The organism is Pseudoalteromonas sp. KS88 (assembly GCF_004766475.1).
Lineage (GTDB): Bacteria > Pseudomonadota > Gammaproteobacteria > Enterobacterales > Alteromonadaceae > Pseudoalteromonas.
Genome location: NZ_PYHV01000023.1, coordinates 1 through 57,671 on the forward strand (window position 1 = coordinate 1; position 57,671 = coordinate 57,671).

Annotated in this window: 46 protein-coding genes (1 of these 46 running past the window's edge); 17 read left to right on the forward strand and 29 right to left on the reverse strand. The window is 38.8% G+C overall.

What is annotated here, in order from left to right:
- Positions 1-172 precede the first annotated feature (172 nt).
- Positions 173-862, reverse strand: a complete 690-nt coding sequence (locus C7Y70_RS15230; protein ID WP_099297462.1) for a VC0807 family protein — start codon at positions 860-862, stop codon at positions 173-175.
- Between the two features lie 439 nt (positions 863-1,301).
- Between C7Y70_RS15230 and C7Y70_RS15240 the strand changes: the two genes are divergently transcribed.
- A complete protein-coding gene (locus tag C7Y70_RS15240; RefSeq protein ID WP_135475623.1) occupies positions 1,302-3,326 on the forward strand; it encodes an ATP-binding protein in 2,025 nt (674 codons plus the stop codon).
- 507 nt (positions 3,327-3,833) lie between these two features.
- Here C7Y70_RS15240 and C7Y70_RS15245 read toward each other — a convergent pair.
- From C7Y70_RS15245 to C7Y70_RS15275, 7 genes are all read right to left on the reverse strand, one after another.
- Positions 3,834-4,694: an EamA family transporter gene (locus C7Y70_RS15245; RefSeq protein ID WP_135475625.1), complete on the reverse strand. Its 861-nt coding sequence runs from the start codon at positions 4,692-4,694 to the stop codon at positions 3,834-3,836.
- Positions 4,695-5,177: 483 nt separating this feature from the next.
- On the reverse strand, positions 5,178-6,839 hold the full coding sequence (locus tag C7Y70_RS15250; protein WP_135475627.1) for a methyl-accepting chemotaxis protein: 1,662 nt from the start codon (positions 6,837-6,839) through the stop codon (positions 5,178-5,180).
- Positions 6,840-7,006: 167 nt separating this feature from the next.
- A complete protein-coding gene (locus C7Y70_RS15255; RefSeq protein WP_135475629.1) occupies positions 7,007-7,996 on the reverse strand; it encodes a Gfo/Idh/MocA family oxidoreductase in 990 nt (329 codons plus the stop codon).
- Positions 7,993-8,802 carry a class I SAM-dependent methyltransferase gene (locus tag C7Y70_RS15260; protein WP_135475631.1) on the reverse strand — a complete coding sequence of 270 codons (810 nt, stop codon included), beginning with the start codon at positions 8,800-8,802 and terminating at the stop codon, positions 7,993-7,995. The genes C7Y70_RS15255 and C7Y70_RS15260 overlap by 4 nt, the downstream gene beginning before the upstream one ends.
- Before the next feature lie 37 nt (positions 8,803-8,839).
- On the reverse strand, positions 8,840-9,679 hold the full coding sequence (locus C7Y70_RS15265) for a GGDEF domain-containing protein (protein WP_135475633.1): 840 nt from the start codon (positions 9,677-9,679) through the stop codon (positions 8,840-8,842).
- 55 nt (positions 9,680-9,734) lie between these two features.
- Complete coding sequence (locus tag C7Y70_RS15270) at positions 9,735-10,097, reverse strand: hypothetical protein (RefSeq protein ID WP_099297446.1); 363 nt, start codon at positions 10,095-10,097, stop codon at positions 9,735-9,737.
- Positions 10,098-10,161: 64 nt separating this feature from the next.
- Entirely contained in the window at positions 10,162-10,581 is a 420-nt protein-coding gene (locus C7Y70_RS15275) for a DUF3429 domain-containing protein (protein ID WP_099297444.1), read from the reverse strand.
- Between the two features lie 240 nt (positions 10,582-10,821).
- On the opposite strand from C7Y70_RS15275, the gene ahpC reads away from it, so the two are divergent.
- The 3 genes from ahpC (at position 10,822) to C7Y70_RS15290 (ending at position 13,662) form a co-directional block, all read left to right on the forward strand.
- Positions 10,822-11,391 carry an alkyl hydroperoxide reductase subunit C gene (ahpC, locus tag C7Y70_RS15280; RefSeq protein WP_099297442.1) on the forward strand — a complete coding sequence of 190 codons (570 nt, stop codon included), beginning with the start codon at positions 10,822-10,824 and terminating at the stop codon, positions 11,389-11,391.
- A gap of 153 nt (positions 11,392-11,544) precedes the next feature.
- Complete coding sequence (ahpF, locus tag C7Y70_RS15285) at positions 11,545-13,119, forward strand: alkyl hydroperoxide reductase subunit F (RefSeq protein WP_135475635.1); 1,575 nt, start codon at positions 11,545-11,547, stop codon at positions 13,117-13,119.
- 138 nt (positions 13,120-13,257) lie between these two features.
- The gene (locus C7Y70_RS15290; protein ID WP_099297438.1) at positions 13,258-13,662 is read left to right on the forward strand and encodes a GFA family protein; all 405 of its coding nucleotides are present in this window, start codon (positions 13,258-13,260) and stop codon (positions 13,660-13,662) included.
- Positions 13,663-13,664: 2 nt separating this feature from the next.
- Here the strand turns inward: C7Y70_RS15290 and C7Y70_RS15295 are convergent, their stop codons facing one another.
- Positions 13,665-14,132 (reverse strand): DM13 domain-containing protein, encoded by a 468-nt coding sequence (locus tag C7Y70_RS15295; RefSeq protein ID WP_135475637.1) that lies wholly within the window; start codon positions 14,130-14,132, stop codon positions 13,665-13,667.
- Positions 14,133-14,142: 10 nt separating this feature from the next.
- Entirely contained in the window at positions 14,143-14,949 is an 807-nt protein-coding gene (locus tag C7Y70_RS15300) for a transporter substrate-binding domain-containing protein (protein ID WP_135475639.1), read from the reverse strand.
- Positions 14,950-15,086: 137 nt separating this feature from the next.
- Between C7Y70_RS15300 and C7Y70_RS15305 the strand changes: the two genes are divergently transcribed.
- The gene (locus tag C7Y70_RS15305) at positions 15,087-16,712 is read left to right on the forward strand and encodes a methyl-accepting chemotaxis protein (protein WP_135475641.1); all 1,626 of its coding nucleotides are present in this window, start codon (positions 15,087-15,089) and stop codon (positions 16,710-16,712) included.
- Between the two features lie 8 nt (positions 16,713-16,720).
- On the opposite strand, the gene C7Y70_RS15310 is transcribed toward C7Y70_RS15305, so the two are convergent.
- From C7Y70_RS15310 to C7Y70_RS15350, 9 genes are all read right to left on the reverse strand, one after another.
- Entirely contained in the window at positions 16,721-17,146 is a 426-nt protein-coding gene (locus C7Y70_RS15310; protein ID WP_135475643.1) for a GNAT family N-acetyltransferase, read from the reverse strand.
- Positions 17,147-17,298: 152 nt separating this feature from the next.
- The gene (locus C7Y70_RS15315; RefSeq protein ID WP_099297428.1) at positions 17,299-18,534 is read right to left on the reverse strand and encodes an ABC transporter permease; all 1,236 of its coding nucleotides are present in this window, start codon (positions 18,532-18,534) and stop codon (positions 17,299-17,301) included.
- On the reverse strand, positions 18,531-19,730 hold the full coding sequence (locus tag C7Y70_RS15320; RefSeq protein ID WP_135475645.1) for an efflux RND transporter periplasmic adaptor subunit: 1,200 nt from the start codon (positions 19,728-19,730) through the stop codon (positions 18,531-18,533). The genes C7Y70_RS15315 and C7Y70_RS15320 overlap by 4 nt, the downstream gene beginning before the upstream one ends.
- Positions 19,727-20,899 carry an HlyD family efflux transporter periplasmic adaptor subunit gene (locus tag C7Y70_RS15325; RefSeq protein ID WP_135475647.1) on the reverse strand — a complete coding sequence of 391 codons (1,173 nt, stop codon included), beginning with the start codon at positions 20,897-20,899 and terminating at the stop codon, positions 19,727-19,729. The genes C7Y70_RS15320 and C7Y70_RS15325 overlap by 4 nt, the downstream gene beginning before the upstream one ends.
- The gene (locus tag C7Y70_RS15330) at positions 20,892-21,860 is read right to left on the reverse strand and encodes an HlyD family secretion protein (protein WP_135475649.1); all 969 of its coding nucleotides are present in this window, start codon (positions 21,858-21,860) and stop codon (positions 20,892-20,894) included. Before C7Y70_RS15330 ends, C7Y70_RS15325 begins: the two co-directional genes overlap by 8 nt.
- On the reverse strand, positions 21,854-22,528 hold the full coding sequence (locus tag C7Y70_RS15335) for an ABC transporter ATP-binding protein (RefSeq protein WP_135475651.1): 675 nt from the start codon (positions 22,526-22,528) through the stop codon (positions 21,854-21,856). The genes C7Y70_RS15330 and C7Y70_RS15335 overlap by 7 nt, the downstream gene beginning before the upstream one ends.
- 256 nt (positions 22,529-22,784) lie before the next feature.
- Positions 22,785-23,237 (reverse strand): NfeD family protein, encoded by a 453-nt coding sequence (locus tag C7Y70_RS15340; protein WP_135475652.1) that lies wholly within the window; start codon positions 23,235-23,237, stop codon positions 22,785-22,787.
- 16 nt (positions 23,238-23,253) lie between these two features.
- Entirely contained in the window at positions 23,254-24,207 is a 954-nt protein-coding gene (locus C7Y70_RS15345; RefSeq protein WP_099297416.1) for a slipin family protein, read from the reverse strand.
- A 140-nt stretch (positions 24,208-24,347) separates the two neighbouring features.
- Positions 24,348-25,667, reverse strand: a complete 1,320-nt coding sequence (locus tag C7Y70_RS15350) for a diguanylate cyclase (RefSeq protein WP_245321555.1) — start codon at positions 25,665-25,667, stop codon at positions 24,348-24,350.
- Between the two features lie 358 nt (positions 25,668-26,025).
- Here C7Y70_RS15350 and C7Y70_RS15355 point away from each other — a divergent pair, with 358 nt between their 5' ends.
- Together C7Y70_RS15355 and C7Y70_RS15360 are read left to right on the forward strand one after the other, a co-directional pair.
- A complete protein-coding gene (locus C7Y70_RS15355; protein WP_135475654.1) occupies positions 26,026-26,913 on the forward strand; it encodes a cation diffusion facilitator family transporter in 888 nt (295 codons plus the stop codon).
- A gap of 334 nt (positions 26,914-27,247) precedes the next feature.
- Positions 27,248-29,779, forward strand: coding sequence for a response regulator (locus C7Y70_RS15360; protein ID WP_245321556.1), 2,532 nt, complete (start codon positions 27,248-27,250; stop codon positions 29,777-29,779).
- On the opposite strand, the gene C7Y70_RS15365 is transcribed toward C7Y70_RS15360, so the two are convergent.
- Complete coding sequence (locus C7Y70_RS15365) at positions 29,776-34,284, reverse strand: EAL domain-containing protein (RefSeq protein ID WP_245321557.1); 4,509 nt, start codon at positions 34,282-34,284, stop codon at positions 29,776-29,778. The two genes, C7Y70_RS15360 and C7Y70_RS15365, sit on opposite strands and share 4 nt — an antisense overlap.
- A gap of 161 nt (positions 34,285-34,445) precedes the next feature.
- Here C7Y70_RS15365 and C7Y70_RS15370 point away from each other — a divergent pair, with 161 nt between their 5' ends.
- From C7Y70_RS15370 to C7Y70_RS15385, 4 genes are all read left to right on the forward strand, one after another.
- Entirely contained in the window at positions 34,446-35,000 is a 555-nt protein-coding gene (locus tag C7Y70_RS15370) for an isochorismatase family protein (protein ID WP_135475658.1), read from the forward strand.
- Positions 35,001-35,114: 114 nt separating this feature from the next.
- Positions 35,115-36,581, forward strand: coding sequence for a methyl-accepting chemotaxis protein (locus C7Y70_RS15375; protein WP_135475659.1), 1,467 nt, complete (start codon positions 35,115-35,117; stop codon positions 36,579-36,581).
- Positions 36,565-37,086 carry a DUF6436 domain-containing protein gene (locus C7Y70_RS15380; RefSeq protein ID WP_135475661.1) on the forward strand — a complete coding sequence of 174 codons (522 nt, stop codon included), beginning with the start codon at positions 36,565-36,567 and terminating at the stop codon, positions 37,084-37,086. The genes C7Y70_RS15375 and C7Y70_RS15380 overlap by 17 nt, the downstream gene beginning before the upstream one ends.
- 540 nt (positions 37,087-37,626) lie before the next feature.
- Positions 37,627-37,965 (forward strand): hypothetical protein, encoded by a 339-nt coding sequence (locus C7Y70_RS15385; RefSeq protein ID WP_135475662.1) that lies wholly within the window; start codon positions 37,627-37,629, stop codon positions 37,963-37,965.
- A gap of 46 nt (positions 37,966-38,011) precedes the next feature.
- On the opposite strand, the gene C7Y70_RS15390 is transcribed toward C7Y70_RS15385, so the two are convergent.
- The 3 genes from C7Y70_RS15390 to C7Y70_RS15400 all read right to left on the reverse strand — a co-directional run bounded on the left by C7Y70_RS15390 (position 38,012) and on the right by C7Y70_RS15400 (position 40,445).
- Positions 38,012-38,866: a GGDEF domain-containing protein gene (locus C7Y70_RS15390; protein ID WP_167850836.1), complete on the reverse strand. Its 855-nt coding sequence runs from the start codon at positions 38,864-38,866 to the stop codon at positions 38,012-38,014.
- A 43-nt stretch (positions 38,867-38,909) separates the two neighbouring features.
- Positions 38,910-39,713, reverse strand: a complete 804-nt coding sequence (locus tag C7Y70_RS15395) for an alpha/beta hydrolase (RefSeq protein WP_099297400.1) — start codon at positions 39,711-39,713, stop codon at positions 38,910-38,912.
- A gap of 234 nt (positions 39,714-39,947) precedes the next feature.
- Positions 39,948-40,445 carry a helix-turn-helix transcriptional regulator gene (locus C7Y70_RS15400; RefSeq protein ID WP_135475666.1) on the reverse strand — a complete coding sequence of 166 codons (498 nt, stop codon included), beginning with the start codon at positions 40,443-40,445 and terminating at the stop codon, positions 39,948-39,950.
- A 158-nt stretch (positions 40,446-40,603) separates the two neighbouring features.
- Between C7Y70_RS15400 and C7Y70_RS15405 the strand changes: the two genes are divergently transcribed.
- From C7Y70_RS15405 to C7Y70_RS15420, 4 genes are all read left to right on the forward strand, one after another.
- Complete coding sequence (locus C7Y70_RS15405; protein ID WP_135475668.1) at positions 40,604-41,683, forward strand: hypothetical protein; 1,080 nt, start codon at positions 40,604-40,606, stop codon at positions 41,681-41,683.
- A complete protein-coding gene (locus C7Y70_RS15410; RefSeq protein ID WP_135475670.1) occupies positions 41,684-44,758 on the forward strand; it encodes an efflux RND transporter permease subunit in 3,075 nt (1,024 codons plus the stop codon).
- Positions 44,751-45,053: a DUF3240 family protein gene (locus C7Y70_RS15415; protein WP_135475672.1), complete on the forward strand. Its 303-nt coding sequence runs from the start codon at positions 44,751-44,753 to the stop codon at positions 45,051-45,053. Before C7Y70_RS15410 ends, C7Y70_RS15415 begins: the two co-directional genes overlap by 8 nt.
- 225 nt (positions 45,054-45,278) lie before the next feature.
- Complete coding sequence (locus C7Y70_RS15420; protein WP_135475674.1) at positions 45,279-46,004, forward strand: transporter substrate-binding domain-containing protein; 726 nt, start codon at positions 45,279-45,281, stop codon at positions 46,002-46,004.
- A 138-nt stretch (positions 46,005-46,142) separates the two neighbouring features.
- On the opposite strand, the gene C7Y70_RS15425 is transcribed toward C7Y70_RS15420, so the two are convergent.
- The 5 genes from C7Y70_RS15425 to C7Y70_RS15445 form a co-directional block, all read right to left on the reverse strand.
- Positions 46,143-46,937: a LytTR family DNA-binding domain-containing protein gene (locus tag C7Y70_RS15425; protein ID WP_135475676.1), complete on the reverse strand. Its 795-nt coding sequence runs from the start codon at positions 46,935-46,937 to the stop codon at positions 46,143-46,145.
- Positions 46,937-47,989: a histidine kinase gene (locus C7Y70_RS15430; RefSeq protein WP_245321558.1), complete on the reverse strand. Its 1,053-nt coding sequence runs from the start codon at positions 47,987-47,989 to the stop codon at positions 46,937-46,939. Before C7Y70_RS15430 ends, C7Y70_RS15425 begins: the two co-directional genes overlap by 1 nt.
- Positions 47,990-48,053: 64 nt before the next feature.
- Entirely contained in the window at positions 48,054-50,582 is a 2,529-nt protein-coding gene (locus tag C7Y70_RS15435) for a glycoside hydrolase family 3 N-terminal domain-containing protein (RefSeq protein ID WP_135475678.1), read from the reverse strand.
- Positions 50,583-50,631: 49 nt separating this feature from the next.
- Positions 50,632-51,408, reverse strand: coding sequence for a family 16 glycosylhydrolase (locus C7Y70_RS15440; protein WP_135475680.1), 777 nt, complete (start codon positions 51,406-51,408; stop codon positions 50,632-50,634).
- Positions 51,409-51,483: 75 nt separating this feature from the next.
- The gene (locus C7Y70_RS15445; protein WP_135475682.1) at positions 51,484-54,168 is read right to left on the reverse strand and encodes a TonB-dependent receptor; all 2,685 of its coding nucleotides are present in this window, start codon (positions 54,166-54,168) and stop codon (positions 51,484-51,486) included.
- A gap of 657 nt (positions 54,169-54,825) precedes the next feature.
- Here C7Y70_RS15445 and C7Y70_RS15450 point away from each other — a divergent pair.
- The gene (locus C7Y70_RS15450; RefSeq protein ID WP_135475684.1) at positions 54,826-56,031 is read left to right on the forward strand and encodes a LanC-like protein; all 1,206 of its coding nucleotides are present in this window, start codon (positions 54,826-54,828) and stop codon (positions 56,029-56,031) included.
- A gap of 123 nt (positions 56,032-56,154) precedes the next feature.
- Positions 56,155-56,751, forward strand: a complete 597-nt coding sequence (locus C7Y70_RS15455) for a DUF998 domain-containing protein (RefSeq protein ID WP_135475686.1) — start codon at positions 56,155-56,157, stop codon at positions 56,749-56,751.
- Between the two features lie 255 nt (positions 56,752-57,006).
- Here the strand turns inward: C7Y70_RS15455 and C7Y70_RS15460 are convergent, their stop codons facing one another.
- Positions 57,007-57,671, reverse strand: the 3' portion of a protein-coding gene (locus tag C7Y70_RS15460) for an ATP-binding protein (RefSeq protein WP_135475688.1). 742 nt of this gene lie beyond the right edge of the window; 665 of the gene's 1,407 nt are visible here — the last part of the coding sequence; its start codon lies off the right edge, out of view; the stop codon is at positions 57,007-57,009.

The following is a 57,671-nucleotide window of genomic DNA, read 5'->3' on the forward strand; positions in this document are numbered from 1 at the left end:
CAATGGCTTGATAAATACTTGTTAGCGGATAAAACACCTGTTGAAGTTTCTCAAGCGCATTAGTGTATTAATGAAAATAAGCGCGGTAAATGAAGTAAATTTGAAGCGCCGCGCTTGTTTTATGTTGTTTTAAACAATGCAAATGGTTCATTAACATTGAACAATGTACATATTATTGCAATATAAAGTCATCAATAGGTTGCTTTGTCAGCTTACCTATTTGCATAAAGGTAAAGATAATCGCACCAACCAACAACACCATTGTAGGGGCAACAATGACCGGGTAACTGAGCCATGTCATGCGACCTAGCTCTTCTGCGTACTCAGTTGTACCAGGCATACTAACCACAATGGCTTTAGCCAAAAAATAATTTAATGTTGCTGATAAAAAGAACGCACTAGCAACAATAAATCCAGCTAAACGCATTTTTTTATCAAAAACAGCAGTATTATTTTGATCATCAAGGGCTTGAGTAAGCTTTTCAATATCTAACAGTTCAGGGTTAATCAATAACTTTCTGATCAGTGGGTAGGGGGTGTATTGGCTAATAAGTACGATGATGCCAATAATGGCTGGCACCATCGCTTCCTTAATGGCGATGTACTTAGGGTCAAGTTCAAATAAACTTATTCCCCCAGTGAGTAAGACACTTATAATCCCTAATATAGAGAAAAAATTAACTTTTCCAGATTGCTTGAGCTCCCATAAGCCAAAAAATAACGGAAATGCGAGTGCAACAACAACCGCCCAGACAGGACCAAGTGTGTCCGGTGTACTAAAACGGCTTAGGATAACCGCAGGTAAAATAATATTAAAAATAAGGTTACTGAAAAAATTACTTTTCTTTTTTTGAGTTGTCATAGGTTTATTTTTCTTACTTCAATTGGATTTAGTATATACATATCTGCTAGTAAGATACATATTTCTGATTCGACATTCTTATTATACGTACTAGGGTCTGTTTATCTTTCAATGCTATACAGGCGCTGCCCTTAGGGTTCTGCCTCGGGACGATGTACTTTTTGTTGCCTACATGGATGGTGGTAAGGGGCGTGAGCAGGACGTGCAAGCTTTGCTTGGTTTTTACTTAGTCCACTAGGTTGCAAACCTCGCGCCGCGACTAAAACGCCCCTGGCTTGAATAGATTTTAATCCGCAAAGATAAACAGACCCCAAAGTTTGTAAAGAGTGTTTAAAGCTCAGTTAAGTACAATAAAAGCATAAGATTAATTGACCTTTAACAGAGGGTATCTTATTGTTAAAAACGGTTCATTTTGTTTTGTAAACAAGGAAGGAAACGGTTGAAATTCCTACGAAGATTTCACGATATTGTATCGGATCAAACTCAAAGTTTTGATGAAAAAATTTATAGTTTATTGAGTTTTGGGCTCGAAGTATTCGATCTCGATATTGCGATTGTGAGTAAAATAGCCGAAGAATCTTACCTCGTTAAGTATGTAATCACACCCGATGACTCATTGCCTGTTAACACAAGTTTTGAATTATCAGGAACTTATTGCCTTCACACATTAGCGGCTGACGGTGCACTGGCGTTTCATCAAGCATCCACCAGCCGAATTGCAAACCATCCCTGTTATATAAATTTTCAGTTGGAGTCGTATATTGGTGCACCTATAAAGGTGGGCGCAGACACCTATGGCACAGTTAACTTTTCTGCATCTAAAGCATCCAAACCTTTTACAGAACAGGCTTACGACTACGTCGAGCTATTTGCACAGTGGCTAGGGGCTGAGTTTGCAAGGCGAATGGCATCCAAGCAGTTAATAAAAAATAACAACACACTGCTCAAACTAGAGAGTGTAGCTAATATTGGAACGTGGGAGGTGGATTTATTAAATAGAAAAGTAACGTGCAGTGATCAAGTAAGACGAATATATCAAGTTCCTATGTCATTTCAACCAGACCTTAAGTCAACGACAGAGTTCTTTAAAGCAGGAAAAAGCCAAGAGGACATAAACAAAGCCGTTGAAAAAGCAATAAAATCGGGTGAAAAATGGCACTTAGAGCTTGAGTTGTTGACCGCGAAGGGCAAGCATATTTGGGTATCATCCTTTGGCGAGGCTGAAATGGTTGATGGCAAATGTGTTAGGTTATTTGGGACACTTCAAGAGGTTACAGAGTCAGTTGAATTGAGGCTTGCGTTAAAAAATAAACAAGCTTTAGCGCAAAGGATGCTAGAAGACCGAAGTATGCTATTAGCTAAAATAAGCCATGAACTTCGCACACCGTTAAATGGTATAACTGGGATGCTAACAACTTTGTTAGGCGAGAACGAGGAAACCCGTCGCGTAGAAAAATTAAAAGTAGCGCTAAGAAGTGCGGATATTCTATTGAATATCATTAATGAAGTAATGGATTTTTCAAAAATAAATCACGGTGAATTAAAGCTCGAGCCTAATCATTTTCTATTAAAAACTATTTTTGTTGATTTGATCTCCCTATACATCCCATTATTTAAAGCAGCAAAAGTTGAATTTAAAACCAATATTAATGTTGCTGATGATTGTTGGGCATACTGCGATAACACGAGATTGAGTCAAATTGTTTCTAATTTATTAAGTAATGCGCTTAAATTTACCGAAGCTGGCTGTGTTGAATTTTCAGTGATTGCAGTGAAATCGAATAACGATTTATTACTTGATATCAAAGTTAGTGACACTGGAAGAGGAATGACTGAAGCATTTCTAGAGTCACTTTTTTCTCCGTTCACGCAAGAAGTGGATAGACAAAAAAGCGTAGGGGGCAGTGGCCTAGGTTTAGCGATAGTCAAAGAGCTTGTTGAATACATGAGTGGCTCCATTAATGTGGACAGTACTTACCTCCAAGGCACTACTTTTTCTTTGCATATCCCCTTAAAGGTAGGCAAAAGGCAGGACGAGACGTTACAAGCAAGTGATGGCACAATAGATACCAGTTGTTTATCTGTGCTGGTGGTTGATGATAATCAAATCAATCGGCTCGTTTTAGATGCATCATTAGAAAAACTTAATATAAAAGCTGATATGGCCGTTGATGGTCAAGATGCGGTGTTTAAATGTAAACAGCATAAGTACGACCTCATATTTATGGATTGCGTGATGCCTGTGTTAGATGGCCTAGAAGCTACTCAAATATTGAGAGAACAAAACATCAGCACTGTTGAAGACACGCTCATTGTAGCTTTAACAGCCAATACGTCTGCAACCGATAAACTGGCATGTACGGAAGCTGGCATGGATATGTTTATATCAAAGCCATTTAAGTTGCATGCAATAGAAGAAGCGGTAAAAAGAGTGATAGAAAAGCGAGCATCAAACAAATCGTAAACGACACATGTCTATTTAATGTGATAAATGCGATGAACTTACCCAAACCACCGCAAGGTACTAGCTTCAGTTGGAACTAAAAGCGATTTAGGCAAGGCACTGATTGCAAGTCGTATTGGTTTTATTGTTAAAATCAATAACACAGTATAAATCGTTTTTAGATCAGCCATTTGAGCGTTTCACAGGTACTGGCTCGTATCGTTGTAACTTCCTAACAGGGACTGCCATTATTGCAACGTAACGTCTTAAGATTAAGCACCCGTGTAACGCTGAATTCTGTATATAGAGGTGGCTTGGGTATTCACCTTTACTTCGCTGTTTCAAGCGTCTTAATAGAGAAAGTTGCGTTTATAGCTGTTGCCTATTAAAGAGCCGAATCGTAACGTTTCGGCCTGTATTGGAGTGACTATTTTTAAAGGTAACACCAATTCTGAGCAGCTCATTCAATAAGCAGAGTAAGCAATGCATAAAGCATTTGACTGAAATCATATTGCATTAAACTAAAAATTAGCTACTTTTTGAATTGGACATAGAGCTACCAATAGAAGCAACAATTACCAGCAAAATTGCGAGCCACTGCCACATACTCAACAGTTCTGCAAGAATTATAAAACCAGCTAAAGCAGCAACAGCTGGCTCCAAACTCATCATAATGCTAAAACCTTGTGCCGGCATATTGCGAAGTGCAACCATTTCTAGCGTGTAGGGGAGTGCACTTGACATGATTGCTACTAAAAACCCAAGCGGAATAACTTCCCAACTTAGTAAAGCTAAACCTTGGTGAAATGCGCCATAAGGCACTAGTACAATGGCAGCAACGCTCATTCCCAATGCAACCGTCATTCCGCCTGAACCCTGATTTCCGGTTTTTTTGCCAAACAAAATATAAAAGGCCCAGCAGGCACCCGCACCTAAGGCTAAAATTACACCTAAAGGGTCTAAGCGTTCTTCACCATTCATATCTGGAAGCAGTAAAACTATGCCAGTTATTGCACATGCAACCCAAAATAAATCGCGTTTTTTTCGTGAAGATAATAAGGCCACAGCCAAAGGGCCTGTGAACTCAAGGGCAACAGCAATACCAAGAGGGATAAGCTCAATGGCATAGTAAAACAAAATATTCATGCCTCCTAGGCTTAAACCATAGACAATGACAGGTACGCGCTGACCTAAAGGAGGAAACGTTTTCCAAGGTTTAAAGACAAGGCATAAAATAGCAGCAGAAAAACCTAAACGTAAGGCGGTGGTGCCTTCAGGGCCAATCAAAGGAAACAGTTGTTTTGCAACTGACGCGCCAGATTGAATAGTGACCATAGCCAGCAATACACAAATAACCGCAATAAAAAATGGATGGATAGAGCGCAGCATCACTGTCCTTTTGAAAATGGTGAAGCTAAATTTGCGGCGATTCTACTTACCTTTTGGCTTTTAAGAAATGTTTTTCGATAAATACCATAGTTGTTATAGACGCCTGTAACCAACTTGATCTTGATTTGCCGCATAAGCACTTGCTTTAAAATGATTTTTAATCAGCTATTCAAAATTGCCATGGCTAAATGCACGGCAGACCAAGTAGTCTATGCCAAAGCCACATCAGGATACACAATTCAGCGTTTCAAAGTGGCTAAATATCGAGGCATTACTTTGCAACAATGGCAGACCCTCTTAGAAAGTAACAACCATAAGAAGAAGTACTAGTGAAATGCCCAAACGGCTGGTTTATAAGCGATTTATACTGCGTTATCGATTTTTACAATAGAACAACTAACTTGCAATCAATGCCTTGCTAAATCACTGTTAACTGCAACTAACACTCACATCTTGAGGTGGTTTGGGTATACAAGTAAATGGTCAATTGAGTTTAAATCGGTTAATTTGCGTATTCAAGTTATTCGCTAAGTCGGCAAGCTCACTGGATGATTGCGAAATTTTCTCCGTCTGCATTTGAGTTTGTCGACTTGTGTCTTGCACATCATTGAGCCGTTGCGCAATGTCTTCCGTTACCTGTGATTGCTCCTCAGATGCCGACGCAATAGTCAAGTTTGCATCAGAGATTGAATTTGCTTGAATGCTGATCTCTTTGAGCATATCCCCCACTTTTTCTGAATTGATTACTGCCTCCTTAATCTGGTTATCACTAGCGCGTATTCGCTCAGTAACAGCACTACTAGCAGACTGGAGTGAGGTAATTTTTTCTTGTATCTCGATGGTTGAACTTTGCGTTCTGCTTGCTAAAGTTCTTACTTCGTCTGCGACTACAGCAAACCCTCGGCCTTGTTCGCCCGCCCGAGCAGCTTCGATAGCTGCATTGAGTGCCAGTAAATTAGTTTGCTCGGCAATATTACTGATTACACTAAGTATAACAGTCACTTCGTTGACTGAGTTTTCAAGGTTGTTAAGATCTCCTAAAGATTCAGTTAATGTTGTTGCAACTGATTCGACCGATTTTATTCCTTGAACGACAACACTTGAACCTTGTTGGGTTTTTTCATTTGCAGATGTTGCACTTTGCGCCGCTTCAGCACAGTTTTGCGACACTTCTTTTACGGCTGTTGAGTTCTCGTATACCGAACTTGAAATGATTTCAATGGCATGGCTTTGTTTATCATTTAATACTTTAGCTTGTTGAGAAACCTCATCAAGGTTGTTTGCAGAAATTTGCGCTTGTTCTGATTGACTATTTATTTCTTTAAGCAAGTTTGAAAGCTTATCAATCATTACATTAAAACTATCGGCGAGTTTTGCAATTTCATCATTCCCAGAATGCTCAATATAGCGTGATAAATCGCCTTGAGAGATTCTATTCGCCTCTTTAATGAGTCGTTGTGTTGTTTTAATAACTTTTTTCTCAAGCTGCAAGTAGCATAAAATTAATGTGACGATAATGGCAAGTACAACTAGTGTGCTGGTAAAACTTAACGTAGTCACCCGGCTGTTGTTTTCACTCACAAGTGCTGCGCTTTTTACTTTAATTGAGGATAAAAAGGCCTGCACAGGTTGTTGAATTTTTTCTACCTCGGTCATATATGCTGCATCAGTTAAAAGAGAAATAGCCGCAATCCAGTTGTTTGTTTCTTGGTCATTTAATTGGTTGGGTGATTTACCAATAAGGTTTGCGATCATCGCAAATGCTTTTTCTTCAGTGTTTATTAAGTCCAGAGACAGGCTGTTAGATTTTTCGAGTAATGCAAGGTCGGAAGCTGCCACATTGTATTGTTTTAGACGTGTCACATAGCTTCTTTTTGTACCATCCAACCAAGCAATATCACCTTGAATTTGCCCTACGAGTTCAAAATAATCATCTTTATAACTTTGCTCTAGTGTCACAACATGCTGGCGTGCAAGCTCTGTTAATTTGATTGAATTAGACGACGATAACTTAGCTAGATGACTTAAAGAGTAGCGTTGTTGAGCAGAATATTGACTCTCCTCTAAGCCTTCTTTGAGTAAAAGTATAATAACCAATAAGCCGACTGCGAGGCTGATGGTTGCTGCGAAAACTGCGCGTAACATATACCTAATAGACAAGATAGCCACCGATGAGCTTGTTGTTGTTATTAATAAATATAGTGCAATAAAAAATAAAATGTAAAAAAGATAAAGAGGTTTTTATACTGTGTGCAATGCCTATATTAGGGTACAGGATTTGGGGCTGCAGCTTGGCAGCCCTATTGTTTGCATTAAGTTAAGTCGTTGGGGTAAACAACCCCGAGTTGTTGTCTTGCTTGATCAAGAACAGCCATTACATGCTGAGATAATTTATGGGTATTGACTGAAGATTCGCGGGATTTTGCATTTATTGTTGAAATAAAATGCACGATTTCATGACGCATATAGTTTTCATCAAACTCAGACGATAAGTTTTCTACAGAACCGTTGTTTGCGATAAAGGTGATATTTTTAAGTAATGACACTGACTCTATTCGAATACGACCTTTCTCACCTTGGATTTCAGTAAAGTTATCGCCTTGCGATATTTTTGAGTAACTAATGACCGCTTGCTTGGTATCATAATTAAGTAATATATCGCCGGCACCGTCAACACCGGTATCAAGCAAAATGCCACTTGCTTGTACGCTATTTGGTGGTCCCCACAATGCGATTAGAATGTATAATGGGTATATGCCTAAATCGACTAATGCGCCATTGGCAAATTCAGGTAAAAAGGTATTGGGTTGTTCACCATTTTTATATTTGTCATAGCGCGAAGAATATTGACTAAATTGACCGATATATTTTCTTGGCGTACCAATTTTATTAATCGCTAATTTTAATCGTTCAAAGTTTGGAAGAAGCGTGGTCATCATCGCTTCCATATAGAGGCAGTGGTTTTGCTTTGCTGCTTTAATTATTTTTGTTAGTTCAGCACTGTTAGCAGCAGAGGGCTTTTCACCAAGCACATGCTTTTTTGCTTCTAAACAAGAAATCGCATAGTTCATGTGTAAGCTATTTGGTGCGGCAATGTAAACGGCATCTACCTGTTTGTCAGCACACACTTGCTCAATGTTAGTAAATACTTTGGCGTCGAGTTGATTATGCTTTGCTAAAAAAGCTTCACCGGTTGATACCTCACGTGAACATACGCCATAAAGGGTAAATTCGCTGACTGTGAGTGCCGCTTTTAATAAAGTATCACTAATAAAGTTTGTCCCAACGATTACAAAGTTCATGCATTGTCCCTTTTATAAAATTGTGTAAGCCATTGCTGCCAGTCGGCTTCTAATTTTAACATTTGTTGATGCTTTTTTGATTTAAAGTGCTTTTGTTTATCTTCGTCAAAGCAAAACGGACCTGCTCGGCACAGGCCACAATGATTTTCGGTTAAATAGCTTGGGTAGCTAAACACATTACATAGCGCATTGTTTTGCTCTGGGCTAAATACATAGGTAATTCCACTAGTATCTTTGACGTGCTTGTCTCTATCGACGTTGCGGATTTTATAGCCAGGGAATTGTGTTATGTCAAAGTTCATTTGGCCGAGGTAATGTGCATCAAGGTTTTGGACTAAGCTACCTTCAATGTTCCAATGTAAGTACGGTTTCACATCTTTAGAAGTAATATAGCAAAGTTGAGCTCCAGCTTTATCAAGAGCGAACTGGCAGGCGTTCTTTATAAATTGATGTAATAGCGCCCTATTGAGTGTGTTGGCACTTGTTGATTGAGTTTGTGATTTAAAAACATGCTCACTTTTAAAAGCAGGAATGAGAGGAAATTGAAATATCACCAGATCAAACTTTTGCTCGCCTAAGCGTTGCCAATCAGATTGGCAGGTTACGTCAAACTGAGTCAGTACACTAACCGCGGCTTTTTCTAATAATTCGAATGCATTATCACTGTATTTATCGCAAAGAGTTTTTTTACTGTCGTAGGTTGATGCAACAAGGGTGCTGGGTTTAATTGCATTAAACAGAGCATATGAAAAAGACAGATCGCCATCACCCACAGTGAGGATGCGCCATTTAGGGTTTAAATACATTTAATTATTCATTAGATTCATTCATACAATAATTATATCAAAAAGATGCTTTGCTGCGATCCGCTTTATGTGATTTATCAACATACATATTTTGATCTGCATTATGTAAAATGGTGTCAGGGTCTTGCTCTGCGCAAATTGGAGCAATGCCAATGCTTACACTCACCTGAAATTCCCTCATATCTGCCGTTAAGTATTCACGAAGCTCATTCAAATTAGGGCTGTCGTCATTACAAAATGCAATGAATTCATCGCCGCCAAGCCGAAAGCAATTGTGTTGTTTAAACTTAGTAGACAATCGTTTGGCAAAGCTGGTTAAAATGAGGTCGCCACATTGGTGGCCATATTTATCATTTGCGAATTTAAAGTTATCTAGGTCAAAATAATAAACACGCTGGTAATGGTTTTTCAGTTGTTCAAAGCGAGTGAAGCACGCGCGACGATTACCTAAGCTAGTCAATTGGTCTTGGTTTGCTTCTAATTCTAATTGTTGCTGAAGGGCTTGGCTAAGTTGTATTTCGTGGTTTAATTTTCTAATCGTCTTGCGCTTTTCTATAATTAATAGATATAAACCCATACAAGTTAATAAAAAGCCAATATTTTTAAGGGCAGTATCGAAAAGCAAAACAGGAAAAATTTCTGTATCGATTAGATCATCAAGCAGATCTAATACAAGCCCTGTGCAATAGATTAGCCATGCAGAAACTAAGAGTTTGTTACTAATGTATGCATATACTTGTAATGTCAACGATACTGATAGCGCAGCCCAAAAAAGCTCCTCTATAATATCAATATCAAATAGTTCACTGTAGAAAAGCTGCAAGCTACACACTAGAACAAACAGCCAAATTATTACTATCCAATAGGGGTGCTTCATCACATACCTTATGCTAAGTCGTTATTTAAGGTATAGCAGAAAAAACCACAGCAAGTTAGTTTTCAGTTGCTCGTTTGTGAGCCACAGCCAACAAAGCGATTCGGGTTTTCAGCCCTTCGATGGCGATTTGCTTTAGAATCAGGTTAAATGTAATCAAAACAGCAAACACAATATGCACTGGTCCATGCGTAAAACCTGCTGTGGGATCAAAAATCATGACACCAAATAACAGGAAAAGTACTACTAAGAATATTTCGATTAACTGGTTTGAATAAAACGATAAACGTCCTTCTCCTTTGCGATCCTTTTTTATATGTATAGCACAAAAAAATGGCAGTACTTTAATCTTGAACAAGCCATTTTTTTCAACATAATTTTCACCGAGTTGATCGAGTTGTTGGCGCAATTGGTCTATCATGCAAGCTCCTTAATATAAGGAGGCAGATACTACAACATTCAACCCTTGAGCACCACAGCGGCGTTTACTCTGGGTAGACACTCATGCCAATCATTAATATATGGCATACAAAAACAACGGATGTCAGAATAAATCGCATTTTTTGGTAGTCAGGGTGATATGTTTTCCACGCTAATGTCGACTTTTCAAAAAATAATACAAGCCAAAAACTCGTGCCCAGCCATGCAAGCATCCATTCAATAGGTAAAAATGTAAGAAAAGGAATTGGTATAACAGGGGCGACAGCTTTGATTGCGCCGCTGTAACTTTGATTGCCAGCATGCCATTGGTTACCGGCCATAAACGCTAAGATAGCGATACTGTAAAAGGTAAAAAACTCCAGGTTAACACTATTGCTGCCAGTAATTAATGGCCACCCCACACAACCAAGAAAGGGCAATAAGCCTAAATAACCAAGTTGGATGTGATTGATAAATTTTTCCATTACAGCAAACCCTTAAAATACAGTTTCATAGCGCCGCTATTGTAGCAGCAATACACTCAACAAAGTAAATACGTAATGTGGATTATAAAAGTTCAATCTGAAAAACTGATTGTTTTAATCTAAACAATCAATTTTATTTAATTTATGAATGGGCTTATTGTATTAACCAAGCCAACGCGATAGGCCAAACATATTGCTTGCGTTGGGCAACTTTAATCTTAAATATCAATGAGGAATACTATGAGCACTTCATTAATTAACACAAAAATTCAACCTTTCAACGCAACGGCATACCACAATGGTGATTTTGTAGAAGTATCTGAAAAAGATGTACTTGGTAAGTGGTCAATCTTCTTCTTTTATCCTGCAGATTTCACATTTGTATGTCCAACTGAGCTAGGTGACCTTGCAGATCATTATGCACAGCTTCAAGAGATGGGCGTAGAAGTTTACTCTGTATCAACTGATACACATTTTACCCATAAAGCATGGCATGACACGTCAGACACAATCGGTAAAATTACTTACCCTATGATTGGTGACCCAACTGGCCGTATTACACGTAGCTTTGGTGTAATGATTGAAGATGATGGCTTAGCGCTTCGTGGTACATTTGTAATGAACCCAGAAGGTGAAATTAAGGTTATCGAAACTCACGATTTAGGTATTGGTCGAAGTGCCAAAGAGTTAGTACGTAAAGTACAAGCTGCTCAATACATTGCCACTCACGACGGTGAAGTTTGTCCTGCATCTTGGCAGCCAGGTGAAGACACACTTGCCCCTTCACTAGACCTAGTTGGTAAAATCTAAATATAGTTTTTACCAGTAATAAAAGGGCAGGCAACTGCCCTTAAGCCAGCAGTGATCGCTGTTGGCTCCTCCCATATTAATATCGTTTATTAAGCACATCCGAAACTTGGTGTGGGAGGTTTGCTGCTCAAATTTCCACGTAAGGATTAAGCCATGTTAGATAACAACATAAAGAACCAGTTAAAAAGTCATTTTGAATCGCTTACACAACCTGTTGAGCTGCTTATTGCCTTGGATGACAGCAAAAAATCAGCAGAAGTCGAAAGCTTAGCAAATGATTTAGCATCACTAAGCGATAAAATTACGGTGATTAACAACCCAGACACTCGCGCCCGCCGCCCATCTATGGTTGTTCACTCATCGGCTAAAAATACCCACATTACGTTTGCTGGCGTACCGATGGGACACGAATTTACAAGTTTAGTGTTGGCACTTTTGCATACCGGCGGACACGAAAATAAAGCAAAAAGTGAAGACATTGAACAAATACAATCACTTGAGCAAGAGCTTAATTTTGAGATTTACATCAGCTTGAGTTGCCAAACGTGCCCACAAGTAGTTCAGGCGCTAAACACGATGGCGGCTACAAATAGCAATATTAAAGCAACAATGATTGATGGCGCGCTATTTCAAGAGGAAGTAGAAGAGCGCAACATTTTAGCAGTACCGGCTGTTTATTTAAATGGCGAACCATTTAGCCAAGGTGCATTGAGCCTAACTGATATATTAAACAAAGTAGATAGTAAAGGGGCGGCTCGCCAAGCTGCGGCACTTAGCGAAAAAGATAAATTTGACGTACTGGTTGTAGGCGGCGGCCCAGCAGGTGCGTCCGCAGCTATTTACTCAGCGCGTAAAGGTTTAAATACCGGTATTGTTGCAGAGCGGTTTGGTGGGCAAGTTGCAGATACGCTTGGTATTGAAAACTTTATCTCTGTTAAAGCCACTGAAGGACCAAAGCTTGTAGCACAGCTTGAAGAGCATGTTAAAGAATACGATGTAGATGTAATGCATAACCAACGTGCTGCAGGGCTTGAACGCGTCAATAATCAGTACGAAATAACCCTAGCAAACGGTGCTACCTTAAAAGCCAAATCATTAGTGCTTGCAACTGGGGCTCGCTGGCGTGAGATGAATGTGCCAGGAGAGCAAGAATATCGTGGCCATGGTGTAGCGTATTGCCCACATTGTGATGGTCCTCTATTCAAAGGTAAACCAGTAGCTGTAATTGGGGGGGGTAACTCCGGTATTGAAGCCGCAATTGATTTAGCAAATATTGTAGAGCATGTAACGGTACTTGAATTTGCAGATACATTACGCGCTGATGAGGTTCTGATCCGCAAAGCGAACAGCTTAAATAATATTACTATTATTAAAAATGCTCAAACCACAGAGGTGGTAGGTGATGGTAACAAAGTCACTGGGCTAGCTTACAAAGACCGTGTAACAGGTGAAAGTAAAAACCTGGGCTTAGCCGGTATTTTTGTCCAAATTGGCTTAATTCCTAATACTGAATGGCTGAAAGACTCAGAGTTGGAACTTAGTCAATTTGGCGAGATTTTAGTAGACGCTAAAGGTGCTACCTCATTACCGGGTGTGTATGGTGCAGGTGATGCAACTAATACACCATTTAAGCAAATTATCATTGCGATGGGCAGTGGTGCAACAGCAAGCCTTGGTGCATTTGATTACTTAATTCGTCACACTGAGCAAAACAGTGACGCTGCTTAAAAACTCTTGATTTAACAGCCATACACCCATGACTGTTATTCTCCAAAGTCGCCCTCTCCAAAGGCGACTTTTTTCGTGTCTTAAAATAGGCGCTTGTGGTATGTTTTAAAATAATTAAAGAGATTTATTGGAAAAGGCATGTACCAAGGAAGTTGTTTGTGTAAAAAAGTAGCGATTGAGGTCAATGGCCCAATAAGCAGTATTATCCATTGCCATTGCTCATTATGCAGAAAGTCTAGCGGCACAGCCTTTGCTACGAATGGTTTTGTTCAACGTGCTGATTTTAAAGTTGTTAAAGGCCAAGAAAGTTTAACGGCTTTTGAATTTAAACCGGGTCGTATTCGTCACTTTTGTACAGCTTGCGGCAGTCCAGTTTACAGTGAGAATCTCGATGACCCAACGCGCTTGAGGTTACGTTTAGGTATTTTAGACAGTGATATTAATGAGCGCCCACTCAGTCATAACTTTTGCAGCTCTAAAGCAAATTGGGAAGACTTTGATGCAAAGCTCGCTCACTATGACGGGTTTGAACCAACACGGTAAGTTTATTGGTATTTGGCTGCACTAATAAATTCGTCAAAGCTTTCGCACCAAATGATTACTGTATTAAAATCTGCAATATTAATGTCTTGCGGTATCTTGACTATAAAGCTGTTGAATGTTTTGATGCTTGCCACTCTTGTGAATGTTCCTTTAAATGCAAGGAACTCAGTTTCATTGTCTACAAAGCGATCAGCCAAATAAATTTGATAGTCTGGGCCAGGGCTAATTTCCCCTTCAAACGAAATGTGGCTATTGCTTAATTTTACCTGACCTTGAGCGAAATGCAGAAAATCAGAGCCCGGTAATTCGGCCTTAAACTCTCCTGTATACATCGCTTTTTGCGCATGATTGGCAAGCTCTAGTTTACTGGGTGATGCGGGTGCTGTGAGAATTGGCAAGGCATACATGCCTGCTGCAAAACCAATTCCAAACACAATGATGTAGCTGAGTAGACGAATTAAAAGAACCATCGTAATTGCCTTATTTTAAGTTAAATACCTTTCTAGAAGGTAAGTTCAAAGCACTGTATGAGCGGCTAATATAACGTTGATAGAGTTCGTCGAACTCACCGCTTTGTTGCAGTTTTAATAAACCACGTTGTAGTCTTGTTACGAGCAACTGGTCTTTTTTATGGGCATAGAAGTGATAGAAATTTTCATATTGCAACATTATTGTAGGTTCTATCATAAGCTGCTTGTAAGGTTGTTTTGCTATTTCAGTTGCAATTGCTGAGACAGAACGAGGAAAGTAATCAGCCAATCCTGTGGCTAATAACTTAAGCATTACATCATAGTCATGTTCGCCATTCACTGTTAGGCCATTCCTTATTAGGACATCGTAATCAGACCAAGTATGCTTTTGCAAAGCGACGAGTGGTTTTAGCTCATCGAGTGAATTGATATTTGCAAAGCGGTGTTGTTGCGACTGATTGATCATTAGCAATCGCTTTCCATGAAGACCTTTGTACAGCGGGAGTGTGGTGTGAACAAGGTTTGAATGTGCGCTTTTAGACATAGAAAACCAGGCTAAATTAATGCTGCCTTGGTGGCTTAGCTCTTCAATGGCTCGTTTACGATTCATCGGGATGGTTGAGTAAGTAAATTTAACATCAAAGTTTTCTTTTTTCAGGCTTGCACGCAGCAATGCATGCATGTAATCATTTTTTGGCGAATTGATATCACTCGGCGTTGCTAAGTGAAGGTTAATCACGTTTTCTTGCGCACACAAACTAAACACATGACATAGCAATACAAAACCAACAAACTTTGTGAATGAACGCAAGCGCATAATGCTATACCTACCTTGTTTAAATACTTTAATTATAACCACTTCAGCCTAACAGGTGTAATTTATTGCATAAAAAATAACGCAAACTAAGAATTGCTATTATACTAATTTTATCAATTAAGTATTGCGAGATAGAGATGTTAAATAACTATTCAGTTCGTACTCGCCTGGCTGTATTAGCATTACTGCCTTTAATAATATTTTCCATTGTGTCTATTTATTCAATAAGCACCATGGGGCGATTAGTATCAGGGATTGATAGTTTATATGATGACCGTATTGTTCCACTTAAACAGATAAAAACGGTATCAGATAATTATGCTGTAAATATTGTTGATTTGTTGCATAAATACCGTGCAGGGACTATTGAGCGTACTTCGCTTATATCTGCAGTAAACGACGCTAAAAGTACAGCAGAGCAACAATGGCAAGCCTACTTACAAACAACGCTGACAAGTGAAGAATTACGGCTTGTGTCTAATGTCGAAAATAAACTTTTACCAGTGCAAGAGCATTTAAGTGCTTTGTTAAAGGCGATTAACAACGGCGAATTTTCATCATTATCGCAAAAGCAATTCGTTGCAGATCTTTATACGCTTTTTGATCCCCTTAGCAGCAGTTACCAAGATTTAATAGATTTACAGCTTAAAGAGGCAAATAGCTTTAAACAACAAGCAGATGAAAACTATCAACTAATTAGATTCGCCATGATAGCAGCCATTGTAATACTCATTTTGCTTTTATTAGTTGTAGCTTATTTTATTTATCGGTCAATACAAAACCCTGTAATGTGTTTGCGTCACACTATTACTCAAATAGCGAGTGGCGCCGATTTGACGCTTAGAGCAGAGGTAAAAGGAAGCGATGAGATAGCAGATACTGCACAGAATTTTAATGCTATGCTATCGCGAATTCATACGCTAGTAACCGATATGGCAGGGGCGACTTTAACGCTTTCATCGGCTGCTGAACAAATGAACTCTATAAGTATACAAGTTGCCAGCACAGCTACTGAGCAAGAGCAGCAGTCAGCTATGATTGCAACAGCAATTACCCAAATGAGCAGCGCCATAGAGCAAGTTGCGCACAATGCCTGTGCTACATCAGAGAAAGCAGTCAATGCCGACACAAAAGCGCAACAAGGGCAGCAAGCCGTAGCAGATAATATTGAGTCGATTAATACCTTGTCTGCATTGGTCAATCAAAATACCGTGTTAATAACGGATTTAAACGCCCAAACAAATGAGATAAACCAAGTAGTAATGATGATTCAAGGGGTTGCTGAGCAAACTAACTTGCTTGCTCTGAATGCGGCGATAGAAGCTGCACGAGCTGGTGACTCTGGTCGCGGTTTTGCTGTTGTAGCAGATGAAGTCAGGCAGCTCGCCCACAATACCCAAAAAGCGACAGCCAGTATCAATGAAATGATCACTAAATTGCAAAACATGGCGCAACAAGCAGTTGGTGCAATGGAAAATGCTGAAAGTAGTGCAAAAGAAAGTGTTGATCATGCTCAGTACTCGTCTCAAGTGTTAAGTGAAATTAATCATGAAGTTACTGAAATATCTGATATGAACACGCAGGTATCAACTGCGACCCAAGAACAGCAATTAGTCGCAAATGAATTAAGCAGCAATATCAATGAATTTAGTTCAAGTATTACGTCGGTAAGTGAGAGCTCACAGCAAAATGCCCAAGCTTCACAAGAACTTGCTGAACTTGCATCAAGATTACAAGAGCAAGTAGGAGCGTTTAAGATCTGATTTACTGATTAGAGTCGCTGATATACATCTGCGACACGAATTTCCATCATTGTTTCAGGGGCAGTTAAAGGTGTAAAACCAAACTGCTGATACAATGTATGGGCATCCGCTGTCGCTAAACAAAAGCGACGGAGGTTTTGTAGATCAGGGTGAGCCATAATTTCCGTTAGTAATATTTTGCTTAAACCTTTGCCTCGGTGTTCTTTTAGAATGAATACGTCTGCTAAATAGCCAAAAGTTGCGCAATCTGAGATGACTCTGGCAAAACCAACTTGTCCATCTTGCTCATGATACACGCCAAAACACAAAGAATTTTGTATAGCCTTACGCATAATCTCAATGGGGATCCCTTTCGCCCAATACGTGCCACAAATGAACGCATGTATGAGATCAATATTTAAACGTGATTGATTACAGCTTATTTGGTAGTTCATTATGTTCGGCCTCTACTATTTCATATTTTCTGCGAGCGTATACAACCTAAAATCTGGTTAAGAGATGTACTGCTATGTGCTGATATTAAATAACAAATGTGTTTATTCGTCTTTAGCGTTCAAGTTATTTAGGTATTTTTTTAAAGTAACTATCAATCACTTTGCAATGCCTCAATGGGATCAAGCTGTGAAGCCTTAATTGCAGGATAAACACCGAAAGTTAAGCCTACTAGCGCGCAAATACTAAATGATAATAAAATGGCAGTTATAGACCACGATACAGCCCATTGCGAATAAATAGAAATAATCTCAGATAAAGCAATCCCAAATACAACACCGAGTAAGCCCCCGAAGATAGAAATGGTAAAGCTCTCGGCAATAAATTGTATTCGAATATCTTTTTGCGTGGCACCAACAGCACGAAGCAGACCAATTTCTTTGGTGCGCTCTAGAACGGTTGCTAACATAATGTTCATGATCCCAATACCGCCAACTAATAAAGAGATGCCAGCTACACACGACATCACAATATTAAAAATTTGTTGAGTTTGTTTTTGTTGTGCAAGTAATGCTGCGGGTATCACTAATTCATAATCATCAATATCACTGTGGCGGTTTTTGAGTAAGTGATTAAGTGCTTGAGCCGCGACTATTGGATCCACAGACTTATCAATTGCAAATTTCAAACTGCTTAATTCGCTTTCAAGTAAGCCATTTTCAAAGCGGTGTAATGCGGTGCTTAATGGGATAAATACTTGGTTTTGTTCACTGCCCAATTTAATGCCTTGGAATTCTTTCTTTTTCAAATATGGCGCCTGCAAAATCCCTACAACTTCGAACCACAAGTGATTAATCTTTATTTGTTGACCAAGTGCATCGCCCAGTGGAAAAAGCTGTTTAGCCGTGTTTGCGCCAAGTAATGCAACTTGTGCGAAGTGCTTATTGTCGGCTTGATTTAGCGAACGACCTTGAAATAGCTCAAAATGAGACAACGCAAAATAATTTGCACTGACCCCAATAGCTCGGCTATCGCTGTCAGTGTACTGACTAAATATATGGTAAGTTTTAACATTCTTTTGTGATGCAAAATCGGTTATAAATGGGAGTGACTCATGGGCAACTTGCGCGTCTCGCAAGCTCAAACCTGCCGAATGCTTACGTTGCTCCTTTAACTCTTCTTCATTAAATTCCTTGGTATTTACAATTAAGTTATATAAGCCCATGGAGTCAATCATTTTCATTGCTTCTCGTTCAGCGCCTTCACCAATATTAAGCATGGCTATAACGGCGCCCACACCAAAGATCATGCCTAACAAGGTTAACAGCGTGCGTAATTTATGCTGTGCAAGCTCCATGGTTGTGTCGATAAATAAACTGAGATACTTCATTGGATGTCCTTTATATCTATCAGTGAAATAACATCTTTGCTTGTTAAACCATCTACTATTTCAACATGACTTAAGTTATGTTTACCCAACTTAACCGTTGTTTTTACAAACTCTCCAGATTGTTCAAGGTAGACATAATGTGCATTTTGTTCAGTAAATACACTTTGCTTAGGTACAACCAAGCGTTCACTCCGTGGAGTAACGAGAATACGGGCATCAAGCTTTAAGCCTGGGCGCAAAATAGGCGTCTGCTTTGTAATGCTAGCCTTTAGTTCGTAATACTTTTGTGGGTCGCCGCGCTTTATTGACTTAGGAAAAGGGGAGACGTTAATGACCTCGCCGTTAAATTGCTTTTCAGGCAAAGCAATCAGTTGAAATTGCAGTGATTGGCCTGGCGCTAAATCGATTGCTTCTCGCTCAGGAACATACAGCTTTAATTGCATCTGGCTGATATCAGGTAGGGCTGCAATTTTTTGACCCGGCCATAAAGTCTCGCCAGCACGAGGCTTTTCACCACGCCAATTAGTATTGTGGGTTAACAGTCCATCATGGGGGGCAATGATTTCAAGTTGAGACAGGTTAGTATTAAGCATGGCTAATTTTTGCGTGTATTGATCTTCCTGCATTTTTAATAACATGATCTCCCCCGCAGCACTTTGCTCAAACCGCTTAGTTTGCCATTCGAAATAATCGTGTTTAGCATTTAAAAATTCAACGTTTTGTTGGGTTTCTAAGATATCTAGTTTTGAACGAATACGCTCATCTTCTATAGAATAATCTTCAGCAAATTGCTTTTCTTGATTTACCATTACAATATCGTGATTTAGGATGGCTCTATCTTTACCAATAGCCCCTGATTTTTGCGTTAAATCTTGTGCTGTTTGAGCCGCTTTATTGTTGTGCTTTTGGCTTTGGCGGCGCATTAACTCGCCGTCAAAACGGGCAATAACATCCCCTTTTTTAACTTGGCTGTATTCAGGCATGAGCCAAGCTATTGTTTGTGGTCCTTTTGATGACGCTGGCGTACTAATAATGGTCTCATTTGCCGCAATCAGGTGACCCTTAGCTTGTACTTCAGTTAAAAACTCTTGTCGCTCAACCGTGTATGTCAATGCGCTTGGTGCGATATTTTCTTTTGAACATCCTGCAATTAACAGTGCTGATGAAAAAACAATCAATGTAAAATGTGTTTTCATAATTTCACCTCATCACCAACTTTTAAACCGCTTGTAACGACAGCAATATTATCTGAAAAATGACTTATCGTAATAAACTGTTTATCGTTTTCAGTGGTTGTTACATAAGGGCCTGTTTGGTCGTATCGAATACTCGCTAATGGAATACTAAGTACCTGCGAAAGTTCCGCGGTTGTTATTTCGAGTCGTGCAGTCAATCCAGGACGAATAATGCTGGTATCAAGATCGTCAATGCTCACTATGGCATCAATAATACGGCGCTTATCTTGAGGCGATTTTTCAGTGAACACACGGCCTAAACGTTTAACTTTACCTGAGACAACGATTTCAGAGCTGCCATCAATCGTTATTTTTACAATTTGGCCAGGCGCTATTTTACCGCTGTCAGGTTCATCTATTTGCGCTTTGATTTGCATGTCTTGTAATACAGCAAGTTCAATAACAGGTTGACCAAACTGGACGCTTTCGCCAATTGATGACTTTTCGCCCTCATAATTAGTTTTATAAGTGACTAAACCATCAATAGGCGCCTTGACTTTAAGTCGTTCAATATCCTTTAAGAAACCGTTAACTTCGCTTTGAAGGCGCGCAACCTTACTTTCTGCAGTTTTTAAATTAAGCTTTTTGCTTTGTAGTTGATACGCTTGTTTACTCTTGGCAAGAGTGAGGTCATTGTCCGCAATGGTAAAATCAATCTGTGATTTTTTACGATCAACCTCTGAGCGTGAGTTATCAACTATCTGGGCTCTGCGCTTAGCTCTATCGTAATTCATTTTCATTTCAGCAACTTTAAGAGCCAGCTCTTGTTCTTTTATTAACTCTTTGTTTTGCGCATTTTCGAGTTGTTTTTTTGCTCTTTCCAGTTTGCCTTGCTTGTCTATTAGCCTGTCTCTAACAGGTTTATCATCGAATGAGATAACTACTTGGCCTTTTTTCACATGGCTGTTTTCTGGTTGCATGGTTTTTATTTGATATTGCCACATACGAGCCACAGAGGGCGGGGCAATCATTGCACTTGAAGATGACTCTAATTCTCCATTAGCTTTTACAGTGAGCACAACATCGTTGCTTTTTACATTAAAGTGCTGGTTGTCGGGTTCACTACAGGCTGATAGAAATAGCGCGGTCACAATGAGTAGCGTTTTAAAATAATTGGCCTGTTTATTCATGCCCAGTAGCTCCCATTGTTAATTTTGCACTCATGCCAGGTAACAGATTTAAACCAGGTGCGGTAAAGTTAAAACGCGCTCTAAAATAGGCATCTTTACCCCATTGTAAGCGCTCTTCTGGTTGAGTGGATATTTCAGTAAGTGTGGCCTGTAATGGGTGTTTCAAATAAGCATCAAAGAGCAGGTCAGCCTGTTGTCCGACTTTAAGGTCTTTATAATCAATTTCGTGGATCCAAGCTTCAATATACAGCTCGCTCATGGCAGGAATTTCAGCAATTTGCCAACCCGGTTGCGCAGTCATTCCTACAAACGCTTTTTCACCGTTCCATGGGTGATTAGCATAGAGCACAGGCCCTGTGCGCAGTGCTGAAATAGTCATACTTTCTAGTTGAGTTTTATTGTACTGCAAGTCGGTTTTTAGCTGCTCAATGATAAGCTGTTGCTTGTTATGTGCGACGATGTTTTCAGTTTTGACTTGAATAAGTTCTTCAGAAGATTTTTGTCGATTAATTAATGCTTTTTCTAATTCAAGTTGATTTTTTTGATAATCATATGTGCTCAGGTTATCTTGCGGAATGGCAGCATCAATGCGCGCTCGTTGAACTAATAGTTCAGTGCGTTTATAGTTAAACTCAGCTTCAATTTGCTTTTCTTCATTGCTGGTGGTTATACGGACTGACTCTTCTTTTGCCGCTTCCAAGCTTACTTCATCTTGTTCAATGTTGGTTGCGATAGAGCCACTGTCGAATACAACGACAATTTCACCTTGTTGAGCAATGTCTCCTTCTTCCATCATCCACTGAACTTGTACCCGCCAGTTATCAGATTTAGGAGCATAAAAAGTTTGTTGTTCACTTGCTTTTAACTCACCACTCAATAGCAGAGGTTGTGCAAGGGTTGAATATGTAACGCAGCACAGCAAGAATACTAAACTGGTTTTAATGTATTGTTTAATTAACATCCGCTGTCCTCAATAACGACGCCGTCTTTCATCCTGATAATACGCTTCGCGTAGGCTGCAATATCTTCTTCGTGCGTAACCATGACTAAGGTATGGCCTTGTTGATGAAGCGTACAGAGTAATTCCATAATTTCATGTGATGTTTTGCTATCGAGGTTTCCTGTGGGCTCATCGGCAAATATGACGTTAGGCTCGTTTATAAGCGCTCTTGCTATGGCAACGCGCTGGCGTTGACCACCGGACATTTCAAAAGGCTTATGATGTGCTCGTGTCTCAAGACCCACTTTGTCTAACATGGCCATGGCTCTCTCGTTGGCTTGATGTTTGGGTATGTCAGTATAACGAAGTGGAAGAGCAACGTTGTCTTGTGCGCTTAAACGGGTTAGCAAATGAAAGGTTTGAAAAATGAACCCAATTTTTTTGTTACGAATTGATGAAAGACTTATATCATCAATTTCTTTTATACTTTCCCCAGAAAGTAGGTAGTTACCAGATGAAGGAGTATCTAAGCAGCCTAAAATATTCATTAGGGTGGATTTACCTGAGCCGGACGCGCCCATAACAGCAACAAACTCACCTTCCTTGATGTGTAATGAGACATTTTTTAATGCCATCACTTTTGTTTCACCGGCACCGTAGGTACGGCAAAGGTTTTCAACCCTGATCATATTGTTACTTTTTTTTATAGCTTTGGATTTATAAACTATCGATAAATATGACAATAAACAAGCTAAAATTGCACAGTAAGTGAAATTATAAAGTATTTATTTTTCAATAAAATCAATTGTTAATATTTTGTTTTGTTGCTTTTTTGAGAATAATATAAGCGCTTAGCTGGGTATTAATAAGGGGTCATAAATGTGTGGTTAAGTAGCGCGTATTTAAAACTACGCTACTTGTGTTATCGAGCTTGAAGAGTCGGTGTTAGATTGCTTCAACCCAAAGTATGCCTACTTCTTTTTTTATTACTTTTACATGGGTTCCGGCAGGTAATGGTTGGTGGCTTTTTAATTTCCAATTAATGCCAGAGTACGCATGCGTAGTTAAACCTAAATCATCAACATCATTTTTAATTATAAAATTTAGCTCAGCAAAGTCGCTATTTATGTCTTTGCTGTCTACGTTGTTTTGCATGCGCTTTAGCGGTTTCCACAATAAGACAGCACACGCTGAGGTGATCAGTGTATTACTCCAAAGAGCTGTCGTTAGTGATGTTTCAAGTAGGCCTACGTTCATCATCAGGCCGGTTGAAAATAATGAGATGCCTAAAAAAAGCAGTATAAATGTCGATAGCCCAAGCACAGCCACTTCGATAATTAGAGCTATTACACCTAAGATCATTAAGGCTTCGGGTAAATTATTAACAATATACTCCATCGGTTACTCCACTGTGTTAGCTTTTTTGCTTTTGGTTTAATGAGTTGATAATTGACATGCCTTGCGCGACTAATGAGCTTGCATCGGTGCCGTTATCAGGTAACAAAACAACGGATGATTCACGCGCAATGGCTTCTTTTGCGGCAATCGCTTTTGTTGCTAAATCGAGTTGTATCGCTTTTTGACCTTCTTCAGTGTCTGCTGCTTCACCTACTTTACGCAGTGCATCAGCTTGCGCTTCAGCGACAGCTATGATTGCTTTTGCCTCACCTTCTGCTTGCAGTATTTGTTCAGCTTTGTCAGCTTCAGCAGCTAATACTTGCGCTTGCTTCTTACCTTCTGCGACATTGATGTTAGCTTGACGATCACCCTCTGACTCTAAGATTTGTGCTCGTTTTACACGCTCCGCTTTCATTTGCGCTTCCATCGCTTCCATTACAGATTGTGGCGGTACAATGTCTTTAATTTCATAGCGCAATACTTGAATGCCCCAAGGCTCAGCCGCTTGGTTAATTGCAGTGACGATATTTGTATTTAACAGATCTCGCTCTTCAAAGGTTTTATCTAATTCCATTTTACCAAGCTCAGAACGCATAGTGGTTTGTGATAACTGTGTAACTGCAAAAACGTAGTCATCAACACCGTAAGTTGCTTTGTACGGGTCTAGTACGCGGAAATAAAGCACGCCATCTACAATAAGTGAAATGTTGTCTTTGGTTATAGCTGATTGAGAAGGAACATCTTGTGCCTGTTCTTTAAGGCTTCTATCGGCGGCAATGCGATCTACAAATGGTACAATGAAATTCAGCCCCGCTTCTTTGGTTGATTGGTATTTACCAAAGCGCTCTATTAACCATGCGCGATTTTGTGGAACAAATTTAACGCTACTTTTAAGCAGCACTAAAACAAAGATAAGTAAAAACGCTTCAACAGTGAAAACCATGTTGAGAATTTGCGTAATGGGGTCCATAAGTGCTCTCCTTAGAATCAAGCAACGATGCTTGTTTTTGAAATGTGTCCAATTGCAATTAACTTCAGATTACCACTAGTGTATTAATTCGACTAGTAAAAGTTGTTTAAGCAGCCTGACATATAAAAAGGCTCTACAAGCTATTTATCAAATATGCTGATGGTGTTACGTCCTGAGTTTTTAGCGATGTACAAAGCGCTGTCTGCTGCGAGGATCATCGAGTCCTCTGTGGTTGCTTTATCAGGAATACCGGTATAACAACCAACACTTAGAGTCAGGTTTTTAGATATACTTGAAAAAGGGTGGGCTATTTGCAACTCGCTAATACATTTTTGCAATAACTGCGCAAATTGACTGCATTGCTCTTTATCTAAGCAAGGTAAAATAATTGCAAACTCTTCACCTCCGTAACGCGCTGCTAAATCTCCTTCGCGCTTACATAGTCGATGGAGTGCTTTAGCTACCTTTTTAAGAACCTGATCACCTTGTTGGTGGCCATAGTTATCGTTGTAGAGTTTAAAGTAGTCAATATCACAAATTATTAAGCTGAGAGGTTGGTTGGCACGCGCAGCTCGAAGAATTTCAGTTTTTAAGGTTTGATCAAACCTGCGCCGGTTTGCTATTGAAGTCAAGCTATCAATATTGGCTTGTGTTTCTAGCTCTTTATTTACTTTAAGTAATTGTTGTTGCATTTGTTCAATATGCAGCTTGTAGGATGCATTTTTCAATGCGCTAGTAAGTATTTCACCAACTAATTTTATTCTAATTAAATCCGTTTCTGTCCAATCGTGTGCATTGCTCACACAGTCACACCCTATAAATCCAAATAAGGCGTTTTCAGAGTGTAATGCTATGCATAATAGGGACTTTATACCTTCAGCTTGAAATTCTGCTTTTTCTGGAGCGGCTTCATGAGGCAGTTTATTCACATCAGAGACAATAAAAACGCCCTCGCTTTTTAGCTTACTAAAAAAGTACGGAAGAGCCTCTTGAGGAATATTCTGTAAGCGTTGTTTAAAGGGAATTATGGTGTGATTGACCCACTCATGAGTATTACTCATCAGCATCCCATCTTGGCTAAATTGAAACAAATAACTCCGATCGGCATCACAAAATGTGCCTATTGTTTGTAGCACATCTTCTATTTTCTTATCAACACTGTCTGATTGTATATCAATGAGTTGGCTTGATATTTTAGCGATGACTTCGTCAAAGTTATCGGACTTAGTGGTATTATTCAATTGGTCAAAAATATAAATGCTTGTGCGGTTATCTATATTTGTAAGTTTAACACGGACTCTATTGTGTAAAGGGCTTATTAAAAAATCATCATCCGCTAATGCATGTTCAGCAGACAAGAAGGTCGCCAGTGTAGTTGTATTGCGTGATAAAGTTGATGTAATAGTTATGTGCTTTAATTTTTCAGAAGTAATTTCGATTTGCTCAGGAAGGTTGAACATATTCCTTGCAAGTGCGTTTGAGTGCACCGAGGACGAGGCATCGCGCATTATTATAGCATAAGGGAGTGCTTGCAAAGTACACCATATAGTTTTGGAGTCCAGTTGCGTTTTGGCTGACGACACGATGGTAAATAACCCTATAACTTCCTATTAACATAGTTAGTTTACAATCAATTACTGAAAAATGGTACTTTTTGACTGCAATTGATTAATATATTACACACTGTATTATGCGCGGGACTTTTTTAGTGCGTTTGAGCTCGGGAAGTATTATAATTGATATTGTATATCATTACTGTTTGATTCTTTCATAAATGATGCTATTTCCTTCTATTTTATACAGGTAAACCACACCTTCATGACCGATATTACGACGCATAAAGCTTCTCGGCGACGCCTTTTAATTGCACTTGCAATCACTTGCTCTTTTATGATTATCCAAGTCGTGGGTGCTTATTATGCAAACTCTCTTGCCGTGCTAGCAGATGCAGGGCATCTATTTGTACATAATAGCTCACTTTTTATTGCTTTATTAGCATCTAGCTTAGCAATTCATTTGGCCAAAACATATAACGATGGTTATCAAAAAGCTGAGTTAACGGGCGGCTTAATCAATGGTTGTCTTTATTTAGCGATCAGCTTGGTTATTTTGTTTGAGGGAGGTGAGAGATTACTTCATCACCATGAGGGAGAAGGTGTTGCTGTAAATAGTTATTTAATGTCTGTAATCGCTGCGATTGGATTCTTATTTCATGGCGCTGCTGCATGGGTATTATATAAAGGGCGTAAAGCAAGCATTAACGTATATGCTGTATTTCTTCATTCATTCTTTGATCTTATATCAACTGTTTCGACTTTTATTGCAGGTGTCCTTATTTATCTCACCGGTTGGACAGTTATAGATATATTATCAAGTATGCTTATCGCATTATTTGTATTTTTCACTGGAATTAAAGTGATAACCTCTTGTGTTAAAGGGTTATCGCAAAGTAACGCCAAATTACCAGACGTCAATGATATTGAATCATCGATCAGCCAAGTTGAACATGTGGAAAATGTCCACAATGTGACAGTAACGCGTCGCGAAAAGAAGCTAGTTGTAGGTGCCCATGTCGTATTGAAACAACATTGCACTAAAGAAAAGCATGATGAAGCTTGTCGATTGAAAGTAGAGCAGCTGTTGGCTAAGCGGTTTAATATCGCAGAAAGCGTTTTACAGATTGAAAGTAACGGATGCCTTCATTAACTCTGAAATTGGACAGTTTTTAATAACTTTAACTTGGCAAAGAAGGTTTTTTCCCTTACTTTTAGTGGTAGTTATTAATAATTAGGACATGTTCTTGGTTATATTTCAGCATCGTTATTTTGTACTTTTTTGCTCCATTATACTGGCGGTGCTAGCTGGTTTTGCAAATTTATTGCCATTTTGGTTTTTAGACAGTTCAGAGTTTTTGTTCGGCCAGCTTTTTGTTTTACTCTCCCTTTTGTTCTTTGGTTTGCGCTATGCCTTGTTTGCTTGTTGTGTTAGTGCGGCTTTCATATTTTATCGCTGGGGACATTGCTGGCCTTCGATCGTTTTCATGGGGGAAGTTTTTTGGCTCTATTATTTCTGCTACTGCCGCGCTAAGCCACTATTTTTTATAGGCATAGCCTATTGGTTAACTATAGGTTTACCGCTGCTTGGTTTAATTGGCGTTTTTGTTGTAGATATTCACCTGTTGGGTGTATTTACAGCCTTAGTTAAATACTTTTTAAATGCTGCAATCACATTAATCGTTATTGATTTAATAAGCTTCTTCTTTATCAGGCAAACTTGGCAACGCAGTGGCTTATCCTTGTATCAAATTCTTAACTATATAGTGAGTTTGTTGGTCGTACTCGTTGTGTTGTTAACCACCATTTTGTTAACAAACAACCACTATACTCGTATCGAATACGAGGTTAAATCACAGCTGCTGGATAAATCAAAAGATATTGCCGCCAAGATAGATCTTTACTTAAATGATTTTCGTCGTGGGGTAGTGTTAACGGCAAAAGCAATTGAACATGGGATGGATGAAGAGGTTGCACTTGAAAACTTAATGGCGCAATACCCAAATTTACGCTCGTCAATAATTAGTGATGCAAATGCGATTGCTCGTGTATTTAATCCCATTAGTCTTAAAGAAAGTTTAAATGATGACGCACCATCCATTGCTGATAGGGATTACTACATTATTGGCAAAGAAAGACCAAACGGTTATATCTCAAATATATTTGAGAGTCGTGGGTTGGGCGATGTTCCTATTGTGGGAGTTTCTGCACCAATTGTAAAAAATGGTGAGTTTCAAGGCATCGTTGAAGGGTCACTGGTATTTGGCACATTATTGCAATTTAGACCAAGCTTTTTTGATAATGAAGGCGAGCTTATTGTTTTGGATGCTAGTCAGCAAATTGTTTTTAGTACATTAGCTAAGCAGTACCCTGTACTAACCCCAATTAGTAACTCAGACTTGGCGCAGCTTAAAGGCAATGAACGAGCTATTATGGAGCAGACAATTGATGGTGAGCAATATTATGCTCAATTATTTAAATCTCCAGAGCAGCAGTGGTATGTCATTACTTTATTCAATAGAAAGCATGCTAATTTGGTTGCAGCTGGCGCATGGCTTCAATCGCTGTTTTTAGCCTTTGTTATTATTGTCCTCATAGGTATATTTATCACGCGTTTGTCTAGGTGGTTAGTAAGGCCGATAGAAGATTTAAGTACACAGATTGATGAGTTTGATCCTAAGGAGTCTACAGTTACCTTGTCTCATGACAATCGCTCATGGCTAGAAGTGCACAATCTTCAACAACAATTTGGCGTACTGGCGATTAAGCTCAGTAATAGTTTTAATGAACTTGAACAAGCAAATATTGAAAACAAAGCCCTCAATTCAAAGCTAAAAGACTTCAATTATAAACTGGAAGAGCAGGTAAACGAGAAAACAAACGAATTAATAAAAGCGGTGGCTCTTGCTAATAAGGCAAGTCAGGCTAAGTCACAATTTTTGGCCAATATGAGTCATGAAATTCGAACACCTCTCAATGGCATTATTGGTTTAACGGATATTCTATTGACCGAAAATACGCTTGAAAATGAAAGTTGCGAGCAACTGCAAATGATCCAGCAGAGCGCAAACAATCTATTATTGATATTAAACGACATTTTGGACTTTTCTAAGATAGAGGCGGGTGCGCTGAAACTTGATGACCAAAGTGTGAACGTGCGTCAATTACTTAATCAAGCTGGGCAAGTGTTTAGTAATACAGGCGTTAAAGAAGGCGTGACTTTTGAGTTACTTATTGCGCCTAATGTTCCCAAAGTTATATTGGTTGATGGGTTGCGTTTAAGCCAAGTCATCAATAACCTATTAAGCAACGCAGGTAAGTTTACAGCTAAAGGTAAAATTAAATTACAGGTTGATCATAAAGACGGGAATTTACTAGTCGCAGTTCAAGATACTGGTATAGGTATTTCGCAATCGCAACAAGCTTCTTTGTTTAAGGAGTTTACTCAGGCTGATATATCAACAACTCGGCACTATGGTGGCACAGGGCTAGGGTTAGCCATTTGTCAGCGTATTTTAACCTTGATGGGTGGTAAGCTTGAGGTAAGCAGTGTGGTAGGCGAGGGGAGCTGTTTTTCTTTATCATTACCAATTGAGCTTGCGCAGTCAGCTGAAATTGAAGAAAAGCAGATGGCAATACCTGACTTGTCCAATTTTCGTATTCTGTTAGTAGAGGATAACCCTATTAATCAAATTGTAATATCGAAAATGTTGGCAGACACTCGGTGTTCTTTGCAGACTGCTGGGGATGGTGAATTAGCGCTTTCGTGTATGCGCAAGCACGAATTTGATCTGATATTAATGGATTGTCAGATGCCGAATATGGACGGTTATCAATGTACCAGAGAAATACGCAAAAATGCGCAACAGTTCGGCCCAGTCACAATTATTGCTATCACTGCTAATGCCTTTGAAGAAGATAAGAAAAAATGTTTACAGGTAGGTATGAACGACTTCATATCAAAACCCGTTGATAGAGCTCAATTATATAACTGCTTAGTTAAGTGGGCGAACAATTAAATACAGTCTAATTGCTTTATTACTTGATTTAGCGTCGACTCTTTTAAGAGTTCAGTTGCTGGCATCGGTTTGGCAAAGTAATAACCTTGAAAATCGTGACAGCCCAGCTTGTTTAGAAACTCTATCTGCTCAAGTGTCTCAACACCTTCAGCAATACAATAAAGCCCTAAGTTCTCAGCAAGCAAGTAAATTGTTTTGATAATTGATTCATTTGAAGCGTCAGAGCCGATATTTCTGACAAAGCTCTGGTCTATCTTAATAACATCAATTGGAAATTGACTTAAATAAGTCAATGAAGAGTAGCCAGTACCAAAATCATCAAGTAATAACTTAAACCCTGCATTTCTCAGTGAATGTAATTGTTTTGATGCTTTTTCTTTGTCTTCTAGCAAGGTGTTTTCAGTGATCTCTAACCGCAGTTGAGATGGCTTAATATGATGACGGGCTAAAATTAGAAGCAGTCGCTCACTTAGATTAGATTTCAAAATGTGTACCGGTGATAAATTTAGCGAAAGATAAAATCGAGGATTTGAGCGCAGTAACGAAGAGAGCTCGCTTAAAGCTCTGTCTAACACTTGTTCAGTCAACACATCAATTAAGCCTGCTTCCTCTGCGATAGGAATAAACTTAGCGGGAGATACAAAGTTGTCCTCGTGTTTCCAACGCATCAATAACTCAACCGCATTGATTTTTTTAGTTTTATTATTAACTATGGGTTGATAATAGTTGAATAATAAATCATCTTTAAACGCATCCTTCAAAGCATTTTCTAACAGGAGTTTTTGGGTGATTTTGTCATTCATTTGCTCTGTGAAAAACTTAAAGCCATTTCTACCTGCTTGCTTAGCATGCATCATGGCAATATCAGAGTGGCGAATTAACATATCCGCAGAGTCGGCATCAAAAGGGTAGAGAGCAACACCTATACTTGCTGAAATATTAATAGCAAAGTCATTAATTTCGACCCTTTTTCCTAATTCTTCGGAAACGGATTTAACCAAAGTACTCAATGATTGAGGTGATTTTAAGTTTTGTATCAATAATAAAAACTCATCGCCGCTTTGTCGGCCTAAGACAGAGTTTTTACTCAACATATTATTTATTCGCTGGGTTATATTACAAAGAAGCTGGTCTCCTACTGCATGCCCAAAGGAGTCATTTACAGGCTTAAATTTATCTAAATCGATAAATAGTAAGGCTGCTAGAGTTTCATTCTTATTGGCATCTTGAATGGCTTCATTGATTTTCTGGTACATCAAAGTACGGTTAGGTAACTTTGTTAAAGGGTCGTAATTCGCTAAATAGCGTAACTCGTTCTCAGCTTGCTTTTGCTCTGTTAAGTCTGAAATAACAATCACGTAATAACTGATCGCTTTGGTTTCCTTTGCAATAGCAGTAATACTGATATGGATAGGGTGTGACGGGTTTGTTTTACTTTTTATATATGCATCACCACGCCAGTTTTCTTTTGCCTTTAAGGTTCGTAGTACATTGATATATTCAACATATTGACGTTTACCTAAAGCGGATAAAAATCGTTTTATATTGAGCTTATCTGCATCTGAATTAATAGAAAATGCATCTGAAAAGCTGTTATTAACAGAAATAGGCTGATAATTACTATCTAAAATGAGTAGCCAATCATTTATTTGGCTAAAGGCCTCACCTAAAACTGCAGCAAGTTGAGCGTTGGCTCTGTGTTGGGTAATGTTGGTGTAAATACCAGAGACCTTGGTTATTTCGCCCTGTTCGTTTCTTTGTGATACACGGCCTGTATCTTGATACCAAAGCCAATGCCCTTTTGCATGTTTAAGCCTGTATGTAGCTTGCCATTGATTATTACTATTATTAGAGACGAATTCGTTCCATGCTTTTATTAAATGTGCTTTATCATCTGGATGTATTAGTTGGCCAAATTCTTTAACACCGACTTCATGACTAGTCACCTGATACCCAAGCTCTTGGGTTAAACGGTTTTGTGAGCCTGAACTTGTGCTTAAATTGACCTCCCATACCCCACTATTACTACTGTTTAGTGCCAAGTCTGTTTGTTGTTGAGATAGTAAAACTCGCTTGTGGGAGTTTTCGATTGTGTTGCGTTTTGTTCTGTATTGCCAAACAATAATAAAAACAATAGATAAAGAAATTAGTCCATATACAAATAATGCCAATGGCGAACGCCACGGCGCATAGGCAACATTAAAATTAAGCTTTGTGGGTTTGCTCATACCATTGCTATTGTTAAGGTAAGCAGCAATAGAGAGTTGATAGTTTCCTGGTGCAAGCTTTGTAAAAAAGACTTTATTCTTTTTGTACTTATCATAAGTAAACGAAGTCGGGCCTTTCAAAGTTACCTTATAGCTTGTTTTGTCGATATTTAAAAAATCAAAGTTAGAGAAACTAACTTCCAAGCCCATATCTTCAGCACTTAATTGTAATACGTCGTTTTTATATTGTTCAGGGTGATAATTAAGATCCCTCGAAAATAATTCAATTGCAGTGATCTGTGTTTTTAAATTTTCTTCTGAATATGGCACACTTAAAAAATCCTGCGGTGCTAATGTCAACAATCCCAAAGTAGTGCCAAAAGCAATGCGGCCATCATTAAGTAAAGAATGTGAATCAAGGTTAAACTCATTAACTGTTAACCCATCTTTAACGGAATAAGCGTTTATTTGCAGTGTGTTTAGATTTACGCGATATAAACCATTCTGGCTACTTGCCCATAGAAAGCCAAACTGATCTATTTGTAATGCAAAAATAGACTTAGTATTAATACCTTGAGCAAAATTAATGCGAGTTCTTTCTTCATATGTTGTTGCATCTAATGCAATGAGTCCTTCATGCGAAGAGGCAAGCCATAGTGTATTGTTGTAGTCGATAACCGTGTCGTAGGTGACAACATATGTAAGGGGGTTATAGTTCTCAACTTCATAGATTAAGGTCAGTTTTTGTGTTGTCTCGTTATAGCGGTATAGCGCACCAGAAACACTTATAAGTAACTCATCAGGCTTATTTGAAAGGGGTTTTAAAAATGCATAAGAAGTTTCAGGGTCAAGTAGGTCTCGAAGACCTTTAATAATGCGAGTTTTCCCTGTTTTTCCATCATATAGGTAATAATTATCACTGTTGAAGAATGCGAAAGTGTCAGCTGTTATTTGATGAAAACCATATACACCCGGTTGATTAATAACATCATTTGTTAGTCCTTGTGAGGGAAGAGGCACAAGCTGTTTAGTTTGCTTATCAAAAAGAGCTAGGCCTTCATACAACAACAGCCATAAATAGCGAGTAGGTTCACCTAGATCTGCGTTTGTAATGCCATACACACTAAACTCACCATAGAATGCTTTCTCATCTAGGGTATCTAAAAAAGTAGTGCTTTTATAATCATTATCAAGATGAGATATCCCATTTTCTGTACCTAACCAAATTGAATTCTGTTCATCTTGAAACACGCTATAAATAACGTTGTTGTGTAATTTCCCACTATGGGTTATTTGAATATTACTGAAGCGTCGAGCGAGTGTTGGCCACGTAAAAACCCCCTGAGAGCGTGATGCTAACCACATACCCCCAGATTTATCGACTAATACTTTAAGTATTGTGTTATCTGTAAAGTGAAACTTACTTTGGTCAAATTTAAGGATTAGCTCTTTTTGGCCGCTTTGGCTGTGGTATTGGTAAAGGCCAGCTTCAGTTGCTATGAAGTCGCCGTATTGTGTTGTTGTATAGTCCCAAATGTTATTGTCGTTCACCAGTGTTTTAACGTTTGCTAAGTCAAGCTTTGTACCTTGGATTAAGTCGATGGAGTAAAGTCCTTCAACAGTTCCGATTATCAAACTAAGCTGTTCATCGATGGATAGATATTTAACGTTTGTGTTGTAATCATTTTGTTTTGACTCGGGCAAAAATGGGATTTTTGTTGTGTAATCATCAATGATTGATTTAGAGTAAAGGCCGTTACTTGTGCCTATGTACAGGTAATTTTTATTAACAGTGAGCGCTCTTACAATATGGTCTTCTTTGTTAATTGAGAACTCGCGGGACATTGACTTTGTGGTCGTGTTATAAAAATAAACGTGGTGATTAATTGCAAAGTAAAATGCATTTTCGTCTTGAGCCACCGCGAGGATAGGTGAAAACACTTTATCTTCTTTATTTAATTTACCTGAATAAATCTGTTCTGCGGCCAATGTGATTGGATCAATTATAAAGGCACCAGAAAATTCTGTAGATACAAGAATCTTGTTATCGCGTGTTTTCTTAAGTAAAACGATAGAATATTGATCAAAAGCAGGGAGGATATTGACTTTGTAGCCATCAAAACGATTAAGGCCTTGGAGGGTGCCAACCCAAATGTAGCCTAAATCATCTTGAAGAATATCAGTGACATAACCTTGTGAAAGGCCTTCATCAGGCGACAAGCGCTGCAATTGTTGGGCATAGTTGTTAGCATATGCCTTTTGGGTACAAATAGCATACATCATGGCTAAGATTAGCATAAAAAAAGTACTGAAGCGCACGTATAAGTTGACCCTGCTCAATTCGTTACTACAGACTAATATAGCATAGCAATAGTGTATTAATGAGTGAATTATAAGTGTATTTTTAACAAGTGTAAAAAAAATGCGCCAATAAATTACGCTTATAATAAGGAACTAACATGGAAAAAACATTCTCAGTAAGTTGTTCACAAAGCCTTCTGTTAGTAATTGATATTCAAAGTAAGTTAAGTCCTGTGATGGCTCAGTTTGAGCAAATTAAACATGTGACCGAACAGCTTGCTAGCGCTGCTAAGCTGTATGATATTCCACAGCTTGTAACAGAGCAGTACAAACAAGGGTTAGGCACCACGGATGAGGCATTAAAAGCAGTGTTAAATGGGGCAACTTATTTTGATAAAACGCATTTTAGTGCTTTTAAAGAAAATGGATTTAAACAGCTTCTTGCAGATTACAATAAACCCCAGATTATTGTTGTTGGAATGGAAGCACATGTGTGTGTACTACAGACATGTTTAGATTTACTTGCTCATGACTACAGGGTGTTTGTGATTGCTGACGGTATTTGCTCACGCAAAGAAATCCATCGTGATATTGCGCTTAATCAATTGCAAAGTGCTGGTGCGGTGATTACAAGTGCAGAAAGTATTATTTTTCAATGGGCAGAAGTGGCAAATTCTGTAACCTTTAAAAAAATACTTAATATCGTAAAGTAACCTATAATACTAAAGTAACTTTGCTGTGCGCAGTAGGGCACCTCGAATTTTTTATCATCAAATGATCTAAAAGAATGTAATAAACGTTTAAACTACTATTTTTTAGGGGTATACATGACTGATAGAAGCCGTCTTTTTACAGTTTTATTTGCTTTGCTTTTTGTTGAGTCAGTCGCTCTAGGCATTTATTTTTCAACTCTGATGCCTGCTTTTTTAATAGGTCTTCCCCTGTGTATATTGCCTATTTGGTTGCTAAGGACACACCCTGAACGCAAGTTAACGGCACATGTTGCAAGCGCTGCGCTTATTATGTTTTCATTTTTGCACATTCAACAATCGTTTGGCTTAATTGAGGTGCACTTTGAAATATTTATTTTAATGGCTGTCTTAATTATGTTTGTGCAATGGCAGGTATTCATAACTGCCATTGTATTAGTAGCCATTCATCACCTTTCATTTTATTTCTTGCAGACTCAAAACTCAGGCTTTTACGTTTTTGATCCAGACCGTTTAGCGTTTAGCACGGTTATCATTCATGCTGCCTACGCTATTGTTGAGGCTTTGGTTGCTGGCTATATTGCTATCACTTTGCAAAGAGAGCGCCGTGTAGGACTATCACTTACCGCAGCCACTGATAAAATAATGAATGATCCTGAGCATGTTCTACTTTCAACCCGCGCCGATGAAACAAAAAATACTACAGTTCAAGGGTTTAACTCGCTTTTGGAGTCTTTAAATACAGTGATTGAACAAGTTAAGATGCAGTCTTTTTCGTTGAAGAGTAATTCCAAAGAATTGGTTGAGGTCCATGATGAACTTGCCGCTGCTGCCGATAAACGTGCCCAGCAAACTAATGATATAGCGCACTCAGGCAGTTCCGTTGCTCATGGTTTTACGTCGGTAGAGCACGAAAGCAATGTATTGAAACAACAGGTTGACGCAATTACATTGGCCGCAGGAGACACGTTAAGTGATGTTGAAAAAACAGATGACAAAAGCCAAGAGTTACGTGGTCACTTAAATCATACAGATGAACAAATAAAATTACTTGTTGCAGCTGGGGATGTAATATCTAACCTCCTCAATGAGATATCAGGCATTGCAGAGCAAACTAATTTACTTGCTTTAAATGCAGCGATCGAAGCGGCTAGAGCCGGGGAACAGGGGAGAGGTTTCGCGGTCGTTGCGGATGAAGTGCGCTCTCTTGCAAATAGCAGCAAAAAAATTACAGATAAAATTTCAAATACCCTTAAAGATTTAGTAAGTAATAGTCAAACATCAACTCAGTCGATGAACCAATGTATGAGTGTGGTAGAAGAGCTAACAGATATTAGCTTCACTATGAAAGAGAATATTTTAGGCATGTCGCAGCAAATAGAAACGGTTGCTAGCAGTACGACCTCTGTGGCGAAAGTTGTCGCTGAGCAGGTAGGTAATACAGAACAGATATCAGCGAGTGCAGACGCGTTACGTATGAGTCAGGAGCAAGATTCAGCGATTGTTGCTAAGCTAACGGCTAAAGTGCAAATGATTGATGTAAGCATCGATGTTCTAGAGCAAAGCATTGCAAAATTTAAGTAAGAAAAACATCAAGCTTTACGCCATTATTCTTATATGGTTCATCAGCGTTGTAGCAGGGCTTGTCTATTTTCAATTTTCATCAATCAGTACTTTTGATCCGCAACAAAAACTGTTAAAAAATGGTTGGCTTGATGACTTTAAAAAACAAACTCAATGGCAAAACCCAAGCGATGCTATTTTAACTATTGTTATTGATTCCGAATGTGGTTGTTCTAAACGTTCAGCGGACCATGTAGAGCAGCTAACCTCATTAGCAAATACTTACGATGTTAAAGTAAAGGTATTAGATGCCGCTAAAATGAGCAAAGAACTGTTGCCAAATAGACCTGGTGCTGTACTTGTCGATTCTGCAGGAGAACTTGCCTATGCGGGACCACTTTCAGAAGGTGTTGCTTGCTCATCTTCCAATGGCTTTGTGGAACTTGTAATGAATAATTTGCAAGCAGGGTTTAATTCACGCTTAACCGTTACACAAGCGCAGGGGTGTTATTGTCGAGGAAGTTAATAATTGTTTCAATGCTTAGAACCGTTGCTTAAGCATTGATTAAATATGATCAGCAAACCGTTTACCCTTCAAACCATAACGAGATGTTGATTCCCTTTAAAATGCTCTTTTTGCTTAATTGTCGACCTTCAACCTTGACTTTCTTTGTTAGCGTGGTGTGTAGTTGATACAATCAGTTTTAACTATAATATGTACAATTAATTTAAAAAACAAAGCACTATTTGGTGTTATTAAGGGATTATTGGAATTGAGTAGGGAAAAAGAATACAATTTTGTAAGATTCATAACCAGTGTATGTGTCATTCTATTGGCAGCGTTTGTTATAGATAGGCTTGAGGTGACTTATCGCTTTCATATAGGGACTTATAATGTAATCCCTCTACTAATGCATTTGATTATGTTTAGTTTACTCTATTACCCATTTATTAAGTTTTTTAGCTGGTTGTATGGAGAGTTTAAAAAGTAAAATAGTCTACTTTATATAATACATGTTAGGGCTGATGCATCCATCACAAAAGATTGAAATATCTCGGGGTAAAAATGAACAAAGCAAGTATAGCGGTTATTGCATTTTTACTTGGTGCAACTGTGAGTGGATTTATCGGGTTTAAGCTCCTGATGGAACTTGGGTATCAAACAGTTATTAGTAAGTTGGCTGATAATACAATTTTTTATCAGCAAATAGAAAAGGGCCAATCAGCGCTAACGCAAGCTTCAATAGCATCTTCATTAGAACGGTTTATATACTTAGCTGATGAAAGTAAGGCTTCGATTTGGCTTTCCCCCTCACAACATGACAAGCAAATTATTATCAGAGCAAAAAAATTGCAGGCACAGCTGGGAAAAAGCAACTATCAATGTAACTTTCATTATTTTTAATAATTTCGGATCGTGTGCCTATAAAGGTATTTATAAAACGTTACAGTCAATCTGGGACTACCTCTTCATAAAATTCAGTTCTATTACGGCCACTATTTTTAGCTCTATATAACGCTTCGTCAGCTTTATTGATCTGCATGTCGATTACGTCCGGATAAACTAAATCCTCAGGTTGTAAAACGGATACACCAATGCAAATAGACAATGTACTGTCTGAGCTTGGTTTCACTTTTCTGGCTTCTTCGTGCAAGCGTTTGCAAAAAGCGCGAGTATCTTCAAGGTTTGCTTTATATAGTACAACTAAAAACTCCTCTCCACCCCAGCGTGCAACAATATCACTAGCACGTGTAACCCGTTTTAAAATACATGATAGTTCAGTTAACACTTCATCCCCTCGGTTATGGCCAAAGCGATCATTAATTTTTTTAAACCAATCAATATCAATGGTTAAAAACGACACCGGCATAAACTGCCTTTTTAGCTGATTAATGATTTTAGCTAAATCGTCTGTAGCAGCTCGTCGATTATCTAAACTCGTCAGCGGATCTATTCTGGTAAGAAGCGTTAGCTTTTCAGTTTTACTTTCTAGGTGTTCCCTTGCGGCCAGCAGCTCTTGATAGAGCTTATCACGAGCCGCCGCAACGTAAATTGACCAGTATAGTTTTGAATCCAAAAGCTTGATATGAGCAACTGCTGGTGCTTTCTTTTTATCACTTAAAAGTAAAGATATCTGTATTTCTTCGCAAGAGCCGACACTAAAAATAGCGGGTTTAATATAGCTTTCAAATAAAATAGAACTAGCCTTTGAAAGAATATCAAATAAGTTATTTTCAGCATTCACATTTAACCCAAGCAGATCGTTTGCATATTGATTGCTATATTCGAGTTTATTAGTTTCCATGTCAGTTACAATCAATAAGCAAGGAAACGAGTCAAGCGTCGGTTTATTCATCTAAAAATTGATTAATTAAACTAAATACGGTTTCAGGGTCCGTCATATGTAAACAATGGCCATGGGCGTTTATGATCTCTAAAGTTGAGTCTGTTATTTTCTCATGCATATATTGGCCTATTTCAACAGATGCTAAATTGTCTTCTTTGCTTTGTAATATCAAAGTGGGCAGTGTGAGCTTTTCAAGTGCTGCTCTGTCATCAGAGAAGAAAGTGGCTTTGGCAAAAGGTTTGGCATAATTAGGATCGGTTGAGCAAAAGCTTTCAGATAATTCGTTAATTAACTCAGTTTTATTATTTTGTCCCATTACGAGAGGTGCCAAATAATTAGCCCAGCCAATGTAGTTTTTATCCATTAAATCAATTAGTTCTTCTAAGTCGCTTTTGTCAAAGCCTCCAAAATAGTTTGGTGGTAAGTTAAGAAAGCAAGGGGAGGGGCAAACCATTATAATTTTTTTAAACAAACTCGGTGATTCAATAGCTGCGAGCATTCCTATAATGCTGCTGACAGAGTGACCAATGAAGACAATATCTTTGAGTTTTAATGCTTCACAAATCTCGATTACATCGTGTGTATAACCGTTTAGTGATTGATAGCGCTGTTTACTAAAAGCAGATGTGTCTGATTGACCGCACCCTACATAATCAAATAGCACCAATTTATAGTTTGGGGCTAACATAGGCTGGATAAATCGCCACATATTTTGGTCACAGCCAAACCCATGCGCGAGCATAATTGTTGTATCACCATCGCCAATTATTTTGACGTTGTTACGAGCTAATATGTCTTTAGGCATAAATTAAATCCAGTACAAAATGTGTGGGTATGATGTGCATTTTAAGTCACCACTGCAAGCAAAAAAAATAATCCAACCAAATTCTATAAAATCTGCCTATTCAATTGGTTAAGTAAAAGGAACGCACATGATCGTAAAAATCGCGATGCTTAAAGTATAGGCCAAGAAGGCACAGCTGCCTACGTAAACAGTAGTATTAAATGATAGCGCAATTAGTTAACTAAAAATTGAGGATCACACAACTTCAATAAAGTCCTCTAAAAACCAAGCTGCAAATTCATGGCGCCCCTCAACGTTTGCTTTGCTGTAAATGACCGATGCTTGCTGGCGAACAGTTTTTTCCTTGGTATGCCTTATTGCACTTATTTCTTTAAAGCTTAACCCCTTTAATAACAGCATGGCGACCTCTTGCTCACTGGGAGTGAGTGACCATTGTGTAAATTGAGAGTGGATCATGGCACTGTATGTATGACGCGCTGTTTTCATTTCGGCTGAAATATTTTTTAGTTTATCGTCAGAGATGAGCAACTCTTGCCTCAAATGATGCAAATCAAATGTGCGAGATTTTATATCTAAAATTAAAAAAATAGCCCCCACCCCGGACATCAACACAATCATGCCCTCAGAAATAATATGCCAAGTAGGAACACCTAATGAGATATCAGTCAGTACGTCAAAAAAATTAAGCACCATAATTAGTAACAATGTAATGGCTATCAGTTTATCTCTCATTAAAGTTCTCTTATATCAGTTGCTTATAAATTCAATGGGCATGTGTACCATAGCGCAATAATAAGTTTTTATAGGTACAGTTAGGCAGATGCCGCATGATTTTAGTGCATTAGCATGGCACATTGCATTCACATTAATTTTGGAAACTAAATTTTTATATGCAGTATTCAACGTATAAGCAACAATTAAACAAATGCATAGTTAATTACTATACGTTATTTTTTTTCTTGGTTGTTGTTCTATCTCAAACAATATTCGTTTGTGCAGCTCAAGCAGTTGAACAACTAAAAATAAACCAATTAGGCGGCTTTGAAGTTAAGTTTGCAGCTGTTAAGCCTGCGCTGTTTGTAAAAGAACAAAACCTAATAGGGGAAGTGACTCATAAACCAGGCGACAGTTTCTCTGTGCATTTTCCTTTTGACGTACAACGAGTTCATTATTTGGTCAACAATGGTGATGCGGTAAATGCCGGAGATGTCATTGCTACTGTTGAAGGAATAGATGTACATCACTTTATTGAATCCTATTTGCTTGCAAAAAAATTATTAAGTATTGCGCAAGTACATTTTGATAATAATAAGCAACATTTCAAAGACAAGATTATTAGAAGTTCAGAATGGGTTGAGATCACTAAAAGCTACTACACAGCAAAACTAAACGTTGAACATATCGAACATCAAATGTCAGTAATCAAAATTGGCAATGATGAAGAAGTATCATTGATCAGCCCACATAAAGGTATTGTAAAGCTGATAGACCAAACCAAGCAGCATTTACAAGGCGATGTGGCATTTAATGTCATTAGCCAAGATGCATTACGTGTAAAGTTACTTACTGTATTGCAATCCACAGCGTTGAATACTTACTTTCAAGTAACCCCTGAGTGCCAACTAGTGCTTGATCATCGGGAAGAGATAGCCGACAAATACCATCAAGTTTTGTGGGCAAAGCCTGACTTTGATAAGTGTGATCTTAGATTAGGAGAGCGATTAACGGTGACTCCTATGAAGAAGTTAAACGGTTACAAAATAAATAAGTCTGCGGTGTTTGAGTTTAACAGCAAAAACCTTATTGCAGTTAAAGACAATGACTCTCTTAAGCTATTTGAAATAGAGCTTATTAGTGCTGATAAGAAAAATTACTTTTTTACATCACAGCATGCATTCACTGATCAGCAAGTATTGATTAGCTCGGTAAGTATTTTACAAGGCTTACTATTAGGATTAGGGGAAGAATAAGTGTTAAATCAACTCATTAAATTTTCTCTTTCTCAACGTTTATTTGTCAGTATCATCGTGCTTTTTACACTGTTAATTGGTGTTAAAGCATGGTTGAGTATGCCAGTGGATGCATTTCCTGAGATATCGCCTACGCAAGTCAAAATTGTTTATAAGTTACCTGGGATGAGTGCCTTGGAAATTGAATCACAGGTTACTCGTATAATAGAAACAGAGCTGCTGGGTATACCTTCACAAAAAATGCTGCGCTCGACAACAAAATATTCCATTACAGATATCACCCTAGATTTTGAAGATGGTACCGATATTTATTGGGCTAAACAGCAAGTAAATGAGCGACTATCAAATGTATTACCTTCACTGCCACAGAATATTAGTGGTGGAATAGCGCCGATGAGTACGCCGTTGAGTGAAATATTTATGTTTACCATAGAGAACCCCTCTTTATCATTACGCAAAAAAAGAGAGCTACTTGACTGGGAAATTCGGCCCTTATTGAGAACGGTTCCGGGAGTGGCAGAGGTCAATAGTTTAGGTGGTTTCTCAAAAGTGTATGAAATTACACCGTCTATTTTATTACTCCAGCAGTACCAACTAAGTTTTGATGACGTGACTACTGCGATCAATAAAGCCAATCAAAACGGCGGGGTTGGCCGACTTGTAAAGGGGAATGATGCAATTATTTTACGTACAGAGGGAAAGTACACAGGTATTGAAAATATTAAAAGTACGGTTATTAAAACAATTGAAAATAAAGTGATACGCCTGGATGATATCGCGACTGTTTCAGTAGGCAGCTTGACCCGGTATGGTGCAGTGACCAAAAACTCTAAAGAGGCTGTTCAAGGAATTATTATTGCTTTAAAAAATAGCAATACAGCTGAGGTGATCAGCGCAGTAAAAACAAAGCTTAAGTCAATTGAAGCCTCATTACCTAGAGGCACTAAAGTAAATGTTTTTTACGACCGCTCTCATTTAGTTAATACCGCAATTAGCACTATAACGAGCGTATTGGGTCAGGCAATCATTTTAGTCATTGTGATATTGGCGCTATTTTTGGGCGATATTCGTTCTTCGTTGGTGGTATCTTTATCGTTACCCATGGCTGCTTTATTCACCTTTATTTTAATGGATCTGTTTAGCTTATCGGCGAATCTAATGAGTTTAGGTGGGCTTGTGATTGCTATTGGCATGCTGGTGGACTCATCCGTTGTAATCGTTGAAAACATAGTAAACAGACTAAGCAGTAATAAAAATTTACCAAAATTACATGTTATTTACCGTGCATGTAAAGACGTTGCATCGCCTGTGTTATCAGGTACCTTGATCATAGTAATAGTGTTCTCCCCGCTGCTCATGCTTAATGGGCTTGAAGGTAAGCTATTTACGCCCGTAGCATTAACCATCGTGTTTGCTATGCTCAGTGCGTTATTACTTTCGTTAACAGTGATCCCAATCTTGGCCTCACTACTTTTAAAAGATGAACCAATCAGGCAACCTGTATTAGTGCTCACCTTACAAGCGTTTTACAGCAAGACGTTAAAGCACGTTATCAATAAACCTCAAATTATGATTTTACTTACATTGCTGACTTTTTGCCTCAGTATTGGTCTATTTCAAGGGCTAGGGAAAAGTTTTATGCCCGTACTAGATGAAGGCGATATTATTGTCCAGCTGGAAAAATCACCGAGCATATCTCTTGTGGCCTCAGTTGATATAGACGCGCAGATTGAAGCGCAGCTATTGAAAAGCACTCCTGAAATTGTACAAATTATAGCACGAACAGGCTCGGATGAACTCGGCCTTGATCCAATGGGGTTAAATGAAACCGATGTATTTATGGAGCTTGCACCAAAAGAGCTGTGGCGCTTTGATACTAAGGCTCAGCTAATAGATGACATTCGTCAAACACTAGATCAGTTCCCAGGAATAAATATAGGTTTCACGCAACCCATTCAGATGCGAGTTTCAGAAATGCTAACGGGCAGTACCGGGGATATATCAATCAAAGTATTTGGCAATGATATTTATACTCTTGCCGACATAGCAGACAAAATCTCGCAGCTTGCCAAGGAAGTTCAAGGCGCAGCCGATGTACAAATGGCATTAATTGAAGGTGGGCAATATGTGAATATTAAACTCATTCCAGGTGTGGCTAGTCAATTTGGTTTAACTACACAGGCACTGAGTGACTACTTAACGGTACAGTTAGAAGGAAAAAAGCTGTCTACATTATTAGAAGGGGATAGAGTTGTCCCCATCGTTTTATCAAGCACAGGTGTAGTTGAAAATAACTCGACAGATTTATCTTCTATTCAGGCCTTAAAAGACTCGCTTATTTTAATGCCTGATAATACCTTACTTCCTCTGCATAAGGTGGCTAGTATTAGTTATAAATCGGGGCCACAGTTAATTGAAAGAGAAAAAGGTAAACGATTTTCTTCTGTCAGTGTTAATGTACATAATCGCGACGTTGTCAGCTATGTCACTGAGCTTAAAAAAATTATTACCGAAAAAATAAAGCTACCTCAAGGTATCACCTTATCATTCGGCGGTGAATTTGAGAGTCAACAACGCGCCACACAGAATTTATTAATCCTAATACCACTTGCGCTAATTATCATTTTTATAATTTTATTTACTACTTTTAAATCAGTCGCAAAATCAGCTTTGATCATCGCCAATATTCCTTTTGCTTTAATGGGGGGGGTGATTGCACTGTATATTAGTAATGAATATTTATCAGTACCAGCCTCCGTCGGTTTTGTCGCACTGCTTGGTATTGCTGTATTAAACGCAATTGTTATGATCAGTTACTTTGAGCAAACTAAGGTACACGCAGTCAATTTAACACACTGCGTAATAAATGGCGCAGTTCGCCGGTTACGCCCGGTGCTAATGACAGCGACAACCGCCATGTTTGGCTTAATTCCCTTAGTGTTTGCAACAGGCCCAGGTGCCGAAATACAAAAACCACTTGCGATAGTTGTCATCGGTGGGCTCGTTACATCAACGGTGACTACCCTGTATTTACTCCCACTGTTTTATCGTTGGCTGGAGACAAAGCATGTCTGAACAAGTTATTTTTACATTGAACGTACCCAGTTTACTAAAAGATGATGTCATCGATATTTTAATCGACCTTGATTACATCAGTGGCTTTAACCTCAATAAAATTCAAGGTTTTAGTAAGGAGCACAGCCAATTCGATACGGCTGAACAAGTTGCAGGACATAGAACCTTTTACCAATTTGAAGTGCTTATCTTGTCCACTCACTATATTCCTATTAAGGAAGCGTTAAAGACAATTTGCCAACCAGCGAGATTAAAATATTGGCTTACTCCGGTTATTGACTGTGGTAAATTCTGAGGTTGATGGCCTTTTTTTAGCGCGCTAAATTTTTAATATAAGGGGTTTATGGGGCGTATAATATGAGCCAAATCTCGAATTACACACAGAGTTTAAGAGATAGTTCCTGTTATAGGTGGGACAAGTGCGCAAATTACGTAGCTTGCGAGCAGGTACACTATTGACTCAAGTTGAACTGGGCTGTGAAAGCGGCTATATTAATTTTTTTGTGATGTAGCTTATTGAATGCGTATTTTAAGTCTTAAATGCTGGTTTATCTTTTTTGTTATTCTTTTGGTAGCGAGTAGTGTTCAAGCCAATGAGACAATAAGAAGCTCTGTCTCTAGTGAGTTTCGCGATGGGCTACAAGAAAAGTACCTGCGCTACCTCTCAGATAAAATGTCTATGGATCTACACATTTTTCCTATGCCATTTGCCAGGCGTATAAGAGCCCTCAAAAAAGGGGAGATTGACATCATGGTGGGTTTGAAAGGGTCTCAACCCCAAAGTGATATGTATTATAAGCTTCAACCCTCTTACGAACAGATCCGAAGCTCATATTTCTTGAGAGTTGAAGATGAAGGCACGCTTGCTAATCGAGAGGATCTTAAAAAGCTAGTCGCTGGGTTAACGATAGATGAGCAAAGCATGCTCAAAGACTCAGAAAAAAAATACCTAGATATCGTTACTGTTACTACGTTGCATCAAAAAATTGAATTATTAATGTTAAAGAGGATTGATACATTTTTACATTTTGAGCAAAGTGCTCAACATGTTTTAGAGCAAGAAGGGCTGTCTAACAAAATCATCAGTGCATCGCTCAAAGATGGTGTTCAAAAAGACTACTACATTGCAATCAGTACAAAATCTCCTCTGTACCATTACAAAGAAAAACTCGAAGCGGTAATTAAGCAGGGTATTGAGTCTAATGATTTTATGCGTATTAGGCTTCAGCATTACAAAAGCCCATAGGAGCACAGGCAATAAAGCCTTCCTTAAACTTAAAATCGCAGCTTAGGTTTTTAGCAATGAGAAGCTGTGCTTTTAACGTAAGCAAAGCTCTACGTTTACATTAAAAATGTTGGCGGTAGTGTTACTAAAAAACCACCGTTATTGTTTTATTAAGCTTTTTAAATTTTTACTGTACGTTCTACTCACCTTTAGGTTTTTTTCATTATCTAACACTGCCATGTATTCAGAGTTACGTAATGGGTTGAGCTGTTTGATGTGGCTTAAATTAACAATGGTTGATTTATGTATGCGTAAGAAGTCTTCTGGTAAGGTGTTTTTTTCAAGATCTTTTAAACGCGCTCGCATTACATAGGTTTCTATCAGTGTATGAACACACATATAATCGCCAGCGGCGTCGATCCATAAAATTTCTTTAAACGGAATTATTTGAATCGGGTTTTTAGCATCTTGGATCACTAAGTTTTCGGCTTCAAATTTATAGTCAGAATTAGCAGAAACGGCGATTTCGTCGGGGTCATTTTTCACCAATGACTGCTGTACTTCAATGAGCTCGTTTTTACTATTTAGCTTTGCAGTATTAATAACTCTATCAATCGCTTCAGCTAAACGGTCTAACTTAACGGGTTTAAGTAAGTAATCAAGTGCGCGCACTTCAAATGCTTTAACCGCATGTTGGTGAAACGCAGTAACAAAAATAACCGCTGGGCAGCTTTCTGGCTGAAAATGTTTAATTAACTCAAAGCCTGATTTTGTTGGCATTTCTATATCTAAAAAAACTAAATCTACGTCATGTTTGTTCAATATATTAATTGCTTCATCAGCACTTTGGGCACTGCCAATCACGTCTATTTCGTCAAAAGCTTCCAAACGAATACGTAACCCTTCAATAGCGCTGTATTCATCGTCAACCAGTAAAGTTTTTAATCGCATCATTATTGCAAACCATTAATAGGAAGAGAAATACACAGCCATGCGCCGCCTGTTTTGGCATTGCCTTTTTCAATGTGGTGGCTGTTTCCATAGATTAATTTTAAGCGTTGCTCACAATTAGCTAAGCCTATGCCTCTTTTTGATTTTTTATTGTCGTTAAACCCTTTGCCAGTATCTGCAACTTTAATGAGCAATGCGGTTTTTGTTTTTTCAACATTGATTGTGATCACCATTTTTTGATCTGCTCGCATACCATGTTTTAAGGCATTTTCGACTAACGGTTGAATTAATAAAGAAGGGATTAATAAATCGTTGCATGGTTCATCAACGCTTATATTAACCTCTAACCGGTCGGTAAATCGACACTGCTCTATATCTAAGTAGGTTTTTAATATGGCAATTTCTTCTTTAATCGCTACTTTTTCAAGTGGGTCGGTATACAAGCTATGACGCAGTAGGTCACATAGTTTTTCGAGCATATTAACAGCCTGCAAACTTTCTTTTTTTAAGATTAAGGTGCAAATGGCATTAATGCTGTTAAACATAAAATGCGGGTTAAGCTGGTATCGTAGCATTTTAAGTTGCGACTCTTTGGCAAGGTGCGTCGCTTCTGCGGCTTTTTGAGTTTGCTCTAAATTATCTAAATAAATTTTAATTGCATAATAAAAAGCAGTCCATGTTGAAAGCATAGTTAACGATGCTGACGTCCAAGTACCAAAGTCAAACCACGACATGGCAAGCCAGCCATTGCCATATAACCATTGCAAAGTGACCCACTTTATTTGTGTCCAAACTAATGTTGCAGTTAACAACAGTATTAAGTGTGATGCGACTTTCGTTTTGAATGCGTGCTTGCTTGAGCAGTTGTAAGCTCTTCTTAAAGCTAGCGTGATCAAAAAACCACATGTTACATCAATGATTAAATGCGGTATGTGTATTGACCACGGCTCTTCGCTGGGTATTTTAATCATCAGCTCAGTTAGCATTGCATATACAATCCAACCACAACTTTGAAATAACCAGAAAAGGTGGCTTCTGGGGTTTTTGGCATTCACATTCGTAGATCCAGTTTTAAAGGCAGCCGATTATCTGTTCTTTGTCGACTGCCATTGAGTGTGGCTAATTTGCGCAACTTAATTTTGAAGCATTATTATCTGGCTTCTTCGTTAAGGTTACATCTGCAATTGCTAAGCGTAAGTTACGACTAGTTACGCGCAGTACATCTGTTATCTCTGCAGATACATCGCCATTATTACAATTTAACGGTATTGCCAAAGTATGCCAGCGTTTATCAGACATTACCTTGTTTAACGATGAAAATTTAATGCTTCTTAAACAATTACTTTCGTTACACATAAGCTGTAATTTAGCGCCTTGCTCAGGCGCTTTATCTAACCGCAGTTTTAATTCAAGATAGGCGTTATTAAATTTGCTATCAAGTAGTTCAGGCTTTAAATAGCTTAGACTCAGCGTTGCATTAGCAAATTGAGATGGCCAACTAAATTGTCTTGCATCTTCTTGATACGACAAGTTCACCGACTGCATGAGCAGGCTTTTTTTATCACCACTGGTTGCCGATGAGCCGGTCGTTAAAACGTGCGCTGTTGTGCTATCTGTTAGTTTCCAAGTTAGGTTTTTAGCTAAGCTTCTTACAAACAAAGGCTGGGCATTACTTTTTACGTTCTTTCTAGGCGTGGTTTTTTCACTTAAGGCGGACATATTGATGCTGTCTTGATAAGTTAACCCATAACCATACGCAAACAAGGGATCGTAATTGGCATCACCACGGTTTAAATTAAATTGCTCATCGTATTTTGGCCATGAAAAACTCAGCTTACCGACAAAATCAAACTGAGCATTCCCTTGTTGGTCAGTGAGTAATACATCGGCAACACCTTGGCCTTCAGAGCCTGGCAACCATGCAGCAACAAAAGCATCAGATGCATTGAGCTCTTTATTTACCCAAAGCGGGCGGCCACTCAAAAAGACGGTGACAACAGGAATATTATCGGCCTTAAGTTTACGCAGTAATTTGAGAGCCTGTTTAGTTTCAGGCTGAAACTCTAGTCGTTCTATATCTCCAAACCACTCTGCATACGGTTCTTCACCAATAACTACAATGGCTACGTCTGGCTTGGTTTTATACTCACCAGACTCACTTAAGCTTATTTCACCACCTGCTTTTAAAACGGATGATTGTAATCCTGAGAAAATAGAGGTCGCATTTAAAAAGTCACTGTTGGTGTTGTCAGTGCCTTGCCAAGACACACTCCAACCACCTGCTTGCATATTGATTGCATTAGCGCCTTTGCCGGCAACCAAAATATGGCTAGCTGGGTTTATTGGCAACAGGTTATTGTTGTTTTTTAATAACACTAATGACTTTCTTACCGCTTCTCTTGCCAGCTCTCTATGTTCAGAAGCACCTAACCATTGTGGGTATTGTGACTCAGGACGCGAGGATGGTTTACCCTTTGTAAACACACCCCAGCGAATTTTAGCTCTTAAAAAACGTCTAACAGCATCATCTATTCGTGATTGAGGTATAACACCCGCTTTAACTTGCTCAACAGTATTATGATAAAAGGCTTCAAAATGCTCTGGCACCATTATCACATCAACGCCCGCGTTAATTGCTTGCGCACATTGCTCTAAATCGCAGCCTTCTACAAACTTATGCGCATTCCAATCGCTTACAACAAAGCCATCAAAACCTAACTGGTTTTTAAGTACATCCGTTAATAAATGTTTATCGCCATGTACACGTTTGCCATTCCAGCTATTGAAGGATGCCATAACGGATTGCACTCCCTCACTAATCGCTGAAAAGTAACCCGGGCTGTGAATATCTCTTAACCCTTTTTCATCAATTAGCGTATTACCGCGGTCAATACCTCGCTCAGTTCCTCCATCACCCACAAAGTGCTTAGCGGTGGCAATACGGTTACTGCCTTTTAAAAAGTCAGCGCCTATGTCACCTTGAATACCAGTCACCATGTTACCCGCATAGTATTTAACTAAGTCAGGATCTTCTGAATAGCTTTCATAGGTTCTCCCCCAGCGATCATCTCTGACAACCGCTACTGTGGGTGCAAAACTCCACTCAATACCCGTGGCCGACACTTCCTTTGCTGTTGCTTGCCCTATACGTTTTATTAAATCGCCATCGCGCGCTGCGCCTAAGCCAATATTGTGCGGAAATAACGTAGCACCATACACATTGCTATGCCCATGCATGGCATCGGTCCCCCACACCGTCGGGATTGCAATACCATCTATGGTCGAATCCATAGAAGCCAAGTACATTTCATCTGCGTATTTTAACCAAGTAGCTTGATCCGCTCGTTTGTTACCATAAGGGGCGGTATTCCCGCCATTTAGATAAGAGCCAAATCCATACTTTTTCATTTGCTCGACAGTTAAATAGCCAATTTCTGGCTGTATCATTTGCGCAACTTTTTGCTCTATAGTCATTGTTTCGAGCAGTTTATCAATCTGTTTTTTAACGCCAGGATCACGCTTAAGTTGTGTGTTCACATAAGGCCAATTAACTTGCTGATTGTCTGCACTCAATACATTTTGGCAGTTGAACATGCCAAAAACAGGCAATAAGCAAAGTAATAATTTAGGGTGTTTTATTTTCGACATTTAAAACCTTCGAGATTAAATACTGTTTTATAAATACGGATTGATTAATTTAGTGTGGAATATATTCAATAAAATCATAATATGCCCATGAAGGGCTGCCGTAGTATTGACCCGGAAAGTAATTTCCTTGAGTCGAGTTGTCACCATTCCACTGGTTAATCATTATTTTTGTTTTATCAATTGGCCACGCATAGCGGGGAATTTCATTATTAGCTATTACGCCATCCCCATTGTCTTTGTACATCACTCTAATTGTTTTCTCGTTTCCTTGTGAGTCGAAGAGATACCAACGAATTGATGAACTAGACCAGTCGAAGCCAATGGTTAATAAGTTTTCTCTGTAATCAAGCCCGAATTGGCTTAAATCAATATCCTCTTCCCAGCTTTGATATGTGCCTCCTTGGGGCTGGTAGATAACATTGGTATGAACGACATTGCCTAAAGAAGGTAATAGTTCGATATCTATCTCTTGCCACGCGCGTCCTGGCGAATCCCACCATGAGGTGTAAGTAAAAATAGAAGACACGGTACCGGCGATATTGCCCGACTTAACACTACCTTGTACCTTACCAAAACTATAAAAGTGATTACTTTGCAGCTCAGCACACGCACCTTCTGATAAGAAAAGAGTGATGCCGTGTTGACTTGGATTAATCATTCCTGGAGTAAATTCGCAGCCAAAAGGCGAGCCATTATCGCCACTACGTGCACTCCAAATACGAGTGTCAAATCCCCACGAAAAATCGTCTTTAAAATAGTTAGCGTGTGTGGCGGGTGAAATAACGATAAGGCCAGCAACCAAGGTTGAAATTAGCTTCGTTTTCATTATTAAATTCCTTATTTAATAAAGCACCTCCTACAGTACTCTAGCCTGTAGGAGGGTAATTTTTTACTCGGTTATTTAGAATGAAAAACCCGCTCTCATACCGTAGTATCTCGGCATGCCAAAGCTGCCTTTGGGGATCCCTTTGCCAGTATTATTCCAGTATTGAATAGTTTCATCTGAGGCATTATTAACAAACACTTCTGCAAACCAGTTTTGTCCTTGCGGCTCATACTTAATAGAGGCGTTAAATACGGCAAATGCATCGCGGCTATCATCGATATATTTTGTAGCTTCATCTGGCACTTGAAAATCCATGTCATCTAAATGTTTATCAACATTCCATACCGTTGAGTACGACTCATCTTTCCAGCTAGCATTTAGCCATGCGTGAACAAAACCATATTCTCCTAAGTTAAGTGTATGTGTGTAACTTATATTGGCGGTGAACTCAGGGGTCATTGCTAAGTTATTCCCCTTAAGATTGGTAGCTAACAGGGTATTTTCAGGATCTTTTGATTCTTCATAAGAAATATCAAACAGATACTCCGCGTCGTAGTCCCATTTAGTATTCCAATCTTCAGTAACTTTTGCATCAGTCCACGTTACGTAACCACTAATTCGGCCATTTGGATACGGCTTCCAGTCAAACTCAAGCTCAATCCCTTTTATTGTTGAACCAGGGACATTTTGTGTGTAATAAGCAATGACAGGTTTGTTTTGAAAATCAAGAACAGGCTCGCCATTACCGTCTAAAACGGGAGAACCATCTTCATCTTCGACTACAGATAAGCGCTCAACATTACCGATAGAGCCTACTGATGCATATTGCATATCGGTGTAGTCAGTATAGAAAAATGCCGCTTTTAAGTTTAATGAGTTATCAAAAAAGCTCGATTTAGCTCCTAATTCCCAAGTAAGTACTTCTTCTGGATTAAACTTGGTTTCAAAACGAGTAACGCCACCGGTTCTGTCGTTTACCACTTCGTAAACATCACCAATACCACCAGCTTTAAAGCCACTGGCAAGATAGGTATAAACCATGGTTTCAGGTGAAATGTCATAATCTAAACCGACACGAAAATCATGGTGTTTCCAGCTTCCCTTATTGTCGTTTTCAAAGTACGACGCATAAATAGAAGGGTCTTCGTAGTAATCAACAGGAAGGTTATTTAAATCAGTTCTATTTAACCAACCTACGGCGCAGCCATCAGCATTAGAACAGCGATAGGTTTTTCCGCCTTTATCTTCTTTTGTTTCATCACTAAATCGATAGCCAAGTGTTAGGTGTAACTTTTCAGTTAAGTTGTATGTACCTTGACCAAATAATGCGAGGGCATCGGTAGAACGATTGGGTTGATCCCAAAACGCTTTGTCATCCATAGGGTTATCGTAATAACCTAAGGTTTTTGTTCTTTCATGAAAGTAATTTATACCTGCAATCCAGATAAAGTCGCCATATTCATCAGATTGTATTTGCAGCTCAGTTGAAAAAGATTCTGCGCCAGTGCCGTCTAAAAAGTAAGTTGCGCCATCCCAAGGGTCTAAACCTACTTCACTATCTTGTGCTGAAGAGCGCTCCATATCTTCATAGCCCAATAACCAGACAAGCGAATATTCATCGTTTATGTCGTAGTTAAGGGTATTTCTTAAGTACGTGATGTCTAAGTTAAGCTTACCGGGCACATTTACAACCGCCTGATAAGTATTATCGCTGGGTAAAAAGTTAGAGCAGTCTCCCCCTAGTTCAGCACTTCTGCCGCGAATTTTATCGCAGTTAACTAAATCTAGGTTGTTATTGCTATCATTTACATACTTTTGAAAAACGGTGTGGTTTGAAAAATTACCATCTAAAGGCTCCCATAGGGTGCTAACTCTAAATGAATATTCATCCGCATTATTGTAAAAATTGCTTTTATCAGCTGGTGTTAGTGCGCGAACTTTTTGCGCTTCTGGATCTGTGCCTGCGCCATCTATCCACCAGTTTTCTCGTTGGGTAATTGTTTGACCCACACCTTGATAAGAATCTTCAGAGATTACCGGCGCATTAAGAATATCGTCGCTTAAGCGTCTTGAATCATATTGGTTAGGATCGTAATACCCTTCTAAATAAGAATCCCGTTTCAAGCCTTTTCCTGAAAACCTAACGGCAAATTCATCATTAATAGGAATATTTAAAACGGCATCAATATTTTTACTATTAAAGTTTCCCGCTTCGATACTAACGTTGCCATATAAGTCGGTAAACTCTGGTTTTGCTGAAATAACATTGATACTACCCACCGTTGAGTTACGACCAAATAGGGTGCCTTGTGGGCCCCTTAGTGCTTCAACTCTGTCTATGTCGTACATCAATGCAAGGGCACCTTGCATACGTGGTGAGTAAATACCATCAAGGTGAACACCCACAGCCGGATCGCCAAGCTCAGTAATATTGGTAGAGCGTACACCTCGCATAGAAATAACCGGCGCAGCTTGATCTGTTGCAGTTGAAATATCTAAGCCAGGAACTAAGTTAGCAATATCCTTAACGCTATTAACACCGTTTCTTTTCAGCTCGGCTTCAGTTAATGCTGTAATGGCAACAGGTGTTTCCATTAGTTTTGTTTTGCGCTTAGTTGCTGTTACCGAAATGATTTCTAATGAAACAGTTTCTTTTTCTGACGCTTGCTTTTTATCCGTAGAAGCTTCTTGAGCATTCAATGGCATTGAACAAGCCAACGCAACGGCTATTGATAGTGCTGTTTTATTTATTGTGTGCATGTTTGACCTTTTGGATGTGTGTGTAAACGTTAAACTTTGTTACTTTTATTTAACAGTCTCATAGTATCCATACGGCTTATTTTTAATACTAGTCAAATACGCCAAGGCGAGTTAGATATAATACAAACCGAAGTTAAGCACTCATTTTTTCAATCAAAACGAGCTATACCTTGCGTACTTGCGTTGCAAGTTAGGCGTTTTAGTTTATTGCAGATACATAAAATATTAGGGTCTGTTTATCTTTACGGATTAAAATTTGTTCAAGCTAGGGGCGGTTTAATCGCGGCGCGCGATTTGTAACCAAGTGGGCTAAGTCAAAATCGAGCAAAGCTTGCGCGTCCTGCTCACGCCCCTTAACACCATCCATGTAGGTAACAAAGAGTAAATCGGCCCTAGGCAAAACCCGAAGGGCAGCGCCTGTTTGTCATTGATGCTGCGTTATCGCCTATTTATGGGGAATAACCACACAGGCGCCGCCTTGCCTAAACACCAAACAGACTGCTGCAAATTCAACCTAAAGGGTAAACAAAACCTAGCAATAGTAGGGAAGTGCATAGTAATAGTGATCTTTGATATTCTTTTATTGCACGATTTACAATCAAACAAACACTGTGTTAATGCACAGTGATTACAGTTGTATAGAGAATAAAAAATTTAATGCTATTTGATACGAAGCGTCATCAACCGCTTACCGCAACTTTGTGGGATCAAAATATTGTTGAAAATGAAATAGCATCCATTATTGATGATATTGAGCAATCAATGTTACCTCATGCTTGTTGGCCTACTCATCCACTTGATGCAGAAAGCTACCCAAGGAGTGGACCAAAATGGTCTGCCTATGCAGGGGCTGCAGGCGCTATCCACGGCTTACAAATTTTAAAAAACTATGGTTATGATGTACACGATTTATCACATTTACTTGAAGACGTTCACTCATCATTTATAAAATCCCCTGATGTATCAGTAGAACCGGGTCTGCAAATAGGTGAAATAGGTATTTTGGTACCTCGACTATTAGCAGAGCCTGATAATCAAGAAGTATCTCAATACCTTTTAAAATGTATGGAAGCAACCGTCGATCTTCCACTTTACGAGATAACGTCTGGGCAAAGTGGAATGATGCATGCCGCCTTAGCGCTATACCGTAAATCAGGTAAACACCATTGGAAAGATGTGTTTGTGAAAGGCGCAAAGTCATTAGTGGATAACTGGATACAAGACGTTCAGACGGGGCAGTGGCTTTGGCAAAGTCAAGTATTTGGCCCAAAACGGCATTATTATGGGGCGTGCCATGGGGTAACTGGCAATGCAAATATTCTCTTACAAGGTGCAGATCTTTTACCATTAGGTTACGTCGAAATGATCATCAAGCGCACCGTAGCTACTTTAAATGTTTCAGCTAAACAAAAGGGGAGCCTAGCTAACTGGGCGCTTTGTACAAAACCAGATATTGATAAGTTACTTGTCCAATGGTGCCATGGAGCCGCGGGGATTGTCACAGCAATGGCTAGAACACCAGTGATTGATACACCTGAGTCAAAACAGCTTGATAAGTTGTTAGATAAAACTGCAGAATTAGTGTGGCAAGCAGGTCCACTCCTAAAAGGTTCAAATATCTGCCATGGGACATCTGGTAACGGGTACGCATTTTTGTATTTGTATCAAAGAACAGGAGACCCTGTATGGCTTGAAAGAGCAAAAAAATTCGCAATGCATGCTATTGAGCAATGCCGTGCAGCTCGTTTGCATTATGGGCAAGGGCGATATACTTTATGGACAGGAGATGTTGGGCTTGCAATATATCTGTATCATTGCATGCATCCTAGCAAAGCGGCTATACCGGGATTAGACATATTTTAAACAGTTACTATTAATACGCTTTAATCAAAGGCAAAGTTAAAGATATTTGTTATTTTATCAGTGACTTGAACTAACGGTATTTCACTTAAGACCACGACGCCAATCTTTTAAAAGGAATTAAATTTGGACTCTACTTTAGCTTATACAGGGATCATCGCATCTGTATGGATTATCTTAGGTATATATATTGCCTCGAGGTTTTATCCTAACTACAGTCACGCAAAGCAGTTTTGTAGTGAGCTAGGTGCTTTTGGCAGCCCCACTCAAAAACTGTCGCCATTAATAAATAATTACCCTTTAGGGGCGTTGTTCGCTGTTTTTGGTTGTTACTTAATCATCGAATACCAATCACACCTGCCTACAGTAGCAATAGGTGTAATGGTTGTCATACATGCTATATGCACGTGGGTCTGTGGCTGGTTTCCTATGGATGCTGATGCATATACAAATTCACCTTCGCAAAGTTGTAAAATCCATTCTTGGTCAGGGCTAATACTACTAGTTTCATTCATCATAGCGCCTAAAATCGTTATTTTTTCAAGCTCTTACCCGTTGCTATTGCGTTCTATTTCAGCGGTTTGTCTGCTGTGCTGCTTTTATTTTTCTTATAAATTAACCCAAGCATTCAAATTAAAAACCGTTCCAGGCTTATATCAAAGACTTAGTTATGGCTCTCAAATACTTTGGTTGTTCGTTTATTCACTGTTTTTAATAGGATAAATACAACCTAACAAACTCCACTGCAATTCACAGTATTTAGGCTTAAAGCATGCAGATGGTCGGGTAAACTTGTTTTTGGACAAAAACGAGTTAGAGCCGAAGGACGGATCTGTAAAATGTATAGTGATAACAACACCCTGCTAAGCCGCAGAAACGGAGTTGATTGTTTGATAGCTACCAATACAATTAAGTATTTAGGAGCCTCATCACATATTTGCATTCCCCAGCCTTTATTTCTATGTAGGGCTAAATAAACTAATCAGTGTTTAAGGCTAAAGAGAATGTGATTTTTCTGTCACTAACTTCTGCACTTAATTGCGCATCAATTGCTTTACTAAGCGTTTTAGCGATTGATAACCCCAATCCAAAGTTATCATTCGATGTTCTTGAAGTGTCTTTTTGCCATAAAGGGTCAAATAATTGGTCTATATCATTATCACTCAAAGGTTCAATAAGGGAGTTAGTAACTGACAAAAATAAAAGTTTTTCTTTTGAAATCATTGTCGAAACTAAAATTTTTGAATTTAGTGGGCTGTATTGTTTAGCGTTGTTAACTAAATTGCTAATAATTGATTCGAGGGCAAACAAGTTGCTTATAATTGCTGGTGCATTCTCATTCAACTCCAAATTTACACGCGATAAATCAGTGTTTTCTAAGACTCTGGTAATGACTTGATTTAAATCACAAGCATCTTGTTTGATTAGCTTACCATTACTGTATTTATGTAATAGCAATAAGTTCGACACGATATTTTTAAGCCGTAAACTTATTTTCAACGCTTCAGGCTTAAAATCCTCATTGAGCTCAATCTCATTTGGAAACCTGATAGCAACTTCTGCCATATTTATAAGTTCGGCAATGGGCGTTTTTATTTCATGGGCAATATCGGATGTAAGTCGCTTTTCCCTTAGGTAAAGTT

Bases quoted from the DNA above. Each gene is read 5' to 3' on its own strand.
- C7Y70_RS15230 (WP_099297462.1), bottom strand. From the start codon at position 862: ATGACAACTCAAAAAAAGAAAAGTAATTTTTTCAGTAACCTTATTTTT.
- C7Y70_RS15245 (WP_135475625.1), bottom strand. From the start codon at position 4,694: ATGCTGCGCTCTATCCATCCATTTTTTATTGCGGTTATTTGTGTATTG.
- C7Y70_RS15250 (WP_135475627.1), bottom strand. From the start codon at position 6,839: ATGTTACGCGCAGTTTTCGCAGCAACCATCAGCCTCGCAGTCGGCTTA.
- C7Y70_RS15255 (WP_135475629.1), bottom strand. From the start codon at position 7,996: ATGAACTTTGTAATCGTTGGGACAAACTTTATTAGTGATACTTTATTA.
- C7Y70_RS15260 (WP_135475631.1), bottom strand. From the start codon at position 8,802: ATGTATTTAAACCCTAAATGGCGCATCCTCACTGTGGGTGATGGCGAT.
- C7Y70_RS15265 (WP_135475633.1), bottom strand. From the start codon at position 9,679: ATGAAGCACCCCTATTGGATAGTAATAATTTGGCTGTTTGTTCTAGTG.
- C7Y70_RS15270 (WP_099297446.1), bottom strand. From the start codon at position 10,097: ATGATAGACCAATTGCGCCAACAACTCGATCAACTCGGTGAAAATTAT.
- C7Y70_RS15275 (WP_099297444.1), bottom strand. From the start codon at position 10,581: ATGGAAAAATTTATCAATCACATCCAACTTGGTTATTTAGGCTTATTG.
- ahpC (WP_099297442.1), top strand. From the start codon at position 10,822: ATGAGCACTTCATTAATTAACACAAAAATTCAACCTTTCAACGCAACG.
- ahpF (WP_135475635.1), top strand. From the start codon at position 11,545: ATGTTAGATAACAACATAAAGAACCAGTTAAAAAGTCATTTTGAATCG.
- C7Y70_RS15290 (WP_099297438.1), top strand. From the start codon at position 13,258: ATGTACCAAGGAAGTTGTTTGTGTAAAAAAGTAGCGATTGAGGTCAAT.
- C7Y70_RS15295 (WP_135475637.1), bottom strand. From the start codon at position 14,132: ATGGTTCTTTTAATTCGTCTACTCAGCTACATCATTGTGTTTGGAATT.
- C7Y70_RS15300 (WP_135475639.1), bottom strand. From the start codon at position 14,949: ATGCGCTTGCGTTCATTCACAAAGTTTGTTGGTTTTGTATTGCTATGT.
- C7Y70_RS15305 (WP_135475641.1), top strand. From the start codon at position 15,087: ATGTTAAATAACTATTCAGTTCGTACTCGCCTGGCTGTATTAGCATTA.
- C7Y70_RS15310 (WP_135475643.1), bottom strand. From the start codon at position 17,146: ATGAACTACCAAATAAGCTGTAATCAATCACGTTTAAATATTGATCTC.
- C7Y70_RS15315 (WP_099297428.1), bottom strand. From the start codon at position 18,534: ATGAAGTATCTCAGTTTATTTATCGACACAACCATGGAGCTTGCACAG.
- C7Y70_RS15320 (WP_135475645.1), bottom strand. From the start codon at position 19,730: ATGAAAACACATTTTACATTGATTGTTTTTTCATCAGCACTGTTAATT.
- C7Y70_RS15325 (WP_135475647.1), bottom strand. From the start codon at position 20,899: ATGAATAAACAGGCCAATTATTTTAAAACGCTACTCATTGTGACCGCG.
- C7Y70_RS15330 (WP_135475649.1), bottom strand. From the start codon at position 21,860: ATGTTAATTAAACAATACATTAAAACCAGTTTAGTATTCTTGCTGTGC.
- C7Y70_RS15335 (WP_135475651.1), bottom strand. From the start codon at position 22,528: ATGATCAGGGTTGAAAACCTTTGCCGTACCTACGGTGCCGGTGAAACA.
- C7Y70_RS15340 (WP_135475652.1), bottom strand. From the start codon at position 23,237: ATGGAGTATATTGTTAATAATTTACCCGAAGCCTTAATGATCTTAGGT.
- C7Y70_RS15345 (WP_099297416.1), bottom strand. From the start codon at position 24,207: ATGGACCCCATTACGCAAATTCTCAACATGGTTTTCACTGTTGAAGCG.
- C7Y70_RS15350 (WP_245321555.1), bottom strand. From the start codon at position 25,667: ATGTTCAACCTTCCTGAGCAAATCGAAATTACTTCTGAAAAATTAAAG.
- C7Y70_RS15355 (WP_135475654.1), top strand. From the start codon at position 26,026: ATGACCGATATTACGACGCATAAAGCTTCTCGGCGACGCCTTTTAATT.
- C7Y70_RS15360 (WP_245321556.1), top strand. From the start codon at position 27,248: ATGGGGGAAGTTTTTTGGCTCTATTATTTCTGCTACTGCCGCGCTAAG.
- C7Y70_RS15365 (WP_245321557.1), bottom strand. From the start codon at position 34,284: ATGCTAATCTTAGCCATGATGTATGCTATTTGTACCCAAAAGGCATAT.
- C7Y70_RS15370 (WP_135475658.1), top strand. From the start codon at position 34,446: ATGGAAAAAACATTCTCAGTAAGTTGTTCACAAAGCCTTCTGTTAGTA.
- C7Y70_RS15375 (WP_135475659.1), top strand. From the start codon at position 35,115: ATGACTGATAGAAGCCGTCTTTTTACAGTTTTATTTGCTTTGCTTTTT.
- C7Y70_RS15385 (WP_135475662.1), top strand. From the start codon at position 37,627: ATGAACAAAGCAAGTATAGCGGTTATTGCATTTTTACTTGGTGCAACT.
- C7Y70_RS15390 (WP_167850836.1), bottom strand. From the start codon at position 38,866: ATGGAAACTAATAAACTCGAATATAGCAATCAATATGCAAACGATCTG.
- C7Y70_RS15395 (WP_099297400.1), bottom strand. From the start codon at position 39,713: ATGCCTAAAGACATATTAGCTCGTAACAACGTCAAAATAATTGGCGAT.
- C7Y70_RS15400 (WP_135475666.1), bottom strand. From the start codon at position 40,445: ATGAGAGATAAACTGATAGCCATTACATTGTTACTAATTATGGTGCTT.
- C7Y70_RS15405 (WP_135475668.1), top strand. From the start codon at position 40,604: ATGCAGTATTCAACGTATAAGCAACAATTAAACAAATGCATAGTTAAT.
- C7Y70_RS15415 (WP_135475672.1), top strand. From the start codon at position 44,751: ATGTCTGAACAAGTTATTTTTACATTGAACGTACCCAGTTTACTAAAA.
- C7Y70_RS15420 (WP_135475674.1), top strand. From the start codon at position 45,279: ATGCGTATTTTAAGTCTTAAATGCTGGTTTATCTTTTTTGTTATTCTT.
- C7Y70_RS15425 (WP_135475676.1), bottom strand. From the start codon at position 46,937: ATGATGCGATTAAAAACTTTACTGGTTGACGATGAATACAGCGCTATT.
- C7Y70_RS15435 (WP_135475678.1), bottom strand. From the start codon at position 50,582: ATGTCGAAAATAAAACACCCTAAATTATTACTTTGCTTATTGCCTGTT.
- C7Y70_RS15440 (WP_135475680.1), bottom strand. From the start codon at position 51,408: ATGAAAACGAAGCTAATTTCAACCTTGGTTGCTGGCCTTATCGTTATT.
- C7Y70_RS15445 (WP_135475682.1), bottom strand. From the start codon at position 54,168: ATGCACACAATAAATAAAACAGCACTATCAATAGCCGTTGCGTTGGCT.
- C7Y70_RS15450 (WP_135475684.1), top strand. From the start codon at position 54,826: ATGCTATTTGATACGAAGCGTCATCAACCGCTTACCGCAACTTTGTGG.